This is a genomic window from Streptomyces sp. Tek67B01 (genome assembly GCF_055231995.1).
Map to the genome: position 1 here is coordinate 4952446 of NZ_JBUYUY010000001.1, position 55939 is coordinate 5008384.

Annotated in this window: 53 protein-coding genes and 1 other RNA gene (2 of these 54 running past the window's edge); 25 read left to right on the forward strand and 29 right to left on the reverse strand. The window is 73.0% G+C overall.

The window, feature by feature from the left end; all coding sequences use genetic code 11:
* Positions 1–686, forward strand: the 3' portion of a protein-coding gene (locus ACV7NM_RS22245; protein ID WP_463411914.1) for a prenyltransferase/squalene oxidase repeat-containing protein. 397 nt of this gene lie to the left of the window's left edge; the window shows 686 of its 1083 coding nt (coding positions 398–1083); the start codon falls outside the window, past its left edge; it ends in the stop codon at positions 684–686.
* 132 nt (positions 687–818) lie between these two features.
* Here ACV7NM_RS22245 and ACV7NM_RS22250 read toward each other — a convergent pair whose 3' ends face one another.
* Positions 819–1118 carry a hypothetical protein gene (locus ACV7NM_RS22250; protein ID WP_463411915.1) on the reverse strand — a complete coding sequence of 100 codons (300 nt, stop codon included), beginning with the start codon at positions 1116–1118 and terminating at the stop codon, positions 819–821.
* A gap of 113 nt (positions 1119–1231) precedes the next feature.
* Here ACV7NM_RS22250 and ACV7NM_RS22255 point away from each other — a divergent pair, with 113 nt between their 5' ends.
* The 3 genes from ACV7NM_RS22255 to ACV7NM_RS22265 all read left to right on the forward strand — a co-directional run bounded on the left by ACV7NM_RS22255 (position 1232) and on the right by ACV7NM_RS22265 (position 4166).
* Positions 1232–1879: a hypothetical protein gene (locus tag ACV7NM_RS22255; protein ID WP_463411916.1), complete on the forward strand. Its 648-nt coding sequence runs from the start codon at positions 1232–1234 to the stop codon at positions 1877–1879.
* Between the two features lie 139 nt (positions 1880–2018).
* Entirely contained in the window at positions 2019–3737 is a 1719-nt protein-coding gene (locus ACV7NM_RS22260; RefSeq protein ID WP_463411917.1) for an immunity 49 family protein, read from the forward strand.
* A gap of 36 nt (positions 3738–3773) precedes the next feature.
* Positions 3774–4166 carry a hypothetical protein gene (locus ACV7NM_RS22265; RefSeq protein ID WP_463411918.1) on the forward strand — a complete coding sequence of 131 codons (393 nt, stop codon included), beginning with the start codon at positions 3774–3776 and terminating at the stop codon, positions 4164–4166.
* On the opposite strand, the gene ACV7NM_RS22270 is transcribed toward ACV7NM_RS22265, so the two are convergent.
* From ACV7NM_RS22270 to ACV7NM_RS22290, 5 genes are all read right to left on the reverse strand, one after another.
* Positions 4163–5173 carry an LLM class F420-dependent oxidoreductase gene (locus ACV7NM_RS22270; RefSeq protein ID WP_463411919.1) on the reverse strand — a complete coding sequence of 337 codons (1011 nt, stop codon included), beginning with the start codon at positions 5171–5173 and terminating at the stop codon, positions 4163–4165. The two genes, ACV7NM_RS22265 and ACV7NM_RS22270, sit on opposite strands and share 4 nt — an antisense overlap.
* 133 nt (positions 5174–5306) lie before the next feature.
* Complete coding sequence (locus ACV7NM_RS22275; RefSeq protein WP_463411920.1) at positions 5307–6119, reverse strand: DUF5336 domain-containing protein; 813 nt, start codon at positions 6117–6119, stop codon at positions 5307–5309.
* Between the two features lie 138 nt (positions 6120–6257).
* Positions 6258–7232, reverse strand: a complete 975-nt coding sequence (locus ACV7NM_RS22280) for an N-acetylmuramoyl-L-alanine amidase (RefSeq protein ID WP_463411921.1) — start codon at positions 7230–7232, stop codon at positions 6258–6260.
* A gap of 144 nt (positions 7233–7376) precedes the next feature.
* Entirely contained in the window at positions 7377–8018 is a 642-nt protein-coding gene (locus tag ACV7NM_RS22285; protein WP_463411922.1) for a class I SAM-dependent methyltransferase, read from the reverse strand.
* 271 nt (positions 8019–8289) lie between these two features.
* A complete protein-coding gene (locus ACV7NM_RS22290) occupies positions 8290–10083 on the reverse strand; it encodes a serine/threonine-protein kinase (protein WP_463411923.1) in 1794 nt (597 codons plus the stop codon).
* Positions 10084–10228: 145 nt separating this feature from the next.
* Between ACV7NM_RS22290 and ACV7NM_RS22295 the strand changes: the two genes are divergently transcribed.
* The 4 genes from ACV7NM_RS22295 (at position 10229) to ACV7NM_RS22310 (ending at position 14805) form a co-directional block, all read left to right on the forward strand.
* Positions 10229–11077, forward strand: a complete 849-nt coding sequence (locus tag ACV7NM_RS22295; protein WP_463411924.1) for a helix-turn-helix domain-containing protein — start codon at positions 10229–10231, stop codon at positions 11075–11077.
* Positions 11037–11297: a DUF397 domain-containing protein gene (locus tag ACV7NM_RS22300; RefSeq protein WP_463411925.1), complete on the forward strand. Its 261-nt coding sequence runs from the start codon at positions 11037–11039 to the stop codon at positions 11295–11297. Before ACV7NM_RS22295 ends, ACV7NM_RS22300 begins: the two co-directional genes overlap by 41 nt.
* Positions 11298–11445: 148 nt before the next feature.
* Complete coding sequence (locus ACV7NM_RS22305; protein ID WP_463411926.1) at positions 11446–13578, forward strand: acyl-CoA dehydrogenase; 2133 nt, start codon at positions 11446–11448, stop codon at positions 13576–13578.
* A 15-nt stretch (positions 13579–13593) separates the two neighbouring features.
* The gene (locus ACV7NM_RS22310; protein WP_463411927.1) at positions 13594–14805 is read left to right on the forward strand and encodes a lipid-transfer protein; all 1212 of its coding nucleotides are present in this window, start codon (positions 13594–13596) and stop codon (positions 14803–14805) included.
* A 172-nt stretch (positions 14806–14977) separates the two neighbouring features.
* Here ACV7NM_RS22310 and ACV7NM_RS22315 read toward each other — a convergent pair whose 3' ends face one another.
* A complete protein-coding gene (locus tag ACV7NM_RS22315; protein WP_463411928.1) occupies positions 14978–15328 on the reverse strand; it encodes a response regulator in 351 nt (116 codons plus the stop codon).
* Between the two features lie 250 nt (positions 15329–15578).
* Between ACV7NM_RS22315 and ACV7NM_RS22320 the strand changes: the two genes are divergently transcribed.
* The 3 genes from ACV7NM_RS22320 to ACV7NM_RS22330 are packed head-to-tail and all read left to right on the forward strand — an operon-like array spanning position 15579 to position 18536.
* Complete coding sequence (locus ACV7NM_RS22320; RefSeq protein WP_463411929.1) at positions 15579–16433, forward strand: MaoC/PaaZ C-terminal domain-containing protein; 855 nt, start codon at positions 15579–15581, stop codon at positions 16431–16433.
* A 42-nt stretch (positions 16434–16475) separates the two neighbouring features.
* Positions 16476–17552 (forward strand): alcohol dehydrogenase catalytic domain-containing protein, encoded by a 1077-nt coding sequence (locus ACV7NM_RS22325; protein ID WP_463411930.1) that lies wholly within the window; start codon positions 16476–16478, stop codon positions 17550–17552.
* Between the two features lie 30 nt (positions 17553–17582).
* Positions 17583–18536, forward strand: coding sequence for a 3-oxoacyl-ACP reductase (locus ACV7NM_RS22330; protein WP_463411931.1), 954 nt, complete (start codon positions 17583–17585; stop codon positions 18534–18536).
* Between the two features lie 48 nt (positions 18537–18584).
* Here ACV7NM_RS22330 and ACV7NM_RS22335 read toward each other — a convergent pair whose 3' ends face one another.
* Complete coding sequence (locus ACV7NM_RS22335) at positions 18585–19649, reverse strand: hypothetical protein (RefSeq protein ID WP_463411932.1); 1065 nt, start codon at positions 19647–19649, stop codon at positions 18585–18587.
* Positions 19650–19835: 186 nt separating this feature from the next.
* On the opposite strand from ACV7NM_RS22335, the gene ACV7NM_RS22340 reads away from it, so the two are divergent.
* The 3 genes from ACV7NM_RS22340 to ACV7NM_RS22350 are packed head-to-tail and all read left to right on the forward strand — an operon-like array spanning position 19836 to position 22722.
* Positions 19836–20693, forward strand: a complete 858-nt coding sequence (locus ACV7NM_RS22340) for a Nif3-like dinuclear metal center hexameric protein (protein WP_463411933.1) — start codon at positions 19836–19838, stop codon at positions 20691–20693.
* Positions 20690–21433, forward strand: coding sequence for a zinc ribbon domain-containing protein (locus ACV7NM_RS22345; RefSeq protein ID WP_463414028.1), 744 nt, complete (start codon positions 20690–20692; stop codon positions 21431–21433). Before ACV7NM_RS22340 ends, ACV7NM_RS22345 begins: the two co-directional genes overlap by 4 nt.
* Entirely contained in the window at positions 21433–22722 is a 1290-nt protein-coding gene (locus ACV7NM_RS22350) for a bifunctional RNase H/acid phosphatase (protein ID WP_463411934.1), read from the forward strand. The genes ACV7NM_RS22345 and ACV7NM_RS22350 overlap by 1 nt, the downstream gene beginning before the upstream one ends.
* 59 nt (positions 22723–22781) lie before the next feature.
* Here ACV7NM_RS22350 and rnpB read toward each other — a convergent pair.
* Positions 22782–23183: RNase P RNA component class A (gene rnpB, locus ACV7NM_RS22355), an RNA gene on the reverse strand.
* A gap of 63 nt (positions 23184–23246) precedes the next feature.
* On the reverse strand, positions 23247–24689 hold the full coding sequence (locus tag ACV7NM_RS22360) for an RNB domain-containing ribonuclease (protein WP_463411935.1): 1443 nt from the start codon (positions 24687–24689) through the stop codon (positions 23247–23249).
* A 185-nt stretch (positions 24690–24874) separates the two neighbouring features.
* On the opposite strand from ACV7NM_RS22360, the gene yaaA reads away from it, so the two are divergent.
* Complete coding sequence (yaaA, locus tag ACV7NM_RS22365) at positions 24875–25675, forward strand: peroxide stress protein YaaA (protein ID WP_463411936.1); 801 nt, start codon at positions 24875–24877, stop codon at positions 25673–25675.
* A gap of 40 nt (positions 25676–25715) precedes the next feature.
* Here yaaA and ACV7NM_RS22370 read toward each other — a convergent pair whose 3' ends face one another.
* Genes ACV7NM_RS22370 through ACV7NM_RS22380 form a run of 3 tightly spaced genes read right to left on the reverse strand, consistent with a single transcriptional unit; the run spans position 25716 to position 27985 of the window.
* Complete coding sequence (locus ACV7NM_RS22370; protein WP_463411937.1) at positions 25716–26267, reverse strand: GNAT family N-acetyltransferase; 552 nt, start codon at positions 26265–26267, stop codon at positions 25716–25718.
* Positions 26268–26304: 37 nt separating this feature from the next.
* Positions 26305–27180 carry a PhzF family phenazine biosynthesis isomerase gene (locus ACV7NM_RS22375; RefSeq protein WP_463411938.1) on the reverse strand — a complete coding sequence of 292 codons (876 nt, stop codon included), beginning with the start codon at positions 27178–27180 and terminating at the stop codon, positions 26305–26307.
* 43 nt (positions 27181–27223) lie between these two features.
* Positions 27224–27985, reverse strand: a complete 762-nt coding sequence (locus tag ACV7NM_RS22380) for an SDR family oxidoreductase (protein WP_463411939.1) — start codon at positions 27983–27985, stop codon at positions 27224–27226.
* A 107-nt stretch (positions 27986–28092) separates the two neighbouring features.
* Here ACV7NM_RS22380 and ACV7NM_RS22385 point away from each other — a divergent pair, with 107 nt between their 5' ends.
* Together ACV7NM_RS22385 and ACV7NM_RS22390 are read left to right on the forward strand one after the other, a co-directional pair.
* On the forward strand, positions 28093–29385 hold the full coding sequence (locus ACV7NM_RS22385) for a multidrug effflux MFS transporter (protein WP_463411940.1): 1293 nt from the start codon (positions 28093–28095) through the stop codon (positions 29383–29385).
* A 101-nt stretch (positions 29386–29486) separates the two neighbouring features.
* Positions 29487–30515, forward strand: coding sequence for a small ribosomal subunit Rsm22 family protein (locus ACV7NM_RS22390; protein WP_463411941.1), 1029 nt, complete (start codon positions 29487–29489; stop codon positions 30513–30515).
* Positions 30516–30545: 30 nt separating this feature from the next.
* Here ACV7NM_RS22390 and ddaH read toward each other — a convergent pair whose 3' ends face one another.
* Complete coding sequence (gene ddaH, locus ACV7NM_RS22395) at positions 30546–31409, reverse strand: dimethylargininase (protein WP_463414029.1); 864 nt, start codon at positions 31407–31409, stop codon at positions 30546–30548.
* 100 nt (positions 31410–31509) lie between these two features.
* Between ddaH and ACV7NM_RS22400 the strand changes: the two genes are divergently transcribed.
* On the forward strand, positions 31510–32196 hold the full coding sequence (locus ACV7NM_RS22400) for a TetR/AcrR family transcriptional regulator (protein WP_463411942.1): 687 nt from the start codon (positions 31510–31512) through the stop codon (positions 32194–32196).
* Positions 32197–32321: 125 nt separating this feature from the next.
* Entirely contained in the window at positions 32322–33071 is a 750-nt protein-coding gene (locus tag ACV7NM_RS22405) for a bifunctional DNA primase/polymerase (protein ID WP_463411943.1), read from the forward strand.
* Positions 33072–33148: 77 nt separating this feature from the next.
* Here ACV7NM_RS22405 and efeU read toward each other — a convergent pair whose 3' ends face one another.
* The 3 genes from efeU to efeO are packed head-to-tail and all read right to left on the reverse strand — an operon-like array spanning position 33149 to position 36515.
* Positions 33149–34021: an iron uptake transporter permease EfeU gene (gene efeU / locus ACV7NM_RS22410; protein WP_463411944.1), complete on the reverse strand. Its 873-nt coding sequence runs from the start codon at positions 34019–34021 to the stop codon at positions 33149–33151.
* Positions 34022–34047: 26 nt separating this feature from the next.
* Entirely contained in the window at positions 34048–35331 is a 1284-nt protein-coding gene (gene efeB, locus ACV7NM_RS22415; RefSeq protein WP_463411945.1) for an iron uptake transporter deferrochelatase/peroxidase subunit, read from the reverse strand.
* 35 nt (positions 35332–35366) lie between these two features.
* Positions 35367–36515: an iron uptake system protein EfeO gene (efeO, locus tag ACV7NM_RS22420; protein ID WP_463411946.1), complete on the reverse strand. Its 1149-nt coding sequence runs from the start codon at positions 36513–36515 to the stop codon at positions 35367–35369.
* 230 nt (positions 36516–36745) lie between these two features.
* Between efeO and ACV7NM_RS22425 the strand changes: the two genes are divergently transcribed.
* Positions 36746–37405: a PhzF family phenazine biosynthesis protein gene (locus ACV7NM_RS22425; RefSeq protein WP_463411947.1), complete on the forward strand. Its 660-nt coding sequence runs from the start codon at positions 36746–36748 to the stop codon at positions 37403–37405.
* Positions 37406–38071: 666 nt separating this feature from the next.
* Here ACV7NM_RS22425 and ACV7NM_RS22430 read toward each other — a convergent pair.
* Positions 38072–38719, reverse strand: coding sequence for a biliverdin-producing heme oxygenase (locus tag ACV7NM_RS22430; RefSeq protein WP_463411948.1), 648 nt, complete (start codon positions 38717–38719; stop codon positions 38072–38074).
* 149 nt (positions 38720–38868) lie between these two features.
* A complete protein-coding gene (gene map / locus ACV7NM_RS22435; RefSeq protein ID WP_463411949.1) occupies positions 38869–39726 on the reverse strand; it encodes a type I methionyl aminopeptidase in 858 nt (285 codons plus the stop codon).
* Positions 39727–39807: 81 nt separating this feature from the next.
* Between map and ACV7NM_RS22440 the strand changes: the two genes are divergently transcribed.
* Positions 39808–40056, forward strand: a complete 249-nt coding sequence (locus ACV7NM_RS22440) for a hypothetical protein (protein ID WP_463411950.1) — start codon at positions 39808–39810, stop codon at positions 40054–40056.
* Positions 40057–40112: 56 nt separating this feature from the next.
* Here ACV7NM_RS22440 and ACV7NM_RS22445 read toward each other — a convergent pair whose 3' ends face one another.
* Positions 40113–40721 carry a hypothetical protein gene (locus ACV7NM_RS22445; protein ID WP_463411951.1) on the reverse strand — a complete coding sequence of 203 codons (609 nt, stop codon included), beginning with the start codon at positions 40719–40721 and terminating at the stop codon, positions 40113–40115.
* A gap of 99 nt (positions 40722–40820) precedes the next feature.
* Between ACV7NM_RS22445 and npdG the strand changes: the two genes are divergently transcribed.
* Positions 40821–41525 carry an NADPH-dependent F420 reductase gene (npdG, locus tag ACV7NM_RS22450; protein WP_463411952.1) on the forward strand — a complete coding sequence of 235 codons (705 nt, stop codon included), beginning with the start codon at positions 40821–40823 and terminating at the stop codon, positions 41523–41525.
* A 104-nt stretch (positions 41526–41629) separates the two neighbouring features.
* Positions 41630–41803: a hypothetical protein gene (locus tag ACV7NM_RS22455; protein ID WP_389659359.1), complete on the forward strand. Its 174-nt coding sequence runs from the start codon at positions 41630–41632 to the stop codon at positions 41801–41803.
* Between the two features lie 42 nt (positions 41804–41845).
* Here ACV7NM_RS22455 and ACV7NM_RS22460 read toward each other — a convergent pair whose 3' ends face one another.
* Both ACV7NM_RS22460 and ACV7NM_RS22465 read right to left on the reverse strand, forming a co-directional pair.
* Complete coding sequence (locus ACV7NM_RS22460; RefSeq protein WP_463411953.1) at positions 41846–42442, reverse strand: DUF1707 SHOCT-like domain-containing protein; 597 nt, start codon at positions 42440–42442, stop codon at positions 41846–41848.
* Between the two features lie 64 nt (positions 42443–42506).
* Entirely contained in the window at positions 42507–43307 is an 801-nt protein-coding gene (locus ACV7NM_RS22465; protein ID WP_463411954.1) for a site-2 protease family protein, read from the reverse strand.
* Positions 43308–43373: 66 nt separating this feature from the next.
* On the opposite strand from ACV7NM_RS22465, the gene ACV7NM_RS22470 reads away from it, so the two are divergent.
* Positions 43374–46706: an ATP-binding protein gene (locus ACV7NM_RS22470; RefSeq protein ID WP_463411955.1), complete on the forward strand. Its 3333-nt coding sequence runs from the start codon at positions 43374–43376 to the stop codon at positions 46704–46706.
* 57 nt (positions 46707–46763) lie between these two features.
* Here ACV7NM_RS22470 and ACV7NM_RS22475 read toward each other — a convergent pair whose 3' ends face one another.
* The 3 genes from ACV7NM_RS22475 to panB form a co-directional block, all read right to left on the reverse strand.
* A complete protein-coding gene (locus ACV7NM_RS22475; RefSeq protein WP_463411956.1) occupies positions 46764–47618 on the reverse strand; it encodes an ABC transporter permease in 855 nt (284 codons plus the stop codon).
* Complete coding sequence (locus tag ACV7NM_RS22480; protein ID WP_463411957.1) at positions 47615–48640, reverse strand: ATP-binding cassette domain-containing protein; 1026 nt, start codon at positions 48638–48640, stop codon at positions 47615–47617. Before ACV7NM_RS22480 ends, ACV7NM_RS22475 begins: the two co-directional genes overlap by 4 nt.
* A gap of 214 nt (positions 48641–48854) precedes the next feature.
* A complete protein-coding gene (panB, locus tag ACV7NM_RS22485) occupies positions 48855–49736 on the reverse strand; it encodes a 3-methyl-2-oxobutanoate hydroxymethyltransferase (RefSeq protein WP_463411958.1) in 882 nt (293 codons plus the stop codon).
* A 288-nt stretch (positions 49737–50024) separates the two neighbouring features.
* On the opposite strand from panB, the gene ACV7NM_RS22490 reads away from it, so the two are divergent.
* On the forward strand, positions 50025–51056 hold the full coding sequence (locus ACV7NM_RS22490; protein WP_463411959.1) for an endonuclease/exonuclease/phosphatase family protein: 1032 nt from the start codon (positions 50025–50027) through the stop codon (positions 51054–51056).
* 152 nt (positions 51057–51208) lie between these two features.
* Here ACV7NM_RS22490 and ACV7NM_RS22495 read toward each other — a convergent pair whose 3' ends face one another.
* From ACV7NM_RS22495 to ACV7NM_RS22510, 4 genes are all read right to left on the reverse strand, one after another.
* On the reverse strand, positions 51209–52963 hold the full coding sequence (locus ACV7NM_RS22495) for an NAD+ synthase (RefSeq protein ID WP_463411960.1): 1755 nt from the start codon (positions 52961–52963) through the stop codon (positions 51209–51211).
* A gap of 63 nt (positions 52964–53026) precedes the next feature.
* On the reverse strand, positions 53027–54352 hold the full coding sequence (locus ACV7NM_RS22500; RefSeq protein WP_463411961.1) for a DUF4190 domain-containing protein: 1326 nt from the start codon (positions 54350–54352) through the stop codon (positions 53027–53029).
* 283 nt (positions 54353–54635) lie between these two features.
* The gene (locus ACV7NM_RS22505; RefSeq protein WP_463411962.1) at positions 54636–55055 is read right to left on the reverse strand and encodes a CBS domain-containing protein; all 420 of its coding nucleotides are present in this window, start codon (positions 55053–55055) and stop codon (positions 54636–54638) included.
* A 215-nt stretch (positions 55056–55270) separates the two neighbouring features.
* On the reverse strand, positions 55271–55939 hold the 3' portion of the coding sequence (locus ACV7NM_RS22510; RefSeq protein WP_463411963.1) for a DUF305 domain-containing protein. The gene runs 54 nt beyond the window's last position; 669 of the gene's 723 nt are visible here — the last part of the coding sequence; its start codon lies beyond the right edge, outside the window; its stop codon occupies positions 55271–55273.

Consider the following 55939-nt stretch of genomic DNA (forward strand, 5'->3'; position numbering starts at 1 on the left):
TGTGGCCGGCGGTGTACGCGGCCGTGGAGTTCGTGCTCGCGCTGCAGCAGCCGGGCGGCGAGATCGGCTGGAAGCGGGAGGCGGACGGCACGCCCGTCGGCGACGCGCTGCTGACCGGCTCCTCCTCCATCCACCAGGCGCTGCGGTGCGCGCTGGCCATCGCCGACCACCGAGGGGACCCGCAGCCGGACTGGGAGCTGGCGGCGGGTGCGCTGGGGCACGCGATACGGCGGCACCCGGAGCGGTTCCTGGACAAGTCGCGGTACTCGATGGACTGGTACTACCCGGTGCTCGGGGGCGCCGTCACCGGCGCCGAGGCGAAGGCGCGCATCGACGGGCGCTGGGACGAGTTCGTGGTCCCGGGGCTGGGCGTGCGGTGCGTGCTGCCCAACCCGTGGGTGACGGGCGGGGAGTCCTGCGAGCTGGCGCTCGCGCTGTGGGCCATCGGGGAGTCGGACCGGGCGCTGGACATCCTGCGCTCGATCGGGCACCTTCGGGCCGAGAACGGCATGTACTGGACGGGCTACGTGTTCCGGGACGAGGCGGTCTGGCCGGTCGAGCAGACGACCTGGACGGCCGGCTCGCTGCTGCTGGCCGTGGCCGCGCTCGGCGGCGACGAGGCGACGGGCGAGATCTTCGGCGGTCTCTCCCTCCCCCCGGGCCTCGAACCGGACTGCTGCGGCTGACGAAGCGCCCCGGTCCCGCGCTCCGGGCGGGCGGTCGAGGCCCGTCCGGCGTTGCGGCTCCCCCGCCCCGGGCGCCGGAACGCCGGCGGCCGCCACTTCGGACGTGGCGGCGGCCGGGGGCGGGTCTCGGGCTCAGCGGCGGTAGAGCCAGCCCGAGACGAGGTGACCGATGAAGAGGTAGACCACCGCGGCCAGGCCGTAACCGACCACCACCTGGACCCATTCGCGGTCGAAGGTGAACAGGTCGTACGACCAGTTCGCGAGCCAGGTCGCGGCGTCGTGGACGAAGTCGACGAGCGCGTTGCCCCGGTTGGCGTCCAGCAGGTAGAGCAGGATCCACAGGCCGATCACGAAAGCCAGCACGTCGGCCAGGACGGCAACGGCCCGGCCCAGGCCGCTGCCTCGGGCGGGTGCTCTGGTGTATGTCCGCATGTCCCTCGTCTTGCCGCCGCACGGCGGGACAAACCCCGAACGGGTCCCCCAAGTAGCGCAGTCGCGCTGCCCGGGTCAGGCTGCGGAGGACACCTCAGTCCCCGGAGGCAACCGTGACGCACCCCCTCACACCCGCCCGCATCCGCCGCGCGCTGACGGCGGCCCTGCTGTCCTGCGCGCTCCTCGCCGGAGCGACCGCCTGCGGTTCCGGCGGCGGCTCCGGCACGGTCACGAGAACCCAGGACGACGACGTCTCGGTCGCCGTGGCCGCCTTCGCCGAAGCCGAGGGGGCCGCCTCGGCCGCCGACGCGCAGGCCGCCGCGGCCGAGCCGACGCCCAGCACTTCCGCCGAGCGACAGAAGTTCGCCAAGACCCGCTTCGTCGCAAACGCCGGTCTCGCGGCCGGGGCGACCTACCAGTGGATCATCAAGCCGTACAAGGCGGGCAAGTTCAAGAAGGGCGCGAAGGGCCGTACGTTCGCGCTCGTCAAGGCCGGTCTGGCGGGCGCCTTCGCCTACAACCGGCTCAAGGCGGCCCTCCAGAACGCCAAGGGCGACCCGCTGCTGTCGAAGGCGGTGGCCCCGCTCACCGCGGGCATCGAATCCCTCAAGGGCCTCGGCTCCAAGCTCCGCAAGGGCGACGCGAGCGACGGCGACATCACCTCCTTCCAGGACGTCATCGGCGGTGTGAAGGACGCGGGCAAGAGCGCCGGCGCCCCCGTGGAGGACCAGGTCCCGAGCCTGTCCCAACTGAAGGGTTAGGCCCGCCGGGCGGCGCCGCGGACGGGTCGGACGGGCACACGCGCCCGGCCGGCCCGTCCCGTTCGCGCCGTCCGGCCTGGAACGTGATCGGCGACGGGCCTCGGGCCGGGTTGTCACACCCGCCTCGTAGGGTCGGGGTGTGACACGAGACGACGCCCTTCACCCCTCGGACGCCCCGGACTCCGAACTGCCGATGCTGACCGTCGCGCAGGCGGCCCGCTTGCGGGAGCTCACCGCCTCCTACGCCCGCGACCGCCTCCACCACTCACTGCACAACCTGGCGCACAGGTGCCGTCAGGTGCCGCAGGACCACTGGCCCGACCTGGTCGCCGCGCACTTCGCCGCCCTGGCGACCGGCGGACAAGGCGAGGAGAGCGCCGAGGAGCTGCTGCGGGGCGCGCACGTCCGGCTGCTGCCCACGGGGGCGTTCACCCCCGAACTGGCCGCTGTCATGCGGTACGCGCGCGTGGTGGCCGACGGGCTCGTCTTCGCCTACGCCCTCGACGGCCCCACGAGCGTGCGCATCCTCACGGACCGGGACGTGGAGCGCGCCGGGCTCGGGGAGCTGGGTCGTGCGGCGTACGCGAACCTGAGGCGTGTGCCCGTCGAGTCGGCGGAGGTGCCCGGCGAGGGAGGGGCGAGGCTGTACTCCGTCTACGGCGACTCGCACTTCGTCGCCGCCAAGGCCCTGTACCTGTCCGAGGTGGCACGGCAGGTCATCGGGGAGCCGCTCCCGGAGGCCGGCGCCCTGGTCGTCGTTCCCAGTCGGCACAACCTCGTGTACCACCCGATCGCCGACGGATCGGTGGTCGACGCCCTCAACTCCCTCGCCGCCTACGCGTTGGGGGCTTGGGGCGACGGGCCGGGCGGGCTGTCCCCGCAGGTCTACTGGTGGCACGACGGAGGCCTGACGTCCCTGACCGTCTTCGACGAGGCCACCCGCACCTTCTCCCTGCGGCCCCCGCCGCCGCTGCTCGCCCTGATGAAGGGCCTGGTCCGCCTCGACCGCGCCGGCCGGCTCGCCGGCCGCGCCGCGACCGGGGCACCCGACATCGACGCGCTCACGCAGACCACCGCCGAGTCGATAGGGCGTCTCGACCAGGACCCGGCGGGGCTGGGTGACGCGTTCGGCTCCGCCCTCGCCCTCGCCCACGCCCACTGCGCGGACGACCCCGACGGGGCGTGGATCGACACGTGGGAGGCCTGGGCCACCGCCGTGCAGCTCGGCTCCGCGTTGTTCTGCGGCGCGCAGCCCCAGGAGTGCCGGCTGGGCGAGGACCTCGTCAGGGACCTGCCCGAGACGCCCGCCGAACCGCCCGCCGACGCCCGCGCCTGGCTCGACGCCCTCTACCTGGCGATCGTGTGCCGCCAGACGGAGCGGGTCGGCCTGCTGTGCCGGGTGCCCCTGGAGAGACTGCGGGAGGACGACTCCGTCGACGAGTACGTCCTGGCCTGGGTCGACACCCTGCACACGTACCTCTCTCGCCGGGGGTCCATGGACGACGTCGTGGGGAAACTGCTCGCCACCATGCGGACCTCGATGCCCGAGAACCTGACGCACGCGCCGAAGGACTTCGTGAACCGCGTCGACTACCAGCCGATCGCGTTGTTCCACCGCCTCGTCACGGGCGACCACGACGCCTTCGCCCAGGCGCTCGCCGAAGCCCTCGCGGAGCACGGCGGCTATTGGGGAAACTCGGCCGCGCCGCGGGCCCGGGTGGCACTGGGGCCGCTCGCGATGGCGAGCATCGCCTACGACCGGGGGTTCCCCGTCGACCCGAAGCAGCCCCATCTGCCCGCCTACCTGCTCAATCGGGAACGGATCGAGACCATCCCCGACGCCGGGGCCCCCTCGTGATTTGTGCCGTGGCCGGGCGGAACCCAAGATGAGCGGATGTTCGGATTCCTCTTCCTCGCCGTCCTGGCCGCGCTGACGGGCTGGCTGGTCCGGCGCCTACAGCGCCGACGTGCGGCGGCCGGCTCCCCGGCCGGCATCCCCTGCATGGCCCGCCGGCCGGCGGGCCGGGGACGCTGGCGGCCCGGCCGGGTGGAGGTCGAACAAGGCGCGGCCCGTCTCACCTGGCGGGGCCCGGCCGTCGACCTCACCGGCGCCCGCGCCACCGCCGTCCGGCCGCCGTCGGTGCGGGAGGGCCTCTCCATCAACCCCGGCTCCCGCATCGTCACCTGCGCCCTCCCGACCGGCCCCGCCATCGAGATCGCCGTGATGTCGCCGGACCTTCGGGAACTGCTCGCGGCCGTGCCGGAGGCACCCGTGGAGACGCCCTAGCTGTTGAGCTCCGCGAGGACGCGCAGAGTGTGGGGGTCGGGGGCGGTGAGGAGGAGGTCGGTGACCGGGCCCTCGCGCCAGAGGTCGAGGCGCTCCGCGATCCGCCCGCGCGGTCCGATCAGGGAGATCTCGTCGGCGAACGCGTCGGGGACCGCCAGCACGGCCTCCTCCTTGCGGCCGGCCAGGAAGAGCTCCTGGATGCGGCGCGCCTCCTCCTCGTAGCCCATCCGGGCCATCAGGTCGGCGTGGAAGTTGCGGGCGGCGTGGCCCATGCCGCCGATGTAGAAGCCCAGCATCGCCTTCACCGGCAGCAGCCCTTCCGCGACGTCGTCGCAGACCTCGGCGCGGGCCATCGGCGCGATCACGAAGTTCTCGGGGAGCGTGGTGAGCGAGGCCGCGTAGACATCGGGGCGGCTCGGCGACCAGTACAGGGGGAGCCAGCCGTCCGCGATCCGGGTCGTCTGGGCGATGTTCTTCGGCCCCTCCGCGCCTAGAAGGAGCGGCAGTTCCGCGCGCAGCGGGTGGGTGATGGACTTCAGGGGCTTGCCGACGCCCGTGCCGTCCGCGCCGCTGTACGGGTGGCTGTGGAAGCGGCCGTCGAGGCGGACGGGGGCCTCGCGGCGCAGCACCTGGCGGATGACGTCCACGTACTCCCGGGTCGCGGTGAGCGGGCTCGCGGGGAACGGGCGCCCGTACCAGCCCTCCACCACCTGCGGCCCCGACAGGCCGAGGCCCAGCATCATCCGGCCGCCCGAGAGGTGGTCCAGGGTCAGGGCGTGCATGGCGGTGGCGGTGGGGCTGCGGGCGGCCATCTGCGCGATGGCGGTGCCGAGCCGGATGCGGGAGGTGTGCGCGGCGATCCAGGTCAGCGGGGTGAAGGCGTCCGAGCCCCAGGCCTCGGCGGTCCACACCGAGTCGTACCCGAGCCGCTCGGCCTCCTTCGCCAGGGCGAGGTGGTCCGGGCCGGGGCCGCGGCCCCAGTAGCCGAGTGCGAGTCCCAGGCGCATGTGCGGTCCCCCTGTGAGTCCCGGTGAAGCCCCGGCGAGTCCGGTGACGGCCTTCACCTGACGATGCGTCAGGAGACTGTAGGGCAACGGCCCCCCACCCGGAAGGGCGGGGGGCCGTCGGGGCGTCCGGGGGTTACCCGCGCTGGATGCCCGAGGTGTCGTTCAGGACGCCGCGGCGGCCGTCCTGCGTCTGGGCGACCAGGGTGGAATCGCCGCGCTGCTCCACGGCCAGGTACCAGGTGCCGGGGGCGAGTTCCGCGATCGGGGTGGGCGAGCCGTCCTCGGGGAGGAGCGGACGGGCCACCGGGACGGCGAACCAGAACGGGGAGAAGTCCGCCGCCGGCGCGGGGGTCGGGGCCGGGGTCGGGGTCGCGTCGTGCGGACCGGGGCCGGGCGTCGGCGTGCCGCCGTACGGCGGGACCGGCTGCGGGGTGGCACCGTACGGCTGCTGCTGGGCGCCCGGGTATCCGTAACCGGCGCCGGGCTGGCCCCCGTACGGCGGGACGGCCGCCGGCCGCGGCTCGGGGACGAGCTGACCGGCCAGCGCCGGGATCATCGGCCCGGCGACGGCCACGCCGGCCAGCGCGAGGACGGCGAGGAAGGACAGGATGCAGCCGGCGCCGAGGTCCAGCCGGGACGGGCAGACGATCAGCGACCACAGCGCGTTCCAGGCGGCGGCGACGGCGAGCACCGTGCCCCAGGCGGCCAGGGGCAGACCGAGGACCTTGCGGGACTCCGGCTGGAAGCGGGCGGCGATCAGCAGCCCCGCCGCGACGAAGCCGAGCAGGAAGATGGCCGGCAGGGCGAGGCCGCTGTAGTCGGTGTTCCACACGCTCGGCATGTCGGCGCCGGTGACGGTGTAGAAATCGAGGAACGAGGCGATGAACAGCAGCACCGCTGCTCCGATCACCACGCCGTCGCCTCGAGTGAGGGAGCGGATGTTCACGTCTTAGGTGTCCTTCTCGTTCTCGGTCGTCTCGTGGTGCCGCGGTCGCAGATCAGGGCTGGAGCGGGGCGGGCGGCACCATGGTACGGAGGTTTTCCGTGGCCGAGCGGGCCGGGGCGGCGGACCGCCCCGGTAGGACTACCCGCCGAGGAAGCCGACGATGCCGTCCGCGATCCCCTGTGCCGCCTTCTGGCGCCACTGCGGGTTGGTCAGTTGCGCCGCGTCCTTGCTGTCACGCATGTTGCCGCATTCGATGAACACCTTGGGCCGGGTTGAGAGGTTCAGTCCGCCCAGATCGTCGCGGATCACCAAACCGGTTCCGCTGCCGAGGTAGTTGGCGGGGCTCGAACCCGTGGTGCGGGCGAAGTTGCGCGCGATGCGTTCGCCGAGCAGCCGGGAGGGCTCCACGATCTTCGCGGTGTCCGCCTTCCCGCCCTTGACCTCGGCCGGGAGGATCACGTGGTAACCGCGGTTGCCCTCGGAGACGCCGTCGGCGTGGACGGAGACGACGGCGTCGGCCTTCGCCTCGTTGCCGATGCGGGCCCGCTCGTCGATGCACGGACCCCAGGCGCGGTCCGTCTCGTGGGTGAACACCACCTTGAGGCCCTTGGCCTCCAGCAGGGTGCGCAGCCGACGGGACACGTCCAGGGTGAACTCGGCCTCCATATAGCCCGAGTTGGTGGTGGTGCCGGTGGTGTCGCACTCCTTGCGGTTGGTGCCGATGTCCACCTGGCGGTCGATCTCGGTGGTGTGGTCGAAGTTGCCGGTGTTGTGGCCGGGGTCGACGACCACGGTCCGGCCGGCCAGCGGGCCCTTGGCGGGCGGCTGCGCGGAGGGGGAGCCGCCGGTGGGGGTGGCACCGGCCGCGCCGGTGGCCGGGTTCGGCTTGCCGTCCAGGTGGGTGGCGTGGGAGGCGGGCAACGCGGCGGCCGGGGGCGGCTGTCGGTCCTGGCCGGACCCGGTGAGCGTCTGGGTCAACACCCAGGCCGCCAGCGCGGCCGGGGCGAGGGACGCGACCGCGATGGTGAGGGCGGAGCGGCGCATGAACCAGCGCCGGTCCGGACTGATCGAGGAGGCGGACTCTGGGGGCGGGGGACTCTCGTCGTAGCGCACGTCGCGATGCTAGACCGGCCCCGTCCCGGGAGGCCCGGGCTGGGCCATCCGAGGGCGTGGTCTGTTTATATGCCCGAGACCCTGTGCGGGTTATGCCCGCCGCCCGGGCGGGGCGTATACCCGCGGCCCGGGCGGGGTGATCGTCTAGACGCCTGCGCCGGTGCGTCGCAGCACGCGCAGCGAGTCGGTCACCGAGACCTCCTCGAAGGCGCCGGAGGCGAGGGCGCGCAGGTAGATCCGGTACGGGGCCTGTCCGCCGTCGGCCGGGTCCGGGAACACGTCGTGGATCACCAGGGTGCCGCCGACGGCCAGGTGCGGGGCCCAGCCCTCGTAGTCGCCGTTCGCGTGCTCGTCGGTGTGGCCGCCGTCGATGAAGACGAGGCCGAGCGGGCCGCCCCAGGCCGCCGCGACCTGCGGGGACCGGCCGACGATCGCGATCACGTGCTCCTCCAGGCCGGCCCGGTGCAGGGTGCGGCGGAAGGTCGGCAGCGTGTCCATCAGCCCGACCTCGGGGTCCACCACCGTCGCGTCGTGGTACTCCCAGCCGGGCTGCTGCTCCTCGCTGCCCCGGTGGTGGTCCACGGTCAGCGCGGCCACACCCGCCTCACGGGCGGCGTCGGCGAGCAGGATGGTGGACCGCCCGCAGTACGTGCCGACCTCCAGCAACGGCAGCCCGAGCGCGGCGGCCTCGGTCGCGGCTGCGTACAGGGCGAGCCCCTCGCCCACGGGCATGAACCCCTTGGCGGCCTCGAAGGCGGCGAGGGTCTCCGGCTTGGGGCTGGCCATGGTGTTCCTCCTGCTGGGCGGGGTGGCGTGGCGGCCCATGGTGCCCTACCGGCTGGTAGGACGTCACGGCCGGGGTAGCGGGCGGCGCCGTCCCCCCGGGCGCTGCCCCCGTGGACGGCCTCGCGCCTCAAACGCCGGCGAGGCTGCGTTTGGCCGGCCGGGGTGGGGTGCGGCGGTGGTTCCGGAAGGGGGGTGTCGGCGGTGGTTCCGGAAGGGGGCGGTCCGACGGCCCGACCCCGAGCGGGGCCCGGGGCCCACCGGCCGCGGCCCGTCAGCGGCCGAAGAGGCGGGGCAGGGTGCCCGTTCCGGCGGAGCGGCGCTGCTCCCGCTGCGCGCGGCGGAGATCGCTCCGCGTCTCCCGGACCCGCTGCGTCAGCCAGTGGGCCCCTCCGACATGGACCTCCAGCCTGTGCAGCAGCAGTTTGAGCAGGGCCAGCGCATAGCCGGGATCTCCCGACTCCCCGATGCTGCGCAGCACCCGGTACGCCACCTCCGCGTCCCCCCTCGCCACCAGGGCCTCGGGATCCCGGTACAGCCGCAGGTAAAGGGCCGCGGCCGTGCCGAAGTCACCCACCAGCCAGGCGTCGTGGGCGAGCCGGCGGCGGACGTCCAGCAGGATCGGGCTGTCGGACGGCAAGCCCCGTTCCAGATCGGGCAGCAGCGGCCCCAGCACCGCCCGCTCGCGCTCCGCCTCCTCGCGGGGACGCGGCGCCCAGGTCCCGCCGAGGGTGCCCGCGCCCCGCTGGACCGCCGCGAACAGGTGGTAGCGGGCCGTCAGCGTGACGGGGTCGTACGGCCCCAGCACCCGCTGCGCCTGCCCGATGACCTCCTCCAGCTCCTTGACGAGCCGGCGACCGTCCCCGGACCCGTAGGCCGCCGCCTCGCCGAGGCAGACGGCGCGCGCCGAGACCGTGTACGGATGTTCCACTCCCAGGACCCGCATCATCCGGGGCAGCACGCGCTCCAGCTCGGCGGGGGACTTCTCGCGCACGCTCATCGCCCACCCGTACGCACCCCGTACCGTCAACGGGTCGTTCGGACCGAACTCCTCCGTCAGGTCGGACACCAGGTCGCCGAGCCGCTGCTCCCGGCCGGCCGGAGCACCGTCCAGCAGCTGCTCCAGCCGACGGGTCATCAGCGCCCGGACGGCCTCCTCGGCCGATTCCGCCGCGGCGACGTGCACCGTGGGCGAGTACGCCGGTACGGGCGGCACCCCGGCCGGGGCCGCCGGGGTGCGGGCGATCTCCGCGAGCCGGTCCGCCACCTCCCGCGCGGTCGCCGGACGGTCCCGGGGGTCCTTCGCCAGCAGCCCGAGCACCAGCGGGTCCAGCGCCGCCGGGAGTTCCGGCCTGCGTGACCGAGGGGCGGGCGGAACGGTGTGCAGGTGGTGCGCGAGGAGTTCATGCATCTCCTGCGAGGTGAAGGGGCGTTCGCCGGTCAGCAACTCCATCAGCAGGCAGCCCAGCGCGTACAGGTCGGCCCGCCCGTCGACGGGAACCCCGTTCGCGCCGCCGGTCCAGCGCTCCGGCGCCATGTAGGGGAAGGAGCCGATGACCATCCCGGTGCCGGTGAGGTCGGTCCCCGCCGCCCCTTGGGACTTGGCGATGCCGAAGTCCAGGACCTTCGCCGCCCGACTCTCGTCGCTGACGACCACGTTCCCCGGTTTGATGTCGCGGTGCACGATCCCCGCCCGGTGCGCGGCCTCCAGCGCCTCCGCGATCTGCGCCGTCCAGGCCAGGGTGTCGGCGAGCGCGGGCACGCCCTCGGCCAGCACCTTGTCCAGGCTGCGGCCCCGGAGCAGCTCCATCACCAGGTACACCGCGTCCCGCCCGGCGTGCGGGGTACGGCCGAAGTCGTGGACGGTGGCGATGTGGGGGTGCGCCAGGTTCCCCGCGAGGCTCGCCTCCCGCTCGAAGCGCCGGGCGTCCTCGGGGGTCTGCGGATACCCGATCTTCACCGCGACCAGGCGGCCCACCCGCTCGTCCCGCGCCCGCCAGACCTCACCGAATCCGCCCTGCCCGAGCAACGCCTCCAGCTCGTACCGGTCTTCGATCCGTTCCCGCACGCCCTCGGCCCCCGTAATGCCATGATCTGCCGCCCCGGCAGAGCATTATCTCCGGCCGTTCCGGTCCCTCGGCGCCACCGGCCCCCTACGCTCGACTACAGACCGGAACCTACGCCTCACGGCGTGTACTTGGGGGTGTCGTCCCATGCCTCAGCCGCGCGACCTCGATCCCAGCGCCTCTCCGCTGGACTACTACGGCGCCGAACTGCGCCGCTTCCGGGAGGCCGCCGGACTGAAGCAGGCGCAGCTCGGGAGCCGCGTCTTCTGCACCGGATCACTGATCCACATGATCGAAAAGGCTCGCAGGGTGCCGACCCGGGACTTCTCCGAGCGGGTGGACGCGGCGCTCGACACCGATGGCTTCTTCTCCCGGCTGGTGGGCCTGGTGCTACGGAGCCAGCTGCCGACGTGGTTCCAGGCGTACGCCGAGATGGAGGCGCGGGCGGGGTACATCTCCACCTTCCAGGCTCAGCTGATCTACGGACTGCTGCAGACCCCGGCGTACGCGCGGGCGGTGCTGGGGTCGCGGAGCGACGGCGACCTCGACGCGAAGGTGGCCGCGCGGATGGACCGGCAGCGGATCTTGGAGCGTGAGGACCCGCCGCTGATGTGGGTGGTGATGAGCGAAGCCGCCCTGCACCAGGAGATTGGCGGCAGGGAAGTCATGCGGGAGCAGCTGGCCCATGTGCTGGAGCAGCAGCGGCGGGAGTGGGTGCAGGTGCAGATCCTGCCGTTCGAGGCGGGGGCGCATGTCGGGCTGATGGGGCAGTTCAATCTCTTGCGGCTCGATGACGGGCATGATCTCGTCTATACCGAGGACTTCGTCCAGGGCCATATGACGGCCAATCCGCAAGCGTTCAGGGAGGGTTCGCTCCGATACGATCTTTTGCAGGCTGCCGCCCTCTCCGTGGAGGAGTCGGCGGCGCGGATCGCCCGCGTAATGGAGGAGCGGCATGGACACCATCCAGCACATGACGGGCACGTCGTGGCGTAAGTCCTCGTACAGCGGCGACACCGGCGGCGACTGCGTCGAGTGCGCCCCGCTTGGCGGCGCCGAGTGGCGTAAGTCCTCGTACAGCGGCAGCAACGGCGGTGAATGCGTCGAGGTCGCCGCCCAGCCCTGCCTCGTCGCCGTACGGGACTCCAAGAACCCCGGCGGGCCCGCCTTCACCGTGAGCCCCGACGCCTTCGCGGAGTTCGTGCGCGGTCTCTGAACGGTTTCCGGGCCCGGTTCCGGTGTGAGGTCGACTCCTCTCGCCGGGGCCGGGCCTTTGTCGTGCCCGGGGCCAGGCGGCGAGATCGGCCGGAACCGGCAGTGATCTGACCTTCCGTCAGAATGGAACGTGTTCTAATCTGCCGCGCATGGGCATCGGAATCACGCAAGAGCAAGCGGAGTTGGTCGACGCCGTGCGCGGGCGGCTCGCGCGGGACGTGCCGGGCGAGGAAGTGCGCAAGCTGCTCGACGCCCCGCCGCGGACCGGGGTGCGGCCCGGGTACTGGGACGCCCTGGCCGACTCGGGGTTGCTGTTCCCGCACCTGGAGGGCGGGGCCCTGCTCGACCTCGCCGTCGTCGTGGAGGAGGCCGCCCGGGCGGCGCTGCCCGGGGCGTACCTGCCGAGCGCGTTGGCGTCCGTACTCCTGGAGCGGGCCGGGGCCGAGCCGCTCGGCGGGCGGGTGGGGGCCGTCGCGCTCGGGCCCGGGAGCTTGACCGCCGTCGCCGTCGAAGGCGGCGGGCATGTGCTGGACGGTCTGGCGCCGCCCGTGCTCGGGGGCGGGGAGGCGGAGGTCGTGCTCCTCGCCGCCGAGAGCGAGCGGGGGACGCTCTGGTTCGCCGTCGACGCCACCGCCCTGGAGATCCGTACGCACGACAGCGCCGACCCGACCCGGCCCACCGCCGAGGTGCGGGCGCGCGGGGTCGTCGTACCGGCCGGGCCGCTGTCGGCGCTGGACTCCGACCTGGTGCGGGACACCGCCTGCGCGCTGTTCGCCGCAGACGCCTGCGGGACCGCCGCCTGGGCGGTGCACACCGCCGCCGAGTACGCGAAGGTGCGCGAACAGTTCGGCCGGCCCATCGGGCGGTTCCAGGGCGTCAAGCACCTGTGCGCCGACATGCTGGTACGGCTGGAGCAGGCGCGGGCGCTGGCCTGGGACGCCGCCCGGGTCCTGGACGAACCGGGAGGCGTGCGCTCGCTCGTGACGGCGCTCGCCGCCGCGACCGCCCTGGACGCCGCCTACTCCTGCGCCAAGGACTGCATCCAGGTGCTCGGCGGGATCGGATTCACCTGGGAGCACGACGCGCACATCCACCTGCGCCGGGCCGTCGTCGCCCGCCAGCTCCTCGGCCCCGGCGACGCGCACCGCGCACGGGCCGCGGGGTACGCGGCGGCCGGCGCGCGGCGGGAGCTGCGGCTGGACCTCCCGGAGGAGGCGCAGGCGTACCGAGCCAGGGCCCGTGGCGTCATCGGGGAGGCGCGGGGCCTCGATCCGGCCGCCGCCCGCAGGGCCCTGGCGTCGACCGGCTACGCCGCCCCCCACCTGCCGCCGCCCTACGGCCTGGGCGCCGGACCCGTCGAACAACTGGTGGTGCAGCAGGAACTGGCGGCGGCCGGGGTCCGGCTCGCGGATCTCGGGATCGCCACCTGGGTCGTGCCCTCGCTGATCGCCTACGGCTCCGCGCGCCAGCGGGAGACGTACCTGCTGCCCACCCTGCGCGGGGACGTCACCTGGTGCCAGCTCTTCTCGGAGCCGGGCGCGGGCTCGGACCTCGCCTCGCTGCGGACCCGGGCGGAACCGGTGGAGGGGGGCGGCTGGATCGTCAACGGACAGAAGGTGTGGACGAGTTCCGCGCAGAGCGCCGACTTCGGCATCCTCCTCGCCCGGACCGACCCCAAAGTGCCCAAGCACAAGGGTCTCGGGTACTTCGTCGTCGACATGCGCACGCCCGGCATCGACATCCGGCCCCTCAGGGAGATCACCGGAGAGGCACTGTTCAACGAGGTCTACTTCGACGATGTCGCGCTCCCGGCCGACGCGCTGGTCGGGGCGCCCGAGGAGGGCTGGAAGGTGGCCCGCAACACGCTCGGCAACGAACGCGTACACATGGCCGACCAGATGACCTTCGACACCGGACTCGAGACGCTGATCGCCGCTTGCGCCGCCGGGCCGGACCACTCGTACCGGGCGCGGGTCGGCGCGCTGGCGGCCGAGGCGCACGCGCTGGCCTGCATCGGCCTGCGGACCACGCTCCGGCAGGTTTCGGGGTTGGAGCCGGGCGCGGGCGCTTCCGTACGCAAACTCGTCCAGACCTCGCACCAGCAGCGGCTGGCCGAACTGGCGCTGGAACTGCTGGGGCCGGCGGGCGCGGTGTGTGAGGGGGCGGGGGAGCGGGCGGTGCACGGCATGCTCATGTCCCGCTGCCTGACCATCGCCGGAGGCACCACCCAGGTCCAGTCGAACGTCGTCGCCGAGCGGATCCTCGGCCTTCCCAGGGACTGAAGAGGAGTGGCAGGGATGAAGTCGTACATCGTGGGCGTCGGCATGACGAAGTTCGAGAAGCCGGAGTCGCGGGACTGGCAGTACTGGGACATGGCGAAGGAGGCGGGGAGCGCGGCGTTGGCGGATGCGGGGATCGCGTACGAGCTGGTGGAACAGGTGCCCGTGGGGTACTGCTTCCAGGCGTCGACGGCCGGGCAGCGGGCGGTGTACGAGCTGGGGCTGAGCGGGGTGCCCGTCTACAACGTGAACAACAACTGTGCGACCGGCTCGACGGCGTTGATGATGGCGCGGCAGTTCGTGGAGGGCGGCCTGAACGACTGCGTGCTGGCGCTGGGCTTCGAGAAGATGAAGAAGGGCGCGCTGGGCGGCGGCGCCGACGGGGGCGCCCGCGGCGGAGCCGCTGATGAACCCTTCAAGGTCTCGCCCGTCGCGCGCCATTACGGGATCATGGCCGCCGGGCACGGCTTCGAGATGTCGCCGCCCACCGCGCAGATCTTCGGGAACGCCGCACGGGAGCACATGGAGCGGTACGGGACGACGCCCGGGCAACTGGCGGCGGTGGCGGCGAAGAACCACCGGCACTCGGCGAACAACCCGAACGCGCAGTTCCGGGACGTGTACGAGGTCGAGGAAATCCTCGCGGCGAAGACCATCCACGAGCCGCTGACGAAGTTGCAGTGTTCGCCGACCTCGGACGGGGCCGCGGCGGCGCTGGTGGTGTCGGAGCGGTTCTTGGTCGCGCACGGGCTGCACGACAAGGCGGTGGAGATCGTGGCGCAGGCGATGACGACGGACACGGCGGCGTCGTTCGCGTCGGGCTCGTGCATCGACGTGGTCGGCAAGCCGATGTCGGCGGCGGCGGGGCGGGCGGTGTTCGAGGCGTCGGGGCTGGGCGTCGAGGACGTGGACGTGATCGAGCTGCACGACTGCTTCTCGATCAACGAGTTGCTGACGTACGAGGCGCTCGGGATGTGCGCGGAGGGAGGGTCCGGGGAGTTGGTGGAGAGCGGGGCCACGACGTACGGGGGACGGTGGGTGGTGAACCCGTCCGGGGGCCTGATCTCCAAGGGCCACCCGCTGGGGGCGACGGGGCTGGCGCAGGCGGCGGAGCTGGTGTGGCAGCTACGGGGCGAGGCCGGCGCGCGTCAGGTCCCCGGGGCGGGGGTGGGGCTCGCGCACAACATCGGCCTGGGCGGCGCGGCGGTGGTGACGCTGCTGCGGCGGTAGCCGCCGCCGTGTGGGGTCCCGGCTGCGCCGGGTTTCCCGGGGCTCCGCCCCGGACCCCGCGCCTCAAACGCCGGCGGGGCTGGAATGCCTGGATCCGGGCCCGGGCCGCCGGCGGGGCCGGAGTCGGCCGCCCTGGAGCGGTCGCGTCAAGCCGGCGGGGCGGGGTCGGCCGCTACGGGACGTCCAGGGCGGGGTCGATCACCGGTTCGCCTCGGGAGGCGCGGTGGAGGGACAGGGCCAGGTCCGTGACCGGGCCGTCCCTCAGGACCAGCCCCGCCGCACCCGCCGCCAGGGCGGCCTCCCGCAGGCCCGGCCGGGCGGAGCCCACCAGCACCAGGACCGCGCACTCCGGCGCTTCCTCCCGGACCTGCCGGACCCCGTCCACCGAATCCACCAGCGCCACCGCCGGGCGGCCCATCGGTGAGGACACCACCTCGATGTCCCGCTCCAAGCCCAGCCGCATCGCGAGCGCCGGGTTCGCGGGCCACAACAGAACCCGCAGCGACCGACCGGTTTCGTCCATCCCGCCAGGGTAGGGTCCAGGCCCCCGCGCACCGCGAAACCATGCCGTGAACCGATGATCTGACGTTGAGTCAGCAGTCTTCACAACTGTTGGGGGGTGCGTTATACATGGCCTCACCGGCCGCCTAGAACGCGTTCTACCCGCTCGTCGGCGGCGGCCCGCAGACGACCTCGGTGCGGCCGACGGTGCGGACGACCGCGCCGAGGTCTTCCACTCACGGAGCACTCAGCCAGCAAGGAGCAGCATCCGAATGCCGATCGATGCCGCCAAGGCCCTCGCCGCCGAACCCCGTCGGGGGGACATCGCCTGGGACCACAAGGACATCCAGCTCTATCACCTCGGCGTCGGCGCCGGCCTGCCCGCCACCAACCCCGACGAACTGCGCTACACCCTGGAGTCCAAGCTCCACGTACTGCCCAGCTTCGCGACCGTCGCCGGCGCCGGCATGGCCATGATGGGCGGCCTGGCCGCTCCCGGGATCGACGTCGACCTCGCCGCCGTCCTGCACGGCGGCCAGTCCATCGAGCTGCACCGGCCGATCCCCGTCAAGGGCAGCGCCACCTCCTCCGCCAAGGTCGCCGCGCTCTACGACAAGGGCAAGGCCGCCGTGATCGTGCTGCGCACCGAGGTCGAGGACGCCGACGGGCCGCTGTGGACCTCCGACGCGCAGATCTTCGTGCGCGGCGAAGGCGGGTTCGGCGGGGACCGCGGGCCCTCCGTCAAGGCCGAGCCGCCCGAGCGGGCGCCCGACCGCACGGTGGAGCGGCACATCCGTGAGGACCAGGCGCTGCTCTACCGGCTCTCCGGCGACTGGAACCCGCTGCACGCAGACCCGGAGTTCGCCAAGCTCGCCGGTTTCGACCGGCCCATCCTGCACGGCCTGTGCTCCTACGGGATCACCCTCAAGGCCGTCGTCGACACCGCCCTGGCGGGAGACGTGTCCCGGGTCCGCGCCTACCGCACGCGCTTCGCCGGGATCGTCTTCCCGGGCGAGACGCTGCGTATCCGGATGTGGGAGGAGCCCGGCCGGGTGCGGGTGGCGGTGAGCGCCCTGGAACGGGACGGCGCGCCGGTCCTCGCCGACACCGTCGTGGAACACGCGTAAGCCCGCTGACGAACGAACCGAACGAACCGAAGGAGCCGCACCGTGCGCGCAGCGCTGCAGAGCGAGATCGGCCAGGACAAGCTGGAGGTCGTCGAGGACATGGAGGCCGTGGGCTTCGGCCCCGGCAAGGTCAAGATCCGCGTCAAGGCCACCGGCCTGTGCCACTCCGACCTGTCCGCGATGAGTGGCGTACTGCCGCAGCCCGCGCCCTTCATCCCCGGCCACGAGGGCTCGGGCGATGTCGTCGACGTCGGCGACGGGGTGACCACCCACAAGATCGGCGACCGGGTCCTCGTCTGCTGGCTGCCGCCGTGCGGGCACTGCCCCGCGTGCAAGCGCGGCCAGGGCCACCTGTGCCTGGAGTCCTTCTCGAACGTGGTCACCCCGAACTTCCGCCGCGCGGGCAGTGACATCTTCGGCTTCGCCGGCACCGGCACCTTCGCCGAGGAGATGGTGGTCCCCGCCGCGTGCGCCGTGCCGATACCCGACGACCTGCCCTACGACATCGCCGCCCTGATCGGCTGCGGTGTGACCACCGGGCTCGGCGCGGCGATCAACACGGCGAAGGTGGAGGCGGGTTCCTCCGTCGCGGTCATCGGCTGCGGCGGTGTCGGCATCTCCGTCATCCAGGGCGCCAAGGTGCAGGGCGCGGCGCAGATCATCGCCGTCGACCCGGTGGCCTCGCGCCGCGAGGCGGCGCTGCGGTTCGGGGCGACGGAGGCGGTCGCGCCGGACGCCTTCGGCGACGCCAAGAACCGGATCACCTCCGGGGAGGGCTTCGACTACGTCTTCGAGGTGGTCGGCAAGTCCGCGACGACGCAGACCGCGTACGAGATGACCCGGCGCGGCGGCTCCGTCGTGGTGGTCGGCGCGGGCGCGCTGGACGACAACTACTCGATCAACATGTTCTCGCTGTTCTTCGACGAGAAGAAGATCCTGCCCTCGATGTACGGGGGCGGTGACGTGCTCCGCTCCTACGAGCGCACCATCGCGCTGTGGCGGGCCGGTCGGGTGGACCTGGCGAGCCTGATCACACACCGCGTGCGGCTCGGGGAGATCAACGACGCCCTCGACCAGATGCGTACGGGCGTGGCCCTGCGCACCTGCATCGAACTCTGAACCCTGAGCCCGAGGAGAGGAACCCGGTAGATGTCACTGCCACATGAGCGGCCGCTTGAGGGGCTCGGCGCCATCGTCACCGGCGCGGGCCGCGGGCTCGGCCGGGCCGAGGCGATCGAGCTGGCGCGGCTGGGGGCGAGCGTGGTCGTCAACGACTTCGGGCAACCCGGCCGCGACGGTTCCGGGGAGGCGTCGGCGGCCCCGGCGCAGGAGGTGGCCGACGAGATCCGGGCCGCGGGCGGGCAGGCGGTGGCCCACCTCGGTGACGTGGCCGACTTCGCGCGGGCGCGCGAGCTGGTCGAGCTGGCGGTGGCGAGCTTCGGCAAGCTCGACATCCTGGTCAACAACGCGGGCATCCTGCGCGACCGGATGGTCTTCTCCATGTCGGAGGAGGAGTGGGACTCGGTGATACGTGTCCACCTCAAGGGCCACTTCAACACCACCCACTTCGCTTCCGCGCACTGGCGGGAGCGGTCCAAGGCGTCGGGCGGCCCGGTCTACGGCCGGATCGTGAACACCTCCTCCGAGGCGTTCCTCGGCGGCAGCGCCGGGCAGCCCAACTACGCGGCGGCCAAGGGCGGCATCGTGGGCCTGACCACCTCGACCGCCCTGGCCCTGGCCAAGTACGGGGTCACCGCCAACGCGATCTGCCCGCGCGCCCGCACCCGGATGACCGAGGACGTGTTCGCGGGCTTCCAGGAGCCGGAGGAGGGCAAGCTGGACGCCTTGGCCCCCGAGCACGTCTCCCCGCTGGTCGGCTACCTCGCCTCACCGGCCGCCGCGAAGGCCAACGGGCAGCTGTTCGTGGTGCACGGCGGGATCGTGGCGGTGATGGAACGCCCCAAGGTCGCCGCGAAGTTCGACACCTCCAAGGAGGCGTTCACCTTCGAGGAACTCGACGGGCTCCTCACCCCCCACTACGACTCCCGTCCCCCGAACGAGACCTTCGCGGCGGCGGAGGTCCTGGGCCTCAAACACGATTAGCCCGACGAGCCCGACGAGCGCGACCGGCGGACCCCGGCCGCGCCGGGCTCAGTTCAGCGGGGCCTGCTGGAGCGGGACCGGTCGTGCGGCCGTGGGCGCGGTGATCCGGACCGGGGGCGGCGGGGCCGCCGGCTGGGTCAGCGTGACGACCCCACACGGCACCTGCGCGGTGGCGTAGGGCAGGCGCAGCACCCCCTGCGGGGTCCACAGGCCCGTACCCAGCCACCCCGCCGGCGCGGAGATCCGAAAGACGCGCCGGTCGGCCGGACGCCACAGCGCGATGCCCTCGGGCACCCGCAGCGCCACCCCGCAGCTTTCCGGCATCAGCACCTGCCCCGGCTGCACCGCGAAGGGCACCGCGTCCGCCGCCCGCAGGCACTCCGGGAAACGGACCGGCCGCTCGCTGCCCAGCACCCCCCAGCCCAATCGGGGTTCACCGGGCGCGTCGGAGCGGATCAGCAGCAGCCCGCTGTCGGGCTCGGCCAGCAGCAGCCGGTCGTCGCTGTCGTCCGCGATCTGGAGCAGCGGGGTCACCTGCCCGTCCCGGGCCAGGTCGACGGCCACCGCCTTGGTGCGGCCGTCCAGCTCGCGGTCCAGCGCCAGCAGTCGGCCGGCCCGGTCCAGCCAGACGCCGCCCGAGCAGCGCCCGGGGACCCGGGCCGCCCGCCGGGGGCCGCCGGGGGCACCGGCGACCTGCCAGAGCACCGTCTCCTCGGCGCCCACCGCGAGGGCGAAGGCGCCGTGTCCGTCCGGGGACGGCGGCAGCAGGAAGATCCGTACGTCCTGCGCGTCCGGCTCGATCGAACCCAGCGGCAGTTCGCCGGTGCGCGGCCCGACGCCGGCGCCGCCCGTCGGGTACAGCAGCGCGAAGGCGTGCAGGTGCGCGACCCGGCGGTGGATCAGTACCCGCCCGTCGGCCAGCGGCAGCACTTCGCTGTCCGCCTCCTCCGGCTGCGCGAGCGGCAGCGGCACCGCGTAGGGCTCGGGCCCGGCCAGGGTCCAGCGCTCCGGGTACCGGGCCTGGCCCTCCCCGGCCAGTCGCGCGGCGTACGCCCCGTCCGCCGCGATCGTGAACGCGGCAGCCGTCGTCATCTCGATGGCACAGACAGTCATCCGTGCGTCACCTCCGGTGAGGAAGCTAGTTTTCGCACTTCCTGCCGAACAACACGACCTTCCCCGCTTCACACATACGGGTGGCGGCGCGGCGGTTCAGGTGTGGCGCGGGGGGCGGTTGTGCTGTGGGCCGCCGGGTCCGCCGGCGCCGCGACCGGGGGCCGCCACGGACGGTAGCCTTGGCCCGTGCCCCGTCTCTGCGAAGTCATCGCCGCCCTCGACGCTCTCTGGCCCCCCGCGCGGGCCGAGCAGTGGGATGCCGTCGGCACCGTCTGCGGTGACCCCGACGCCGAAGTCACCCGGGTCCTGTTCGCGGTCGACCCCGTACAGGAGATCGTCGACGAAGCCGTCACTCTCGGCGCCGACCTGGTCGTCACCCACCACCCCCTCTACCTGCGGGGTACCACCACCGTCGAGGCGGGCACCTTCAAGGGCCGCGTCGTACACACGCTGATCAAGAACGACATCGCGCTGCACGTCGCCCACACCAACGCCGACACCGCCGACCCCGGTGTCTCCGACGCCCTCGCCGGCGCCCTGGACCTGCGCGTCACCGGCCCCCTCGTGCCCGACCCGACCGACCCCACGGGCCGCCGGGGCCTCGGCCGGATCTGCGAACTCGACCACCCCGAGACCCTGCGCGAGTTCGCCGCCCGCGCCGCCGCCCGCCTCCCGCACACCGCGCAGGGCATCCGCGCCGCCGGCGACCCCGACGCACCGATCCGTACCGTCGCCGTCAGCGGCGGCTCCGGGGACAGCCTGTTCGCGCAGGTCCGCGCCGCGGGCGTGGACGCCTTCCTCACCGCCGACCTGCGCCACCACCCCGCGTCCGAGGCCCGCGAGCAGAGCCCGCTCGCGCTCGTCGACGCCGCCCACTGGGCCACCGAGTGGCCCTGGTGCGAGCAGGCGGCCGCACAGCTCGACGCGATCTCCGAGCGCCACGGCTGGGGTCTGCGTACCCACGTCTCGCGCATCGTCACCGACCCCTGGACGGCGCACGCGCCGTCCGTCACCTCCTCTACCAACCCTGGAGCCCCCAACTGAACGCCGAGCCCGCCGACCAGATCCGACTTCTCGACGTCCAGGCCCTGGACGTCCGGCTGTCTCAGCTCGCCCACAAGCGCAAGTCGCTGCCCGAGCACGCCGAGGTCGACTCCCTGACCAAGGACCTCACCCAGCAGCGGGACCTGCTCGTCGCCGCCCAGACGCAGGCCAGCGACGCCGCGCGGGAGCAGACCAAGGCGGAACAGGACGTCGACCAGGTCCGCCAGCGCGCGGCCCGCGACCAGGCGCGACTGGACTCCGGCACGGGCGTCTCCGCCCGGGACCTGGCCAACCTCCAGAGCGAGGTCGTCTCCCTCGCCAAGCGGCAGGGCGACCTGGAGGACGTGGTCCTGGAGGTCATGGAGCGCTTGGAGGCCGCGCAGGCGCGCGTCACCGAGCTGACCGAGCGGGTCTCCGGCCTGGAGGCCGAGCTCGCGGACGCCACCGCGCGCCGCGACGCCGCCACCGCCGAGATCGACGCCGAGGTCGCGGGCATCACCAAGGACCGCGAGGTCATCGTCGCCTCCATGCCCGAGGCACTGATGGCCCTGTACGAGAAGATCCGCGTCAAGCAGGGCGGCGTCGGCGCCGCGCGCCTGTACCAGCGCCGTTGCGAGGGCTGCCGCCTGGAGCTCGACATGGCCGAGGTCAACGAGATCAAGGCCGCCGCCCGCGACCAGGTCGTCCGTCACGACAACTGCGGCCGCATCCTGGTCCGTACGGCGGACTCGGGCATCTGATGTCGCCGCTTGTCCGGTTCGTCGTGGAGGCGGACGGCGGGTCCCGGGGCAACCCGGGGCCCGCCGGCTACGGCGCGGTGGTCCTCGACCCGGCCACCGGCGAGACGCTGGCCGAGCGCGCCGAGTACATCGGCGTCGCGACGAACAACGTGGCCGAGTACAAGGGGCTCATCGCCGGGCTGAAGGCCGCCCGCGAACTGGCCCCCGACGCGTGGGTCCTCGTACGGATGGACTCCAAGCTGGTCGTCGAGCAGATGTCGGGCCGCTGGAAGATCAAGCACCCGGACATGAAGCCGCTGGCCACCGAGGCGGCCACGATCCTGCCGCGCGCGCAGGTGACGTACGAGTGGATCCCGCGCGAGCGCAACAAGCACGCCGACCGGCTCGCCAACGAGGCCATGGACGCGGGCAAGCGCGGCCGGCAGTGGGAGCCGTCGGCCTCCTCCGCCGCCCTGGACACCTCGGCGGCGCGCGCCCTGGCGACCCCGCCGCCCGCGGGCCCTCCCGGCGACGCCACGGCCGGGGCGGCCGCCGTCCGCGCGGCCCTCGCCGCCTCCTCCGTTGCGTCCGCACCCGCCGCGGGGGTCGAACAGGCCGCGGACACCCTCTTCGCGGAGCCCGGCCCCGCGACGGCGGCGCCGTCGGCCGGATGGGGTCCCGACATGGGTACCCCGGCCACCTTCGTCCTGCTGCGCCACGGCGAGACGGCGCTGACCCCGCAGAAGCGCTTCTCCGGCAGCGGCGGCACCGACCCCGAACTGTCCCCGGCCGGTCGCCGCCAGGCCGCCGCGGTGGCCGCGGCGCTCGCCGCGCGGGGCACCGTCGAGGCCGTCGTCAGCTCCCCGCTGCGCCGCTGCCGGGAGACCGCGCAGGCGGTCGCCGACCGACTGGGCCTGCCCGTCGTGGTCGAAGAGGGCCTGCGCGAGACGGACTTCGGCGCCTGGGAGGGGCTCACCTTCGCGGAGGTGCGGGAGCGGTTCCCGGACGACCTCCAGGCGTGGCTGGACTCCTCGAAGGCGTCCCCCTCGGGCGGCGGCGAGAGCTTCACCGCCGTCACCCGCCGGGTGTCCGCCGCCCGCGACCGCCTGCTGGCCGCGTACGCGGGCCGTACCGTGCTGGTGGTCACGCACGTGACCCCGGTCAAGACGCTGGTGCGCCTCGCGCTCGGCGCGCCCCCGGAGTCCCTGTTCAAGATGGAACTGTCGGCCGCCTCCCTCTCGGCGGTGGCCTACTACGCCGACGGCAACGCCTCGGTCCGCCTGCTGAACGACACCTCGCACCTGCGTTGACGCCCACGCGTCGAAGCCCCCGCCACGGGGTGGCGGGGGCTTCGACGTCGGCGTGAGGACAGACGAGCCGGCCTGTACGCCGGGTTCTGTCGCCCGGAGACCTCGCGGTCGCCGGGGAGACGGCCATCCATCTAGGACCGGCGTTGCCACCGGCCTCGTGCGGTCTACCCGCGAACTCGGGCGGGCAGCCCTCGAACGTTCGCGCAGGGCCGTCCGAGAACGACCCCTCTTGACCTTGCTCCGGGTGGGGTTTACCTAGCCGCCTGAGTCACCTCAGGCGCTGGTGGTCTCTTACACCACCGTTTCACCCTTACCGAGGGCCGAAGCCCCCGGCGGTCTGTTTTCTGTGGCACTGTCCCGCGGGTCACCCCGGGTGGGCGTTACCCACCACCCTGCCCTGTGGAGCCCGGACGTTCCTCGGCGGGACCCGCAGGTCCCGACGCGGCCGTCCGGCCGACTCGTCTGTCGTGTCGACCATGCTACCGGCTGTGCCGTCGCGGCTTGACCTGCCCGGGTACGGGGACCTAGGCGGGAGCGAAGAGGATCTTCGCCGTGCCGGGGTCGGCCCGGGTCAGGCGGACCCGGATGCGTTCGCCCAGCGGCAGCTCCGCCGCCGGGGACTCGACGCGGCCGACCACCGCCGGGTCCTCCAGATGGACCGTGCCGACCCGCGGCTCGTGATCCTTGACGTCGATCACCGTAGCCTCGAAGGTCTCGCCGACCCGGTCCTTGAGCAGGGCGGCTTCCACCAGGTCCACGCACTCCCGCTCGGCCGTGTTGGCCAACCGGGTGCCCTCCTCCATCTCCCGCGGCAGCGCGCCCAGCGCGGCGACGGCCCACTGCGGCGGCTCGACCCCGGCCGACGCCGCCAGGCACAGCTCGCCGGCGTACCGGTCGACGAGCCTGCGCAGCGGTGCGGTGCAGTGTGCGTACGGGGCGGCCACGGCGGCGTGCAGGAGTGGATCGGGGGTCTGTCCGCCGGTGAAGGACGTGTACCCGGCGCCGCGCAGCAGGGTCGTGCACTCCTGGAGGAAGGCGGCGTGGTCGGGCCGGCACGGGTCGAGTGAGCGGACGAGTTCCGCGTACGGGACGTGATGGGGCCAGTCGATCCGCAGGGCCTTCGCCACGCGCCGGAGCCGGCCCACCGCGCCGTCGGGGGCGCTGGGGAGGGTGCGCAGGATTCCGGTCCCGGCGGCGAGCATGAGGTCCGCGGCGGCCATGCCGGTCATCAGGGAGATCTGGGCGTTCCAGCCGTCCGCGGGGAGCGGGGCCCGGTAGGTGAGGGAGTACGAGCCGTCCTGCTCGACGACCTCCTGCTCGGGCACGCCCAGCGAGATGCCGCCGCGCTCCGCCTCCAGGGCCTCGCGGAGCGTCCCGATGACCTTGAGCAGTGCCACGGTCTCCTCGGCAGTGCCCGAGTCGATGGCCTTCTGGACGCCGGCGTAGTCGAGTTTGGCCCGGCTGCGGACCAGGGCCCGGCGTACCTCGGTGGTCTCCACCCGGCCGTCGGCGTCCAGGTCCAGCCGCCACACGAGCGCGGGGCGCGTCCGGTCGGGCAGCAGGCTGGCCGCCCCCTCCGAGAGCGCGACCGGGTGCAGCGGGACCTTCTCGTCGGGGAAGTAGAAGGTGGTGACCCGGCGGTGTGCTTCGGTGTCGAGGGCTCCGCCGGGGGTGACGAACGCGGCGACGTCGGCGATCGCGTAGTGCACGCGATAACCGCCGGAGGGACGTTTCGCCAGGTGCATGGCCTGGTCGAGGTCGACGGATTCGGGCGGGTCGACGGTGAAGAAGGGGATGCCGGTCACGTCGGTCGGGGGCTGGCGTGGGTGCGCGGCTGCCTGTTCGGCCTCGGCGAGCACGGCGGTGGGGAACTGCGCCGGCACGCCCAGCCTGGTGCGCAGTTCGCGCAGCGCGGTCCGCAGAGCAGCCCCGTCTGCGCCGGTCATGTGCAGATGACGGCGTGGCATGGACCGAGCCTAGGGGGGACGGGGCCGGGCTGCCCGTCGAGCCCACCGCGCGATCCCACCGCGTACCGGCCGCCGTGCCGCCGTCGAGCCCACGGTGTGGACGCGTCGAGCCGCCTGCGCCGCGCCGTTTACGCTGGGCGCCGGGGCCGCACCCCCGCGCCGTGTCGTACCGAAGGAGAACCACCGTGCTCGTGCTGCTGCCGCCCTCCGAGGGAAAGGCCGCCGGGGGCTCCGGCGCACCGCTGGACCCGGGGGCGCTGTCCTTGCCGGGCCTGGCCGGGGCGCGGGCGGCCGTGCTGGACGAGCTGGTCGAGCTGTGCGCGGGCGACGAGGTGAAGGCGCGCGAGGTGCTCGGCCTGAGCGAGGGGCTGCGCGGCGAGGTCGCCAAGAACGCCGGGCTGCGGTCGGCGGTCGCGCGGCCCGCCGGGGAGATCTACACCGGAGTCCTGTACGACGCCCTCGACCTGGCCGGTCTTCCCGACCACGCGCGGGCGAGGGCCGAGCAGTCGCTGCTGGTGTTCTCCGGGCTGTGGGGCGCGGTGCGGATCACGGACGCGATCCCCTCCTACCGGTGCTCGATGGGCGTCAAACTGCCGGGGCTGGGAGCGCTCGGGGCGTACTGGCGGGCGCCGATGGCGGAGGTCATGCCCGAGGCGGCCGGGGAGGGTCTCGTCCTGGACCTGCGCTCTTCCGCGTACGCGTCCGCCTGGAAGCCGAAGGGCGAGGTCGCGGGGCGCACCGCGACCGTGCGGGTGCTGCACTCGCAGATGGTCGACGGGGTGGAGAAGCGGTCGGTGGTGAGCCACTTCAACAAGGCGACGAAGGGCCGGCTGGTCCGGGACCTGCTGCTGGCGGGCGCGCTCCCGGGCAGCCCCGCGGAGCTGGTGGAGGCGCTGCGGGAGCTGGGGTACGTGGTGGAGGCGCAGGAGCCGGGCAAGCCGGCGAAGGCGTGGTCGCTGGACGTGGTGGTGACCCAGATCCACTGAGCCGGATGCCTGCGTCCCGCCGGCCGACCCACATCCCGCGCTACCACAGGCGGTCGCTTGGTCCCGGGTACAGGGGGATGCGGGCGCCCGTGAACAGCGCGCGGGTGGCCTGCGGGTGCGGGGTGAAGAAGGCCGCGAGGACGGACTTGTCGAAGCCCGGCCGGTCGCTGGGCAGCGGATCGTCCGGGGTGCCGCCGAGCAGGACCGTGCCGGCTAGGCGCTCGAAGCCGGCCGCCTCGTAGAACGGGGTCAGCTCCCGGTCGCAGCTGAAGAGGGCCAGGTCCACGCCGGGGTCGGCGGCCAGCGCCTCCCGGGCGGCCGTCACCAGGCGGCTCCCCAGACCCCGCCCGCGCAGGTCCGGCCGGGTCACCACCGAGCTGAGCCCGGCCGCGCGGTAGGCGGCGCCGCCGAGCCGGATCTCCTTGTGCAGCAGCGTCAGGCAGGCCGCCACCGCCCCCTGCCCGGCCCCTTCCCACAGGAGCACGGTGCGCGGGGCCAGAGCCGGGTCGTGGCCCGACCCGGCGCCGGGCCAGGCCGCCGCCTCCAGCGCCCCCACCTGCGCGGCGAGCGAGGCCGGAAGTACCTCGTACACGCCGATCACGCGGTAGCGCCCGTCACTCGGCCACGCCTCACGCGATGGCCACCGCGGCGCCGCCCACCCGCACCCGGGCGTCGCCCGGCCGCAGTTCCACCGTCAGCACCCCGGGCCGGCCCATGTCCTCACCCTGGAGCAGGGTCAGCGTCGCGCCCTCCGGGACGAGCCCGAGCTCGCGCGCGTACGCCCCGAACGCGGCGGCCGCCGCCCCGGTGGCCGGGTCCTCGACGACGCCGCCGACCGGGAAGGGGTCGCGTACGTGGAACAACTCCGGGCCCTCCCGGTACACCAACTGGACCGTGGTGAGGTCCAGGCGGCGCATCAGCGCCTCCAGCCGGGCGAAGTCGTAGTCCAGGTCGGCGAGGCGGGCACGGGTGGCGGCGCCGAGCACGAGGTGGCGCGCCCCGGCGTAGGCGACGCGCGGCGGGAAGGCCGCGTCGAGGTCGCCGGCCGGCCAGTCCAGGGCGGCCAGCGCCTCCGCCAGGTCCTCGGGGGACACGGCCTCGGTGTGCGGCTCGACGCTGGTCAGGACGGCCCGCAAGCCTCCGTCGGCCTCCGTCACCAAGACCGGTACCGTCCCCGCGGGGGTCGCGAAGACGAGTTCGCCCGGACCGATCCGCTCGCCCAGCGCCACGGCGGTGGCGACGGTGGCGTGCCCGCAGAAGGAGACCTCCGCCTTCGGGCTGAAGAACCGCAGGGTGAAGCCCCGTCCGGGCTCGGCGTCCAGGTCCCGGGGCGGGGCGGTCAGGAACGCGGTCTCGCTGTAGCCCAGCTCCGCCGCGATCGCGAGCATCGCCGCGGCGTCCAGCGCGCTCGCGTCGAGCACGACCCCGGCGGGGTTGCCGCCCGCCGGGTCGGTGGAGAAGGCGGTGTAGCGCAGTACCGGGTCCGGGTCCGTCGTATCAGTCATGATCAGCCCAACTCCCGGGACGGCGGCTGTCATTCCCGGCCGCTCAGCCCCGCCCGATGTACGGCATGGCCGTCGCCATCACCGTCGCGAACTGTACGTTCGCCTCCAGCGGCAGCTCGGCCATGTGCACCACCGTGCGCGCGACGTCGGCCGCGTCCATCACCGGCTCCACGGCCAGCTGCCCGTTGGCCTGGAGGATGCCGCTCTGCATCCGCTCCGTCATCTCGGTCGCCGCGTTGCCGATGTCGATCTGTCCGCACGCGATCCGGTACGGGCGGCCGTCCAGCGACAGGGACTTCGTCAGGCCCGTCATCGCGTGCTTGGTGGCGGTATAGGCGACGGAGTTCGGGCGCGGCACGTGCGCCGAGATGGAGCCGTTGTTGATGATCCGGCCCCCTTGCGGGTCCTGCGCCTTCATCAGGCGGAAGGCGGCCTGCGCGCAGAGGAAGGAGCCGGTCAGGTTGACGTCCACGACCGAGCGCCAGGCCTCGTACGTGATGTCCTCCAGCGGTACGCCGCCCGGGCCGAAGGTACCGGCGTTGTTGAAGAGCAGGTCGAGCCGCCCGTACCGCGCGCGGACGGCCTCGAAGAGGGCGTTCACCTCGCCCGGGTCGCTCACGTCCGCCGGCACGCACAGCACGTCGGCGTCGTTCCCGGCCGCCTTGGCGGTGTCCTCCAGGGGTTGCGGACGGCGTCCGGCCACTGCCACCGACCAGCCGGCTTCCGCGAGGGCGAGGGCGACGGAGCGGCCGATGCCGGAGCCGGCCCCGGTCACCACGGCGATCTTATTCCCAGGTGCGTTCATGGGGCCGCAGAGTACGTCACACCGGACATTCGCCCGGCGGCGTTCCGACAGCTGAGAGCATGGGTCGGTCAGGGGTGCGAAAACATACGAAGAGAGTGGAGTCCCGCATGTCGGAGAGAGCCCCCGGGACGGCCCGCGAGCGGAAGCCGTCGTCCGTCGCCCAGAGCTCTCCTCCCACGGCGCGCCGGACCGGCCTGCTCGTCACCTTCATACTCGGCGGCCTGACCGCACTGCCCCCGCTGTCGATGGACATGTACCTGCCCGCGCTGCCGCAGGTCACCTCCGCCCTGCACAGCCCGGCCGCCACGGTCCAGTTGACCCTCACCTCCTGCCTCGCCGGCATGGCACTGGGCCAGCTCGTCATCGGCCCGATGAGCGACAAGTGGGGCCGCCGCCGGCCCCTGCTGACCGGCATGATCGTCTACGTGCTGGCCACCGCCGTCTGCGCGCTCGCCCCCACCACCGAACTGCTCGTCGGCTTCCGGCTGGCCCAGGGCCTGGCGGGCTCGGCGGCGATCGTCATCGCCCGCGCCGTCGTGCGCGACCTCTACGACGGGGTCGAGATGGCCCGGTTCTTCTCCACCTTGATGCTCATCTCCGGCGCCGCCCCGATCATCGCCCCGCTCATCGGGGGCCAGTTGCTGCGCTTCGCCGACTGGCGCGGGGTCTTCGTCGTCCTCACCGCCGTCGGCACGGCCCTGACCCTGGTGGTGTGGCGCCGGCTCGACGAGACGCTGCCGCCCGAGCGGCGTCACACCGGGGGCGTGGGCGCCGCCCTGCGGACGATGCGCGGGCTCCTCGGCGACCGCGTCTTCGCCGGGTACACCCTGGCCGGCGGCTTCGCGTTCGCGGTGCTCTTCTCGTACATCTCCGCCTCGCCGTTCGTGGTGCAGGAGATCTACGGGGCCTCACCGCAGGAGTTCAGCCTGCTGTTCGGGTTGAACTCGGTCGGCCTGATAGCGGTCGGCCAGATCAACGGCAAGCTGCTGGTGGGCCGGGTCAGCCTGGACAAGGTGCTGGGCGCCGGGCTCGCGGTGATCACCGCGGACTCCGTCGCGCTGCTGCTGATGGCGGGCGGGGTGTTCGGGAAGGTAGGGCTGCTGCCGATGGCGGCCGGGCTGTTCGTGCTGATGTCCGCGATGGGCGTGCTGATGCCGAACACCAACGCGCAGGCACTGATGCGCACCCCGCACGCCGCCGGATCGGCGTCCGCCTTGCTCGGCACCTCCTCGTTCCTGGTCGGCGCGGTCGCCTCGCCGCTGGTCGGGATCGCGGGGGAGGACACCGCGGTGCCGATGGCCCTGGTCCAGCTCGTCTGCGCGCTGCTGTCGGCGGCCTGCTTCCTGGGGCTGTGTCGTCCGTGGCAGACCCGGGAGCCGATGGCGGCGGCCGGGGCGTAGCGGGCGCCGGGGCGCGGCGGGCGGTGCACCACGGCAGGGGCACGGCGGCCGGTACACCGCGGCCGGGACACGGCCCGCGCCCGGCGCCGTAAACTTCCCAGGTGAACGCCTCCGCCGCCCTTCCCGCTTCCGGTCCCACCACCGCCGAGACACTGCGCTCCGCGCTCGGCGGGCTGCTCGACGGGCTCCCGCCGAAGCAGGCCTCGGCCGCCGTCGAGCGGCTGATCGCCAACTACCGGGGCACGACACCCACCGACGCGCCGCTGCTGCGCGACCGCTCGGACGTGGCGGCGTACGCGGCCTACCGGATGCCCGCCACCTTCGAAGCCGTACGCTCCGCCCTGGACGCCCTGGCGGAGGCCGCCCCGCGGTGGACGCCGGGCTCGCACGTCGACGTGGGCGGCGGCACCGGCGCCGCCACCTGGGCGGTGGACGCCACCTGGGACGGCCCCCGCACCACGACGGTGCTGGACTGGGCCGAGCCGGCGCTGGCCCTGGGCCGGGAACTGGCCGCCCGCTCCACCTCGCCCGTGCTGCGCGCGGCCGAGTGGCGCCGGGCCGTCATCGGCGCCGGGATCGCCCTCCCCGAGGCCGACCTGGTGACCGTGTCGTACGTACTCGGCGAAGTCACCCCCGACGCCCGCCGGGCGGTCGTCGCCGAGGCGGCCCGGGCCGGCCGGGCGGTGGTACTGATCGAGCCGGGCACCCCCGAGGGTTACCTGCGCATCCGCGAGGCCCGTGAGCAGCTGATCGAGGCCGGGCTGACGGTGGCCGCGCCCTGCCCGCACGACGCGGCCTGCCCGATCGAGATCGGCCGGGACTGGTGCCACTTCTCGGCGCGGGTCAGCCGTTCCTCGTTGCACCGGCAGGTCAAGGGCGGATCCCTGCCCTACGAGGACGAGAAGTTCAGCTACGTGGCCGCGACGCGTTTCCCCGTGGAGCCGGCCGCCTCCCGGATCACGCGCAGGCCGCAGATCCGGAAGGGGCTGGTCCTGCTGGACCTGTGCGGTCCGCCGCAGGACGGCCTGACCCGGGCCACCGTGACCAAGCGCCACGGTGACCTCTACAAGGCGGCGCGGGACGCCGACTGGGGCCAGGAGTGGCCGCCCGCTGAGCGCCCCGCCCCCTGAGCGCCCCGCCGGCGCCGGGTCAGGGCCCCGTCAGGGCCGCAGCTCCTGGGTGCAGCACTTGACGCTGCCGCCGCCCTTGAGCAGCTCGCCCAGGTCCATCGGGATCGGCTCGAAGCCCCGCTCGCGCAGGGGTGCGAGCAGGCCCGCGGCGGCCTGTGGGAGCAGCACGTGCAGGCCGTCGGAGACGGAGTTCAGGCCGAAGGCCGCCGCGTCCTCGGCGTCCACGATCAGGGCGTCGGGGAACAGTCGCCGAAGGACGGCCTGGCTGCCGGGCGAGAAGGCCTGCGGGTGGTACATGATCTCGTCGCCGTCGAGTACGCACAGGGCCGTGTCGAGGTGGTAGAAGCGCGGGTCCACCAGGTCGAGGCCGATGACGGGGCGGCCGAAGAACTCCTGCGCCTCGTCGTGGGAGAGCGGACTGGAGCGGTACCCCCGGCCCGCCAGGATGTAGGTGGCGGTGACGGCGAAGTCGCCCTCGCCCTCGTTGATGTGGGACGGCTCGTGGATGTCCCGGAAGCCGTGGGTCCGGAACCACTCCAGGTGGATCTCCGCCTCGGCGGAGCGTTCCGGGTAGGCGAAGCGGGCCCCGAGCACGCGGCCGTCGATGACCAGGGCGCCGTTCGCCGCGTAGACCATGTCGGGCAGAGCGGGGTCGGGGACGAGGGTCTCGACGGTGTGGCCGAGTGAGCGGTAGCGGTCCCTCAGGTCTTCCCACTGGGCTTGTGCGAGGGGCAGGTCCACCGGTTTCGCGGGGTCCATCCACGGGTTGATGGAGTACGTGACCTTGAAGTGCGCGGGTGGGCACATCAGGTAGCGCCGGGGTGTGGCGTCTCTGCGCAAAGAAGGCTCCTCACGACTGACTCGCGGTGCGTGTGCTGTGCGTGTGCAGAGAATCGTCTCTCCTCAACGGGGACCGCGCAGTGAACTGATTGGGTGGTTTATCGGAATGACCAGAACCGGAAGACGATCCGTCTCGCATTGATACGTTGTGGGCATGAGCAGGACCGCCCACGCCAAGACGTCCGGGACCGACGCGCCCCACGCGAAGTCACCCGAGGCCAAGGCGCCCGATCCGACCCGCCGCAGCGACCGGTCCCGGCGGGCCATCCTGGACGCCGCGCTCGCGCTCGTCGGGGAGGTCGGCTACGACAAACTGACCATCGAGGCCATCGCCGCCCGCGCGGGGGTCGGCAAGCAGACCATCTACCGCTGGTGGCCCTCGAAGGCGTCCGTGCTGCTCGACGCCTCCCTCGCGTCGGCCGGGGGCGCGTCGACGGGGGAGGGCGGCCCCGGGCTCCCGGACACCGGCGACCTGGCCGCCGACTTGAAGCAGGTGCTCCGCGCCACGGTGGACGAGTTCAACGACCCCGCCCATGACGCCCCCCTGCGCGCCTTGACCGCCGCCGGGGCGACCGACCCGGAGCTCGGCGCCCGCTTCACCGAGCGGCTGCTGACCCCCCAGCTCGCCCTGTACGAGGACCGGTTGCGCGGTGCGCGGGCGGCCGGGCAGCTGGCGGACGGAGCGGACCCCCGACTGATGACGGAGATGCTGCTCGGCCCCCTGACGTACCGCTGGCTCCTGCGGACGGCCCCGCTGACGCACGCGTTCACGGACGCCCTGGTCGACGCCGTGTTGGGCGGCGCCGTGCCCGCCGGGGCCCCGACCCCGGCATCCGCGTGACCGAGAACATATGGCCGAATTCAGCGGTTTTGGGTGGGCCCGATCCGGGGGCGCGGTCACCCGGCGCCCCGGAGGGTGGGACCATGGGGAGGTCCGCCGGGGGCAACGGTGAGGTGAGGGGATAGATGGGGTCCGAGTCCGGCCGCGTCAAACGCGGCGAGCAGAGCAGGATTTCCCAGTGGCTGCGCCGCCGCGCGAAACCGGCTCCCGAAGACCCGGGCAGGGAACGCGAGGCCCTCCTCCTGGCGGTCGCCGCCGCCGGCCTCCCGATCGCCCCCGCCGCCCACCCGGCCGGCTACCGATGCTCCTGCGACCGCATCGGCTGTCCCACGCCCGCGCGGCACCCCCTCTCCTTCGCCTGGCAGACCCAGGCGACCACCGACCGCGCGCAGATCGAGCGGTGGGCGGGCGACCAGCCCCAGGCCAACTTCATCACCGCCACCGGCATGGTGCACGACGTCTTGGACGTCCCGCTCGAAGCCGGACGCGACGCCCTGAGCCGCCTGCTGGCGGCCGGCGTGGACGTCGGCCCGGTGGCCGAGTCCGGCGGTACCGGTGACCAGGCCCGCATGCTGTTCTTCACGGCGACCCGGGGGACGCCGGAGGACGAGGACGAGTGGTGGCCCTGCGAGCTGGACTGCCACCCCGAGACCATGGACGAACACCCGGGCCTGCGCTGGCACTGCCGGGGCAGCTACGTCCTCGTCCCGCCGGCCTCCCTCCCGGGCGGCCAGACCGTCGCCTGGCTGCGCGGCATCGACCACCCGCTGCCGGACCCGCTGACGCTGCTCGAAACCCTGACCGACGCCTGCGCGCAGTACGCGGGAACCTCCGAGCAGACCCCCGCCGCCGTGGCCTGGCCGCTGGGCCGCTGACGGCGCAAACGAAGACGGGCCGGACGACTGCTGTCGTCCGGCCCGTCCTTTCGTCTACGCCACGGGGGCGGTCGTCGTCAGCCCTGCGCGTTCGTGGCGGGGGCACCCGCCGGCTGCCGCTCCGCGGGCTTGCCCTGGCCGCCCCGGCCCTTGACGGCCGCCGGTGCCAGGAACAGGGTGAGAACCGCGAGCAGGTACAGCACCCACACCACCAGCTGGAGCACGGTCGGGTCCGGCTGGAAGTTGAGGGTTCCCTTCAGCAGGGTCCCGTACCAGCTGTCCGGCGCGATCGTGTCGCTGATGTCGAAGGCCTTCGTCAGGATGCCGGGCAGGAATCCGGCCTCCTGGAGGTCGTGGACGCCGTACGCGAGAACGCCCGCGGCGACCACGACCAGCATGCCGCCGGTCCAGGTGAAGAACTTGGCGAGGTTGATGCTCAGGGCTCCCCGGTAGAACAGCCAGCCCAGCAACACCGAAGTGCCGATGCCCAGCAGTACGCCGGCCAGCGGGCCCGCGCCGTCACCGGCCGCCTTCACCGAGCGCCACACGAACAGGGAGGTCTCCAGGCCCTCGCGGCCCACCGCGAGGAACGCCGTCGTCACCAGCGCGCCGGTGCCCATCGCGAGCGCCGCGTCCAGCTTCCCGTGGAGCTCGGTCTTCAGATGGCGCGCGGTGCGCTTCATCCAGAAGACCATCCAGGTCACCAGGCCGACCGCGATGACCGACAGGGACCCGCCGATCGCCTCCTGCGCCTCGAACGTCAACTGCTCGGTGCCGAATTCGAGCGCGGCGCCGAAGCCGAGGCTGACGGCGGCCGCCAGGCCGACGCCGAGCCACAGCGGCCCGAGCTTGTCCTTGTGGCCGGTCTTCACCAGGTAGGCGATGAGGATGCAGACGACGAGGCTGGCCTCCAGCCCCTCGCGCAGACCGATCAGATAGTTGCTGAACACGTGGTTCCTCCTACGCGGCTACGGGTCTACGCGAACAGCGTCCGGCCCCACCAGTCGTCCTTGTCGCGGACGCCCGGCGGGACGGCGAAGACGGCCGAACCCACGTGCTGGATGTATTCGTTGAGCGCGTCGTTCTTCGACAGGTTGCGCTGGACCGGGATGAATCCCTTGCGGACGTCCCGCTGGTAGGCGAGGAAGAACAGGCCCGCTTCGAGGCGGCCCAGCCCGTCCGTGCCGTCGGTGAAGGAGTAGCCGCGGCGCAGGATCGTCGCACCGCTGTTGCTGTCCGGGTGGGCGAGACGGACGTGCGCCGAGGGCTTCATGGCCTTCAGGAAGGGCTCGTCGCGTTCCTTGGACTTGCCGACGGGGGCGCCCTCGCCCTTGTCGCGGCCGAAGACGTCCTCCTGCTCCTGGAGGGAGGTGCGGTCCCAGGTCTCGATGTGCATCCGGATGCGGCGGGCGACCAGGTACGAGCCTCCGGCCATCCACGCGCTGCCGTCGGAGGCGGCCGCCCAGACGTGCTCGTCCAGCGCCGCCCGGTCGGTGCCCGAGACGTTCCGGGTGCCGTCCTTGAAGCCCATCATGTTGCGCGGGGTCTGCGCGTCGGGCGTGGTGGAGGAGGTCTTGCCGAAGCCGAGCTGCGACCAGCGGACCGCCGTCTTGCCGAAGCCGATGCGGGCCAGCTGGCGGATGGCGTGCACGGCGACCTGGGGGTCGTCCGCGCAGGCCTGGACGCACAGGTCGCCACCGGAGCGGGCCGGGTCCAGGTTGTCGCCGGGGAACTGCTCCAGGTCCACGAGGGCCTCGGGGCGCTTGTCCTCCAGCCCGAAGCGGTCCTTGGCGAACAGGCCGGGGCCGAAACCGATGGTCAGGGTGAGCCGGGAGGCCTTGAGGCCCAGCGCCTCGCCCGTGTCGTCCGGCGGGGCCTGCGGGAGGCCGCCGTAGCCGCCCTCGCCGACGGGGTGACCGGCCGTCATCAGCCGGGCCGCCTCCGTCCAGTCCTTCAGGAGCTGGATCAGCTCCCCGCGGTCCTTGGTCTTCACGTCGAAGGCCGCGAAGTGCAGGCGGTCCTGGACGGCGGTGGCGATACCGGCCTGGTGCTCGCCGTGGAACGGCACGGCCGCCCCGGTCGAGGCCGCGGGCACCACGTCCGAGCCGCCGCCGAACGCCGCGACCGCACCTCCGGCCGCGGCGGCGCCCAGCGCCAGCCCGGCCCCGCCCCAGCCGAGCAGGGCGCGCCGTGAGGGCGCCGTGGCCCCTTCCCGCGCGTCGTCTTGCTCTTCCACCGTCACCGACTCCGAGTCAGTCATCCCGTGCCTCCCGCCTGCTCCGCTGTTCCCGACCGTTACTTCGCGACCGCCGCAGCCAGCTTGGAGAGCGGCTCGGCCAGCGCGTTCACGGCGTCCGAGAGCTCCTTGCGCTCCGCGTCGCCGACCTTGTCGTAGGAGGTGAAGTCGTAGCCGTTCTTGTCCGCGCGGTGCTTGTCGAGCAGCGTGTTCAGCGAGGCGAACTGGGTGTCGAGCGTCTTGACGAGCCCCGCGTCGTTCTTCGCGGCGACCGGCTTGAGCAGCTCGTACGCCTTCTGCGCGCCCTCGACGTTGCCCTTGAAGTCGATCAGGTCGGTGTGGCTGTAGCGCTCTTCCTCACCCGTCACCTTGCCGGTGGCGACCTCGTCGAGGAGCTCCTTGGCTCCGTTGGCCATCGAGGTCGGGGTGATTTCCGCCGTGCCGATCCTCTTCTGCCAGTCGGTCACGTCGGTCATCAGGGTGTCGGCGAGCTTCTTCTCCTCGTCGCCGATCTTGTTGTCGGCCCACAGGGACTTCTCCAGGCGGTGCCAGCCGGTCCAGTCCTTCGCGGGGTCCTGGCCCGCCTCCAGGCCGTCCTCCCGGACGTCGATCTTCGGGTCGATGTCACCGAAGGACTCGGCGACCGGCTCGGTGCGCTCCCAGCCGATGCGGGAGACGGCGTAGGCCTTCTTCGCGGCCTCGACGTCGCCGGCCTTCACCGCGTCCACGAAGGCCTTGGTGGTGGGCAGGGACTCGTCGGCCTGCGCCTGCACGTACTTGCGGTACTCGGCGACGGCGGTGTCCAACTCGGGGCTGCGCTTGGCCGCGGCACCGCCGGTGGCCTTGACCTTCTGGCGGATGCCGTCGCCCTTCATGCCGGGCTTGCAGTTGACCTCGTAGTCGCCGGCCTTGATCTCGGCGGTGATGGTGGCCTTCGTGCCGGGGCCGATGTTCTCGCGCTCGGCGACGATGCGGTCGTCCGGGAAGAGGACGTAGACCTCGGTGACCTTCGAGCCCTTGTTCTCGACCTCGATGGTCACCTTGCCCGCCGGGAACTCCTTCTTGGAGATGTCGCAGGCGCTGTCGGAGGCGGCCACCTGGATCGTGCCCTCGGCGCCCGCCGCGCTCTTCTCGGCGCAGCCGGTGACGGCGGTGAGCGCGGCCACTGCGGCGGCCGCGGTGACGACGGTGAGGCGGGCGGGGCGCATACGGGCTCCTGGCGGGTCTGGCGTTCGGCAGAAGGCCGCCCCGTCGGGTGGCGGGCGGCCGGGTGAGGCGGACCTAACTTAACCGAGGCTTACCTGACCTCGGACCGCGCGTCCAGTGATTCGGCGCACACCGGTCCCCGTCGGACACGAGAGCGTCACGCCCCTCCCGCAATCGCGTAAAGGGAAGGTCAAGCAGGAGCAAATCGAGGTGCCCGTGCTTGAATGCCGGGGTGAATGATCTCGACGTGCTCTCCGTCTTCTGCGCGGGCGACGGCCGTCACGGCAACCTGCTCGGCGTCGTGCGCGACGGCCGTAGCTGCCCCGACGACGCCTCCCGCCAGGCCTTGGCGGCGGAGCTCGGATACAGCGAGACGGTCTTCGTCGACGACCCCGAACGGGGGATCGTGGACATCCGCACCCCCGGCACCCGGATGGACTTCGCGGGCCACCCCCTGGTCGGGGTCGCCTGGCTGCTCGACATCGAGGAGCTCCGGCCGCCGGCAGGCTCGGTGTGGGCCCGTGACGACGGGGAGTTCACCTGGATCACCGCCCGCCCCGAATGGGTCGCGGGCAAGCGCACCGAGCGGTACGCGAGCGCCGCGGAGGTGGAGGCGTTGCCCGCGCCGCCGCCGGGCGAGGGCTGGCTCTACGCCTGGGCCTGGGAGGACGAGGCCGCCGGACGCATCAGGGCCCGCGGCTTCCCGCGCCGCCCGGACGGGGCGATCACCGAGGACGAGGCCACCGGCTCGGCGGCGATCCTGCTGACGGCCGAACTGAACCGGGCCCTGAACATCACCCAGGGCGCGGGCTCCCAAATCCTCACCGCCCCCGCCCCGGACGGCACGATCGAGATCGGCGGCCGCGTCCGCTTCGCGCGCCCCGAGCTCTGACCGGGTCCGCCTCCCGCCACGCCGGCCCCGCCGGGCCGGCGGCCCGGACCGGCGGGCGGCGGCCTGGCCCCGTGACGGCCTCGTATGACGCCGCCCCTCGGTCGGGCGTTCGCCTCCGGCCGGCGACAGGGCGAGGGGCGGCGGCCCCGTGTGGTGTCCCTCGGCGGCGGCCCGTATGGGGCCTCAGGGCACCTGTCCGGGTGCTCGCCCTCGGGGCCCGCGACAGGGGTAAGAGCCGCAGCCCCGCGGCCCGCTTCCGCCAGGGGCACCTGCGACCGGCGCGGGCCAGGCGGTGGGGCGGCGCCCCGCACGGGTCCCTGGCCGGCGGCGCCGTTTAGCTCACGGACGGGACCGGTCCGGGTGTTCGTTTTGGGAGCCCGCCTCGGGCCAGGGTGGCGTCCCCGGGCGGCGGCCAAGGGCCGACATGCCCGGGCGCCCGGCCGGACGTACTCCTCGGGCCCGTGACAGGGCCAAGGGCCATTTACCCGCGGCCCGCTACCGCCCCGCAGGCGGCGCGGGGCGGCGGACCCGTGTGGCGGCACACGGGCGGCGCCTGGCCGGGCCTTCTCCTCGGCCCCCGACAGGGCCAGGTCGGGGGAGCCGCGGCCCGCTAGCGCCGGGCCATCTCGGGGGCGGGGTGGCGCCGGAGGGCCGCCCGGCCAGGGCCTACGCGCTGAGCGGGAACTGTTCGCCCAGCTCCCGGAAGACGGCGCCGTTGAGGTCGAACGCGTGCTTGCACTCGTCGATGATGCGCTGCTTCTCCAGGTCGTCGGCGACGATCGCGTCGAGCAGCTCCCGGTAGCCCCGTTTGAAGGCGGCCGGGTTCGCGATGTCCGTGAAGACGTAGAAGCGCACCCCGTCGCCCTTGCGGGCGAAGCCCCAGGTCCGCTCCGCCTTGTCCCGGATGATCTGGCCGCCCGACAGGTCGCCCAGGTAGCGGGTGTAGTGGTGGGCCACGTACCCGCCGGGCCAGGACGCCGCGCACTCGGCGACCCGGTCCGCGTACGCGCGCGTCGCGGGCAGGGCGGAGAGGGTCTCGCGCCACCCCGGGCCGCGCAGGTGCGCCAGGTCGCGCTCGATCTGCGCGACGCGCATCAGCTCGGGCCGGATGAACGGCCCGGCCACCGGGTCGCTCCGCAGCGCCCCGGCCGAGTCCTCGAGCGCCCGGTACACGAACCACAGCTGCTCGGTGTAGCGGGCGTAGGCGACCACGCCGAGCCGGCCGCCCAGCAGGTCGCTCATGAACGCCGAGGTCTCGGCCTCGGTGTGCTGCTCGTGCGAGGCGACACGGATGGCGGTGGAAAAGGCGTCCAACGCGGACCTCCGAGGGTCATCGGCAAGAGGCGGCCGGGCGCACGGCGACGCCGCCGCCCCGACCGGTCTCCCGCAGTCTTCCCGACGCCGTGTCGGCAAAAACCTCGTCCGCTCCCCGCCCCCACGGGAGGGTCCCTACGGCAGCGTCCCTACGGGAGGGTGAGGATCTCCGCCCCGGAGTCGGTCACGACCAGGGTGTGCTCGAACTGCGCGGTCCGCTTGCGGTCCTTGGTGACGACCGTCCAGCCGTCGTCCCACATGTCGTACTCGTGCGTCCCCAGCGTCAGCATCGGCTCGATGGTGAAGGTCATGCCGGGCTCGATGACGGTGGTGGCGTGCGGGCTGTCGTAGTGCGGGATGATCAGGCCCGAGTGGAACGACGAGCTGATGCCGTGGCCGGTGAAGTCCCGGACCACGCCGTAGCCGAAACGCTTCGCGTACGACTCGATGACCCGGCCGATCACGTTGATCTGACGGCCCGGCTTGACCGCCTTGATGGCCCGGTTCAGGGACTCCCGGGTGCGCTCCACCAGCAGCCGCGACTCCTCGTCCACCTCGCCGCACAGGTAGGTGGCGTTGTTGTCGCCGTGCACCCCGCCGATGTACGCGGTCACGTCCAGGTTCACGATGTCGCCGTCCCGCAGGACCGTCGAGTCCGGGATGCCGTGGCAGATGACCTCGTTGACCGAAGCGCACAGGGATTTCGGGAAGCCGCGGTAGCCCAGCGTCGAGGGGTACGCGCCGTGGTCGCACATGTACTCGTGCGCGACCCGGTCCAGTTCATCGGTGGTCACCCCCGGCGCGATGTGTTTGGCGGCCTCCTCCATCGCCCGGGCGGCGATCCGGCCCGCGACGCGCATCGCCTCGACGGTCTCGGGCGTTTGCACCTCCGGTCCGGTGTAGGGAGAGGGCGCGGGCTTGCCCACGTACTCGGGCCGGCGGATGTTGCCGGGAACGGAACGGGCGGGGGAGAGCTCGCCGGGTACGAGCAGCGACTGGCCAGACATGCAAGCGAGTGTAACCAGCGGTGATGGGGCAGCATGGCGGCAAAGAGCGGTGAGAGCCGCGACGAGAGGAGCCGGCGGACGATGGCCCTGTTCAAGAAGCGCCAGACGGGCAAACCGGGCGAGTGGTACTACTGCCTGGTCCACAACAAGGTCGAGGAGGGCCCGGAGTGCCCGGCCAAGGACCGGTTCGGCCCTTACGCCAGCCGGGAGGAGGCGGCCCACGCCATGCAGACCGCCGAGGAGCGGAACCTGGAGTGGCAGAACGACCCCAAGTGGAACGACAAGACGGGTGGGCCGGGTGAGGCCGGCGAGCCGGGCGGGAACGGGTAGACACCGCGGGAACGCCAGACGTCGCCGGAACGGGTAGACGCCGTGGGCACGCGGCCCTACCAGCGGCTGGGTGGCGGCGTGGTCAGCTGATCGGCCAGTCGCGCCAGCCGGTCCCGGAACCGGCGGGCACCGCCCCGCGGGGCGGGCAGGCTGTTCTCCCCGGCCGCCGCGCTCACCAGGTGCTGCACGGTGTCCAGGTCAAGTTCGGCGGTGACGTCCGGCACCGACAGCGCCTCGTGGGCCAGCGCGCCGAGGTCGCTGTCCCCGCCGTCCAGGGACAGTACGGTCGCCCCCGCCCGCCGGGCGTCGTGGACCCGCTCCAGCAGCCCCGCGCCCGGCTGCTCCGGGGCCACCACCAGCAGCGTGTGCCCGCGCCGGGCCGCCTCCAGCCGGCCCAGCCCCACCGACAGGTGCGGCGGCTCGCCGGGCCGCACCCGGTGGCGCACGAGGGTCGGCGCCAGCTCGGGCAGTCCCGACCAGGCGGCCTCGTCCACCAGGTGCGCGGCCAGGTGCCAGGGCTCGTACCGCTCCGTGCCCACCAGCAGCAGGTTCCCGCCGGCGGGAACCACGGAGCGGCGCAGCGAACCGGCGAACCGGCGCGCGGCCCCGGGCCACTGCGTACCGGCGAGCACCTCGCGCAACAACGCGACCCTCACGGCGTCCATGGCGGCATCCTCCCGTACCCGGGGGGTGCGGGGCGGCCACTTCCGCGCGATACCTCCCGACGGGCATGGGCGCGGGTACTCGGCAGTACCTTTGCCCCCATGACTTCCTCAGACAGCACCCAGAAGCCGCCGGTCAAGGACCCCTGGGACCTCCCGGACGTCTCGGGCCTCGTCGTCGGCGTCCTCGGCGGCACCGGCGACCAGGGCCGGGGCCTGGCCTACCGCTTCGCCCGCGCCGGTCAGAAGGTGATCATCGGCTCCCGCGCCGCCGACCGCGCCCGCGCCGCCGCCGCCGAACTGGGCCTCGGCGTGGAGGGCGCGGACAACGCGGAGTGCGCGCGGCGCAGCGACATCGTGATCATCGCGGTGCCGTGGGAGGGCCACGCCAAGACCCTGGAATCCCTGCGCGAGGACCTCGCGGGCAAGCTCGTCGTGGACTGCGTCAACCCGCTCGGCTTCGACAAGCAGGGCGCGTACGCCCTCCGGGTCCCCGAGGGCAGCGCCGCCCAGCAGGCCGCGGCCCTGCTCCCCGACTCCCGGGTCACGGCGGCCTTCCACCACCTCTCGGCGGTCTTGCTCCAGGACGAGTCGGTCGAGGAGATCGACACCGACGTGATGGTGCTGGGCGAATCCCGCGCCGACACGGACCTGGTCCAAGCACTGACGGCCCGCGTCCCCGGCATGCGCGGCGTCTTCGCCGGCCGCCTGCGGGGCGCTCACCAGGTCGAGGCCCTGGTCGCCAACCTCATCTCCACGAACCGCCGCTACAAGGCCCACGCCGGCCTGCGCGTCACCGACGTCTGACCGCCGCTTCCGCCGCGGCGGCCGGCACCCGGCCGCGGCGGGGGTGGGCGTGGGGGACACTGGAGGGGCTCGACCCCTTCTGTACCGCCGAGGAGCTCTGCCGCATGCCCCGCCTTGCCGTGTTCGCCGTTGTCGTCTGCGTCCTGTCCGTGGCCGCGGCCGTGGTCGCCTTCGTGGAGGGCAGCTTCCTCGGGATCGTCTGGGTCCTGCTGGCGGGTCTGACCTCCAACATGGCCTGGTACTACCTGCGCAAGGCCAAGGCGGAGAAGCGGGCCTGACCGGCCCCGGCCCGGGCAAGGGGGCGGGGGCCGGGGTGCGGGCTAACGCTTCCGGCGGGGCTGCTTGATCTTGACGTAGCCGGATCTGGGGTGCCCGACGACCGTGAGCCTCGGTGAGCCCGGGTCCACCGGCGCGGTGGCCCGGTCGTCGATGTGGGCGGTGTTGGTGCTCGACCCGTCGATCCGCACGGCCCAGCCCCGCGGGACGATCAACTGGATGATGCCGCTCCCGCAGTGCGCCTCGACGGTGACGTCACCGTGCAGACAGGTCGCTTCGGTGAAGTCGATCACGATGCCCAGCATCTTGCATTCGGCGACGATCCTGCGGGGGACGGTCCACCGGCCGCTCTGTTTGATGTTGCTCAGGCCGGTCTTCAGGACGAGGGTGTCCCCGTCCCCGTCGGGGCGCGAGCCGGAAGGGCCGTCCGGCGGCAAGTCGGCCACCAGCTCGTCGAGTTCGCCGTACGTCTTCGCCGCGAACGCCCGATCGAGCCGCTCCTCCAACTCGACGAGTGCGATCCGACCTTCCCCGGCGGCCGTGCGCAGCCGCTCGGACACCGCCTCACGGTCGGCGTCCCCCGCCCGGAGCCCGGCCGTCTCCCGCTTCGACAGTTCCGCCCTCTGTTCCCCGTTGATCATGACGCGACTCTAACCGCCGGTACCCGGGCCCTCCGGCGCTGGGTTGAGGGCGGCCGGACGCGGTTCAGCGGGACGGGATCTGGCAGTAGCCGTCGGTCTCCTGCCAGAAGCGGTAGAGGCTGTGGCCGCAGTACGTCTCCAGGTCGGACACGCCAAGGGCGCCGAGGATCTCGTTGACCCGGTCGAAGAAGAACGTGTTGACCTCGGGAATCCACAGCAGCGCGAACACGCCGATCAGGGCGAACGGCGCCAGTGGCGCCACCTCGCGGCGCACCCGCTGGGACAGCCACGGCTCGATCACCCCGTAGCCGTCCAGACCCGGCACCGGCAGGAAGTTCAAGATGGCCGCGGAGACCTGGAGCAGCGCGAGGAACGCGAGCGCGAAACGGAAGACGTAGGGCACGCCGTCGAGGGCGTGCAACCAGAACGGCGCCGTGCACACGATGGCGAACAGTACGTTGGTGAGGGGGCCCGCCGCCGAGACGAGGCTGTGCTTCCAGCGGCCGCGGATCCTGTCCCGCTCGATGTACACCGCGCCACCGGGCAGACCCAGACCGCCCAGGATCACGAAGACCACCGGCAACACGATGCTCAGCAGGGCGTGCGTGTACTTCAGCGGGTTCAGCGTCAGGTATCCCTTGGCGCCCACCGTGATGTCCCCACCGTGCAGGGCGGTACGGGCGTGCGCGTACTCGTGCAGGCACAGCGAGACCACCCACGCGGAGGTCACGAAGAGGAACACGGCGAGCCCGGGGCTCGTCGCGTAGCCGGTCCACACGGCCCAGCCGGTGACCACCATGACCGCGACGATGCCCAAGAACACGGAACTGATCTGCCGCTCGGCGCGGCTCCCCTGGTGACCCATGCGGCGAAACCTATCCCGGCCCGGAAATCGGTCGGGCCCGGGGGCCCGGGCAGCGACAATGGGCCGGTGCGTTACGCGATTCTCGGCACCGCCCAAGCAGTCCGCGACGACGGGACCCCCGTCGCCGTCGGCGGCGCGCGCCTGCGCGCCCTCCTGACCGCGCTGGCGCTGCGGCCCGGCCGCACGGTGCCGGCGGACCTGCTCGTCGACCAGGTCTGGGACGGCGACCCGCCGGCCGACGCGGTCGCCGCCCTCCAGGCGCTCGTGGCGCGGCTGCGGCGGGCGTTGGGGCACGAGGCCGTGCGGTCCGCCGAGGGCGGCTACCTGCTGGCCGCCGAGCGGGACGACATCGACCTGTACCGCTTCGAGCGGCTGTCCGGCTCCGCCGCGGCGGAGCCGGACCCCGCCCGGGCCGCCGCCCTGTACGACGAGGCCCTCGCGCTGTGGCGCGGACCGGCGCTGGCCTGCCTGCCCGACCCCGGGGCCGAGTCGGCGCGCTGGGATGCCGTACGGACCGACGCGCGCCGGGGCCGGCTGGCCGCGGCCCTCGCCCTGGGGCAGGCGGAGCGGGTCCTGCCCGAGTTGGGCGCACTGTGCGCGGAGCAGCCCCTGGACGAGCCGTCGCAGGCGTTGCGCATCCGCGCCCTGCGCGACGCGGGCCGGCCGGCGGAGGCGCTGGCCGCCTACGACGAGGTCCGACGCGACCTCGCCGACCGGCTCGGCGCCGACCCGGGTCCCGCCCTGCGCGCCCTGCACGCCGAGCTCCTGGCCCCGACGGCGCCCGCCCCCGCCCCCGCCCCTGACCCTGCGCCCGCCCCTGCCCCTGTCCCCGCGCCCGAGGCGCCGCCGGTCCGGGGCAACCTGCGATCCCGGCTCACCACCTTCGTCGGCCGCGAGGAGGACATCCGGGCCATCGGCGCCGACCTCGCCCGTGCCCGCCTCGTCACGTTGCTCGGCCCCGGCGGTGCGGGCAAGACCCGGCTGTCGCAGGAGGCCGCGGAAGCGGGGACCGCCGACGCATGGCCCGACGGGGTGTGGCTGGTCGAGCTGGCTCCCGTGGACGACCCCGAGGACGTACCCGAGGTGGTCCTCACCGCACTCGGGGCCCGAGAGACCAAGCTGCGCGGCGCCGCCGCCGAGGAACTGCGGGCGCTCACCGACCGGAACGGCGACGATCCCCTCGAACGTCTCGTCGACCACTGCGCGCGACGACGTCTCCTGCTGCTCCTGGACAACTGCGAGCACGTGGTCAAGGCCGCCGCCGGGCTCGCCGAGGAGCTCCTCGCCCGCTGCCCCGGCGTACGCGTCCTGGCCACCAGTCGCGAACCCCTCGGGGTGCCGGGGGAGACCCTGCGCCCGGTGGAACCGCTGCCCGACCCGGTCGCGCTACGGCTCCTCGCGGACCGGGGCTCCGCCGCCCGCCCAGAGTTCCGCATCGAGGACGACCCGCCCGCCGCCGCCGAGATCTGCCGCCGCCTCGACGGACTGCCGCTCGCCATCGAACTCGCCGCCGCCCGACTGCGGTTGCTGACGGCGCGGCAGATCGCCGACCGGCTCGACGACCGGTTCCGGCTGCTCACCAGCGGCTCCCGTACCGTGCTGCCCCGCCAGCAGACGCTGCGCGCCGTCGTGGACTGGTCCTGGGACCTCCTCGACGCCCACGAACGGGTTGTGCTGCGGCGGCTGTCCGTCTTCGCGGGCGGCTGCGACCTGGCCGCCGCGGAAGCCGTCTGCTCCGAGCGGGGCGAGGGCGCGGCGGCGCCGGACGGCGCCGACGTGCTCTTCCTGCTGGGCTCGCTCGTCGACAAGTCCCTCGTCGTCGCCGCCCCCGGCCCCGGCGGGGACATGCGCTACCGGCTGCTGGAGACGGTCGCAGAGTACGCGGCCGAGCGCCTCGCCGAGGCCCCCGGCGACCGCGAGGCCACCGAGCGCCGCCACCTCACCCACTACCGTGAACTCGCCCGCACCAGCGAGCCGTTGTTGCGCGGCCACGGCCAACGGGAGGCGGGCGAGCGGCTGGCCACCGAGTACGAGAACATCCGTACCGCCCTGCGCCGGGCGATCGCCCTGAAGGACTCCGGTGAGGCGTTGTGCCTGGTGCACGCCCTCATGTGGTACTGGCACATGCACGACCTGCGCGCCGAGAGCCGTCACTGGTCGGGTCTCGCCGCCGCCCTCGGCCCCGACCCGTTCGCCCCGCCGTTCGCCCCCGCCGAGCCCGTCCGGGAACGGGTCGTCGACTCCCCGCCGCCCTACACCGGCGAACTGCTCACCGAGGCCTGGCGCGGTGTGCGGATGATGTGCCTGGCCTCCCGCGACCAGGCCGGCGGCGACTGGAACAGCCCCGAGGTCCGGTCCCAGATCGATGCGATCGTGCGGGTCTACCGCCCTGGTCTCCCGCAGACCTGTCAGGTCCCCGGCGCCCTGTGGATCTACCTCTACGCCGTCATGATCAACGGGGACGTCGACCTGCTCCGGCGCGTCCTCGACGCGGCCGTCGACACCTCCCGGGAGCTCGACGACCGCTGGGCGTACGCCTCGGCCCTCCAACTGCGCGCCAACGTCCTCGCCAACCGGGCCGACTGGAGCGGCGACGCCGCCCGCGACGCGGAGGAGAGCCTGGCGGCCTTCCGGGAACTCGGTGACGCCTGGGGCTGCGCCGAAGCCCTGTCGGCCCGCGCCGAATCCCTGGAGAAGCGCGGGGAATTCGCCTTGGCCGCGGAGGACTTCCGGGCCGCCATCGCCTACGCCGAACACCTCGGCGCCAAGGCGCAGGCGACGGTCCTGCGGGTGCGTCGGGCCGGGTCCCTCGTCGAGGACGATCAGGTGGAGGAGGCGGAGAGGATTCTCGACGACGTCATCGGGGGCGTGCAGCAGCACTTCGACGAAGCCATGCCGGCCGCCCGGCTGTTCCTCGCGGGCATCTACGGCCGCACCGGCCGCATCCCGCAGGCACGTGCCCAGCTCCACGCCTTGCGCGAGGAGTTCACGACCACCGCGTACGCCGTCTTCGACTGCTTCCTCCACTCGACCCTGGCCTGGCTCGACAACCAGGAGGGCAGGTACCGCGAGTCCCAGGAGCTGATCCGTCAGGCCCTGGGCGCAGCCGAGGACCCGCTCACCCGGATGGTCGCGCCCCAGATCCCGGCCGTGCTCCTGATCACGGCGGCCATCTCCCTCATCGGTCTCGGCGGCCCCGAGCGCGCGTACGACGCGGCCCGGCTGGTCGGGGCCTACCGGGCCCTGCTGCCGCCCGGGCACGTGCCGGTCTCCATCGAACGCGCCGACGCCGCCCACGCCGAGGAAGAGGCGAGGGCGGTGCTGGGCGACGCCGCCTTCGAGGCGGCGCACGCCGAAGGCGGCGGCCTCTCCCTGGAGGAGGCCACCGCCCTCTGCTGATCCGGCCCCCCGTACGGGGTCCGCCCGGGACGCGATCCGAACGGACCGGCCCCCGGATCAGGTCTTCTGGCGGAACTTGCGCACCGCGAGCGGCATGGTGACTACCGTGATGGCCACGGACCAGGCCAGGGTCACCCACACCGGGTGGGCGACCGCGCCGCCGTTGATCAGGCCGCGCGCCGCGTCGGCCAGATTGGACAGCGGGTTGTAGTCGGTGAAGGTCTGCAACCACCCCGGCATGGTCGACGGCGGGGCGAAGATCGAGCTGCCGAACTGGAGCGGCATCAGGACCAGCATGGCCATGCCCTGGACGGCCTGCGCGGTCTTCATGGTGAGACCGAGCAGGATGAAGATCCACATCAACGAGGCGCCGAACACCGCCGACAGCCCGATGGACAGGAACAGGTCCAGCACCGAGGTCTTGATCGACAGCCCCAGGATGAAGCCGACGCCGAGCAGGATCGCGATGGCGACCATCATGCGGCCGAGCTCGACGACGATCTTGGCTATGAGTACGGAGGACCGGGCGATGGGCATGGACCGGAAACGGTCCATGACGCCCTTCTTGAAGTCGTCGTTCACCCCCGTGCCGACGCCCATGGCGATGTTCATGCCCATCATGGCCATCAGGCCGGGGACGACGTAGTTGACGTAGGCCTCCTGCTGGCCCTTCCCGGAGATCGCGCCTCCGAAGACGAACACGAACAGCAGGGTGAAGATGATCGGCATGAACACGACGTCGAACATCGACTCGGGGTCCTGCTTGATCTGGAGGGCGTTGCGGCGCGCCAAGGCGCCGATGTGCCGCAGATTGGCCCGCAGACCGATCCGGCCCTCGTCGGCCGGTCCCGTGTCCGCGGCGACCGGAGCGGCCACGGGGGTGGTGGGCTTGGGCGTGGTGACGGTACTCATGCCGCGACCTCCTCGGTCTGCTGGGCGGAGGCCTCGGAAGAGGGCTTCTGGCCGGTGATGGAGAGGAACACCTCGTCGAGGCTGGGAAGGTAGGTGCTGACATCGGCTATCGGGTAGCCCCGGGCGGCCAGCACGCCGACCACCGCGGTCAGTTGCTCGTCGCTGAGGATCGGCACCAGCAGCACGCCCTCGTCGGGCACGGCCTGGGAGCCGGCCGCCCCGTCCAGTCCGGCCTCGGCCAACGCCCGGGCCATGCCCGGCAGGTCGGCGGAGGAGACGGGCCGGACGCGCAGGGTGCGGCCGCCCACGCGGGCCTTCAACTCGTCGACCTTGCCCTTGGCGATGACCCTGCCCCGGTCGATGACCGTCAGCTCGTCGGCGAGCTGCTCGGCCTCCTCCATGTACTGGGTGGTCAGCAGGACGGTCGCGCCTTCCGCGACCATCCGCTGCACCTCGTCCCACACCTCGTTGCGGGTGCGGGGGTCGAGGCCGGTCGTCGGCTCGTCCAGGTACAGGACGGCCGGGCGGCCGATCATCGACGCCGCCAGGTCGAGCCGGCGCCGCATGCCGCCGGAGTAGTGCATCGCGGCCTTCTTGGCCGCCTCGGTGAGCGAGAACCGCTCCAGCAGCTCGTCGGCGCGGTACCGGGCCTCCTTGCGGGGCAGGTCCAGCAGCCGGCCGATCATGTAGAGGTTCTCCCGGCCGGAGAGCTTCTCGTCGACCGAGGCGTACTGGCCGGTCAGGCCTATGGTGCGGCGCAGTTGCCGGGGCTGGCGGACCACGTCGAAACCGGCGACCCGCGCCGTCCCGGCGTCGGGGGCGACCAGGGTGGACAGGATGCGGACCAGGGTGGTCTTGCCCGCGCCGTTGGGGCCGAGGACCCCGAGGACGGTTCCCTCGCGCACATCGAGGTCCACACCGTCGAGGGCCCTGGTCTCGCCGTAGTGCTTGACCAGCCCCCGCACCTCTACGGCGTGCGAGCCGTTCAGGGGATTCTTGCCGTTTCGCGTCATGTCCACCATGGGACCACCCCCCACTGACAAACCGCCGACAGGCGACCGACACCGAACCGACGGGCGACCGACGCCGTACCGGAGGGCGAGCGGCGGGCCGAAGCGGCGGCGTCGAGTCGGCTCCCGGCCGGGAGCGCCGACAGCCCGCCGGCACGGAAGCCGACGGGCTGTCAGAAGGGGTGAGCCTCCCGGTGGGACCTCGGGAAAGGACTCGGCGGAAGCCTCAGTGGAAGGCGTGCTCCGGCTGCGGGAACGATCCGCCGATCACGTCCTCGGCGAACGCCTTCGCCGCGTCGCCCATGGTCTGACGGAGGTTCGCGTACTGCTTCACGAACTTCGGCATCTTGCCGCCGGTCAGGCCCATCATGTCCGTCCACACCAGCACCTGGGCGTCGCACTCCGAGCCCGCGCCGATGCCGACCGTCGGGATGTGCAGCGACCGCGTGACCTCGGCGGCCAGCTCGGCCGGAACCAGCTCAAGCACCACCGCGAACGCGCCCGCGTCCTGTGCCGCCTTCGCGTCCCGCAGCAGCTGGTGCGCGGCCTCGTCGCCGCGCCCCTGCACCCGGTAGCCCATGGCGTTCACGGACTGCGGGGTCAGACCGAGGTGGGACATGACCGGGATGCCGGACTGCACGATGAGTTCGGTCTGGGCCAGCGAGCGCTCGCCGCCCTCCAGCTTGACCGCTCCGACACCCGCCTCCTTGACCAGCCGGGTCGCGCTCCGCAGCGCCTGCACCGCGCCTTCCTGGTACGAGCCGAACGGCAGGTCGCCGATGACCAGTGCGCGGCGGGTGCCCCGTACGACGGCCGCCGAGAGAAGGGTCATCTCGTCCATCGTCACCGGGACGGTGGTCTCGTAGCCGAGGTGACAGTTGCCCATGGAGTCGCCGACGAGGATGACCGGGATGCCGGCCTCGTCGAACACCGACGCGGTCATCGCGTCGTACGCCGTGAGCATGGGCCACTTCTCCCCGCGCTCCTTGGCCAGGGCCAAGTCGCGGATGGTGATGCGGCGGGTGCCCGTGCCCCCGTACAAGGTGGGGCCGGAAGCTTCGCGGGCAGGCGAAACGGCATGCGTCATTGCTGCTGCTCCTCGTGTCATCTCGAGGCGTCCTTACGACGTCCCCGGACTCATCCACCATGGTGGCACTCTTCGGCCCGGAGGAGGAAGTGGGGAGACGACCGGTCCGTCACACTCCATGGTCGGCTCCGGTCCGGACTCCAGTCGCGCCGGATCGAATGTGCGCGTTTCGTGACAACAGGAACCCCGGGCGGACAGTTGTTCGTCCTCCCGGTCGTACGGCCGGAACGTACGGCACGGATGGCTGCGTCGATCGCCTAGGGTCAAGGGGCGGGGACGGAGCGCAAGCACGGCAGCGAGGGCAGTCACATGGCACAGGCGTACATGACGGAGACGGGGAACGGCGGCGGCTCGGAGCCGGGGCCCTCCGGATCCGGTCTGCGGCGCCGAATCGCCGAATGGTGCAAGGACCGCGGCATCTGGCGGCGCGGGATCGTCACGGCGGCCCTGTCCGCCCTGGTCTCGCTGGTGATGATCTTCCACGCGGAGCTGCCGAACGACGTCGGCAACCTCGGCAGCCTCACCGAGACCTTCCTGCCCTGGCTGGGGCTGACCGTCCCGTTGCTGCTGGTCGCGGCCCTGATCCGGAAGTCGGCGACCGCGCTCGTCTCGATAGCGGTCACCGCCGCCGTCTGGGTGAACCTCTTCGGCGGACTGGTCACCGACAAGTCCGGGGCCGGCGGCGACCTGACGGTCGCCACCCACAACGTGGACGCCGCCAACCCGGACCCGCGCGGCACCGCCGAGTCGGTCGCGAAGGCCGGGGCCGACGTGCTGGCCCTGACCGAGCTCAAGGCGGGCGCCGTCCCGGCGTACGAGAAGGCGCTGGCGCCCACGTACAAGTACCACGCGGTCGAGGGAACGGTCGGCGTCTGGAGCAAGTACCCGCTCACCGCCGCCCGGCCCGTCGACATCAAGATGGGCTGGACGCGGGCGATGCGCGTCACCGTGAAGACCCCGGCCGGGGACATGGCCGCCTTCGTCGCCCATCTGCCGTCCGTCCGGGTCAAGCTGAACGCCGGATTCACCGCGAACCAGCGCGACAACAGCGCCGACGCGCTGGGCGCCGCGCTCGCCGCCGAACAGCTGAAGCGGGTCGTGCTGCTCGGCGACCTCAACGGCACCGTCAACGACCGGTCCCTGTCGGAGATCACCTCGCAGATGCGCTCCACCCAGGGCGCGGCGGGGGACGGTTTCGGATTCACCTGGCCGGCTGGGTTCCCGATGGCCCGCATCGACCAGATCCTGGTCCGGGGCGTCACGCCGAAGGCCTCGTGGACCCTCCCGCGCACCGACAGCGACCACCTGCCCGTCGCGGCCCGGGTCGCGCTCACGCCCTGACGGTCTCCCGGGCGGCCCGCCGCGCACGGCGTCGGCCGAAGCCCGGCCGACGCACGGCGTGCACCGGGGCCCCGGCCGACGCACGGCGTGCACCGGGGCCCCGGCCGCTCATCGCGGCGGCCGGGGCCCCGGGCGGGTAGGTACCGCCCGCCTTACGCGTGCTCGCGCCAGCCGTTCGTGATGGGCAGCCGGCGGTCCTTGCCGAAGCCCTTCGCGGAGATCTTGGTGCCCGGCGGGTACTGGCGGCGCTTGTATTCGGCCGTGTCGACCATCCGGAGGGTCTTGGCGACCAGCTCGCGGTCGTAGCCGGCCGCGACGATCTCATCCAGCCCCTGGTCGCGGTCCACGTACAGCTCCAGGATCGTGTCGAGCACCGGGTAGTCAGGCAGCGAATCCGTGTCCACCTGGCCCGGGCGCAGCTCGGCGCTCGGCGGCTTCACGATCGAGTTCTCCGGGATCGGCGGGGTCTCGCCGCGCTCGGCGGCGGCCCGGTTGCGGTACTCCGCCAGGCGGAAGACCACCGTCTTGTAGACGTCCTTGATCGGACCGTAGGCGCCGACGGAGTCCCCGTAGAGGGTGGAGTAGCCGACGGCCAGTTCCGACTTGTTGCCGGGGGCCAGCACGATGTGCCCCTCCTGGTTGGAGACGGCCATCAGCATGGTGCCGCGCAGCCGCGACTGGAGGTTCTCCTCGGCCAGGCCGGTCAGGCCCAGCGACCCCATGTACGCGTCGAACATCGGCTCGATCGGCACGGTGCGCAGGTTCAGGCCGGTGCGCCGCGCGAGCTCGGCCGCGTCGCCCTTGGAGTGGTCCGAGGAGTACTTCGAGGGCATCGAGATGCCGTACACGTTCTGCGCGCCGATGGCGTCGCAGGCGATGGCGGCGACGAGCGCGGAGTCGATGCCGCCCGAGAGCCCGATCAGCACGGAACGGAAACCGTTCTTCTTGACGTACGCGCGCAGACCCACGACCAGGGCGTCGTAGATCTCCTCGTCGTCGTCGAGACGCTCCGCGTAGCCGCCCGCCACGACCGGCTCGTACGGTTCCACCGGCTCCTTGGAGAGGACCACCCGGTCGATCCGCAGGCCGTCCTCCACCACACCCTCGGGGGCGTCCTCCGGGGCGGCGGGCAGGTCGAGGTCGACCAGGACGCAGCCCTCCGAGAACTGGGGGGCCCGGGTGATGACCTCGCCGTCGGCGCCGACGACGATCGAGTCCCCGTCGAAGACCAGCTCGTCCTGGCCGCCGATCATCGCCAGGTACGCGAGCGTGCAGCCGGCCTCCCGGGCGCGCTTGCGCACCAGCTCCAGGCGCGTGTCGTCCTTGTCGCGCTCATAGGGAGAGGCGTTGATCGACACCAGCAGCCCGGCTCCCGCGGAGCGGGTCGCGGGGACGCGGCCGCCCTCCTGCCACAGGTCCTCGCAGATGGCCAGCGCCACGTCGACGCCGCGCACCCGGATCACCGGCTGGGTGTCGCCCGGCACGAAGTACCGGAACTCGTCGAAGACCCCGTAGTTGGGCAGGTGGTGCTTGGCGAAGCGCAGCACCACCTCCCCGCGGTGCAGCACGGCGGCCGCGTTCTCCGGGGAGCCGGGCGGCAGGCCGAGCCGCTGCGCGGCCCGCTCGGCGCGGTCGAGGTACCCGACGATGACCGGCAGATCGCCGAGGCCCTCGGTCGCGAGGCGCCGCGCGAGGTCGCGCAGCGCCTGGCGGGAGGCCTCGACGAAGGAGCCGCGCAGGGCGAGGTCCTCGACGGGGTACCCGGTCAGCATCATCTCCGGGAACGCCACCAAATGGGCGCCCTGCTCGGCGGAGTGCCGGGTCCAGTGGACGACCGAGTCGGCGTTGGCGGCGATGTTGCCGACGTGCGAGTCGATCTGATTCAGAGCGAGGCGTAGTTGAGGCACGGGCCCAGTGTAATCGTCTTACTGACGCGATGTCCTGGGGGCCGGACGATCGGGTCGGACGTGTCAGCCGATGCTGCCGAGGAAGCGGGCGGGGGGCCCGGGAATCACGGGGGAGACGTCGGCGGTGATCCTCGTGGTGCCCTCGGGGACCTCGTACGCGGCGAACCCGGTGGCGCTGGCGCCGGGCTGGATGGTGCCGGTCACCATCTTCGGCGTCGCGCCGTCGAAGACGAGCTTGCCGCGGGCACCGTGTTCGTCGCGGACGGTGGGTACCGCGTAGATGATCTGGATGGGCTTGTCGGAGCTGTTGGTGATCGTGATGTCGATCCCCACGGCGTTGCCGACCTCGATGTACTTGCTCTTCGTGACGTACTTCTTCGGCTCGGACAGGCTGACGCGGACGCCGTTCGAGTAGCTGACGGTACTGCCGAAGGGGACGGGGATGTCGAAGCCCTGCCCGGAGTCCGGGTCGGGGGCGGTGGTCTCGTCCGGGTCGACCGGGTCGTCCGGCAGGTTCCAGTCGTGGTCCAGCCGGCGGTCCACATGGTCCGACGCCCTGTGGATGACGGCCACGGTGAGGTAGTAACCACCGACCGAGGCGAAGAGGCCCAGGACGCAAAGGACCGTGGCCATCACCGACATCACCTTGCGGGGGGCGCCGCGGGAAGCCTTGACGATGGCGGCGATCCCGATCCCCAGGCCGACGAGGCCGACGATGGCGCCGATCCAGAAGGCGAACGGGATGACGCCGAAGCAGATCGCGGCGAGGCCGAGGACGAGGGCGGCGATCGCCAGGTGGTTGGACGGCCGCGCGGGGGCGGCGGGGTAGCCGGGGTAGCCGGGATACCCCGGCTGGGCGGGCTGTCCCGGGTACCCCGCGTATCCGGCCTTTTCAGGGCGTCCTGCGTGTCCGGTGTTCCCGGTGTAGGCGAAGGGATTGGACTGGGGGGCCTGGCCGGGGTGGGTGGGTACGGGGCCGCCGGGGGGCCCGGCGTACGGGGAGCCCCCGGGCGGCGGAGCCTGCGGCGGGACGGGCGGCGGGGTGAGCGGCGCGAAGTGGGAGTGGGCGGGCACCGCTTGGGGCGGGGCGGCCTGGGGCGGGGCGGAGTCCTGGGGAGTGGGGTCCTGCGGGCCGGCGGCCTGGGGGGTTTTGGCCAGGGAGAGGGGTTCGGCGGCCGGCGCCGCCTTCTCGGGTGCGGGGTGCGGGGTTTTGGTCAGCGAGAGGGGTTCGGCGGTGGGCGCCGCCTCCCCGGGTGCGGGGTGCGGGGCCGGCGGTACGGCGTCTTCGGGTACGGCGTCCACGGGTACGGCGTCCACGGGTATGGAGGTCCCCGAAGGCTCCGTCGGCGGGTCGCTCGGGCTGCTCGGCGGGTTCGGGGGCGTAGTCATGCCTGGAAGTGTCCTTCGGAACGGCGTTGGCGGTGCCCCGCGTCGGCGGCCGACGCGGTGATCACCAGCCTGCCACGCCCCCAGACCCCCTCCAACCGCTTTCGGCCCCGCTGTTCCGGCTCCCGCCCCGCGAACCGGCCCGGCCTGTCGAATGACCCGGCCCGGCACCCGGTCATGCCGGACCGCCCGCGCCGAGTGGCGCGGGCGGTCCTGTCCGCGGGGTGGGCCGGCCCTCCGGCTCCGCGCCGGTCCCGCCGGGTGTGGTCCGGCCGGGCCGTGCCGATCAGCGCCGGGCGTAGACCTTCTCGACGAAGCCGGCGATCTGCTCCTCCGAGAGGTGCTGGGCCAGGTCGGCCTCGCTGATCATGCCGACCAGCCTCTTGTCCTGGATCACCGGGAGCCGCTTGATCTGATGGCTCTCCATCTCGTCCAGTACATCGGAGATGTCCGCTTCGGCGTCGATCCAGCGCGGTGTCCCCTGGCAGAGGTCACCACAGGTGACCACCGACGGGTCGTGCCCCTTGGCCACGCACGACACCACGATGTCGCGGTCCGTGATGATGCCGCAGAGGCGTTCGTTCTCGTCGCTGACGGGCAGGGCGCCCACGTTCAGCCGGGCCATGAGCTGAGCAGCCCGGTCCAGGGTTTCGCCGGCCGGGATCCACTGGGCCCCGGGGTGCATGATTTCTGCGGCGGTCGTCATGGCGTGTACCTCCTGAGAGCGCCGTGCGGGCGGGCGCGGGCGCACCCGTCCCGGCGTCCCCATCGTCGTTCGGCCGGACGGACCACGCGACCCCACCCGGACGGGTGTACGCCCGTACGGGTGAAGGGCCACGGGAAAGGCCAGGTGGGAGGCGTGTCGGTCGACCCGCGAGGCATCGGCCGAGGCGCCTCCCACCACCGTACGGGCGTCACCGGTCACGCGCGCGGCGCGGCCCCGCGCTGCTTCAGCATGTCGGCCATCAAGGTGAGCTCCGACCGCTGCGCCGCCACCATCCCCTCGGCCAGCTTCCGCTCCGCCGGGGTCGCGCACTGGCTCGCGCAGCCCTGGGCCATCGCGACGCCACCCTTGTGGTGGTCGGTCATGAGCTGGAGATAGAGCACCTCCGCGTCCCGGCCCTGGGCCGTGCGCAGCCGGTCCATCTCCTCCTTGGTGGCCATGCCGGGCATCAGCGCGCCTGGTTTGGTGGTGGCGCCGCCCATATCGTGACCGGCCATGTCGTGCCCGCTCATGTCATGGCCGCTCATCCCCTGCCCGGACGCGCCCTGCCCGTCGCCGCTGCCCATCCACGACATCGGCGGTTCGTCCGCCACCACCTTCGGCAGCCCCCACAGGTCGAGCCAGCCGAGCAGCATGCCCCTCTGGTTGGCCTGCGTGTTGGCGATGTCGTAGGCGAGGCCGCGGACCGCCTCGTCCTGGGTGCGGTCGCGGACGATGAAGGACATCTCCACGGCCTGCTGGTGGTGCACCGCCATGTCCCGGGCGAAGCCGGCGTCCGCCGAGTAGAGGCCCGGCGCGCGGGAGGAGGAGCCCGAACCGCCGTCCCCGTCACCGCCGTTCGCGGTGGCGACCGTGGCCCCGACCGC

Bases quoted from the DNA above. Each gene is read 5' to 3' on its own strand.
- ACV7NM_RS22250 (WP_463411915.1), bottom strand. From the start codon at position 1,118: ATGCGGACATACACCAGAGCACCCGCCCGAGGCAGCGGCCTGGGCCGG.
- ACV7NM_RS22265 (WP_463411918.1), top strand. From the start codon at position 3,774: ATGTTCGGATTCCTCTTCCTCGCCGTCCTGGCCGCGCTGACGGGCTGG.
- ACV7NM_RS22270 (WP_463411919.1), bottom strand. From the start codon at position 5,173: ATGCGCCTGGGACTCGCACTCGGCTACTGGGGCCGCGGCCCCGGCCCG.
- ACV7NM_RS22285 (WP_463411922.1), bottom strand. From the start codon at position 8,018: ATGGCCAGCCCCAAGCCGGAGACCCTCGCCGCCTTCGAGGCCGCCAAG.
- ACV7NM_RS22295 (WP_463411924.1), top strand. From the start codon at position 10,229: ATGCCTCAGCCGCGCGACCTCGATCCCAGCGCCTCTCCGCTGGACTAC.
- ACV7NM_RS22300 (WP_463411925.1), top strand. From the start codon at position 11,037: ATGGACACCATCCAGCACATGACGGGCACGTCGTGGCGTAAGTCCTCG.
- ACV7NM_RS22305 (WP_463411926.1), top strand. From the start codon at position 11,446: ATGGGCATCGGAATCACGCAAGAGCAAGCGGAGTTGGTCGACGCCGTG.
- ACV7NM_RS22310 (WP_463411927.1), top strand. From the start codon at position 13,594: ATGAAGTCGTACATCGTGGGCGTCGGCATGACGAAGTTCGAGAAGCCG.
- ACV7NM_RS22315 (WP_463411928.1), bottom strand. From the start codon at position 15,328: ATGGACGAAACCGGTCGGTCGCTGCGGGTTCTGTTGTGGCCCGCGAAC.
- ACV7NM_RS22320 (WP_463411929.1), top strand. From the start codon at position 15,579: ATGCCGATCGATGCCGCCAAGGCCCTCGCCGCCGAACCCCGTCGGGGG.
- ACV7NM_RS22330 (WP_463411931.1), top strand. From the start codon at position 17,583: ATGTCACTGCCACATGAGCGGCCGCTTGAGGGGCTCGGCGCCATCGTC.
- ACV7NM_RS22335 (WP_463411932.1), bottom strand. From the start codon at position 19,649: ATGACTGTCTGTGCCATCGAGATGACGACGGCTGCCGCGTTCACGATC.
- ACV7NM_RS22350 (WP_463411934.1), top strand. From the start codon at position 21,433: ATGTCGCCGCTTGTCCGGTTCGTCGTGGAGGCGGACGGCGGGTCCCGG.
- ACV7NM_RS22360 (WP_463411935.1), bottom strand. From the start codon at position 24,689: ATGCCACGCCGTCATCTGCACATGACCGGCGCAGACGGGGCTGCTCTG.
- ACV7NM_RS22375 (WP_463411938.1), bottom strand. From the start codon at position 27,180: ATGACTGATACGACGGACCCGGACCCGGTACTGCGCTACACCGCCTTC.
- ACV7NM_RS22380 (WP_463411939.1), bottom strand. From the start codon at position 27,985: ATGAACGCACCTGGGAATAAGATCGCCGTGGTGACCGGGGCCGGCTCC.
- ACV7NM_RS22385 (WP_463411940.1), top strand. From the start codon at position 28,093: ATGTCGGAGAGAGCCCCCGGGACGGCCCGCGAGCGGAAGCCGTCGTCC.
- ACV7NM_RS22400 (WP_463411942.1), top strand. From the start codon at position 31,510: ATGAGCAGGACCGCCCACGCCAAGACGTCCGGGACCGACGCGCCCCAC.
- ACV7NM_RS22405 (WP_463411943.1), top strand. From the start codon at position 32,322: ATGGGGTCCGAGTCCGGCCGCGTCAAACGCGGCGAGCAGAGCAGGATT.
- efeB (WP_463411945.1), bottom strand. From the start codon at position 35,331: ATGACTGACTCGGAGTCGGTGACGGTGGAAGAGCAAGACGACGCGCGG.
- efeO (WP_463411946.1), bottom strand. From the start codon at position 36,515: ATGCGCCCCGCCCGCCTCACCGTCGTCACCGCGGCCGCCGCAGTGGCC.
- map (WP_463411949.1), bottom strand. From the start codon at position 39,726: ATGTCTGGCCAGTCGCTGCTCGTACCCGGCGAGCTCTCCCCCGCCCGT.
- ACV7NM_RS22440 (WP_463411950.1), top strand. From the start codon at position 39,808: ATGGCCCTGTTCAAGAAGCGCCAGACGGGCAAACCGGGCGAGTGGTAC.
- ACV7NM_RS22445 (WP_463411951.1), bottom strand. From the start codon at position 40,721: ATGGACGCCGTGAGGGTCGCGTTGTTGCGCGAGGTGCTCGCCGGTACG.
- npdG (WP_463411952.1), top strand. From the start codon at position 40,821: ATGACTTCCTCAGACAGCACCCAGAAGCCGCCGGTCAAGGACCCCTGG.
- ACV7NM_RS22455 (WP_389659359.1), top strand. From the start codon at position 41,630: ATGCCCCGCCTTGCCGTGTTCGCCGTTGTCGTCTGCGTCCTGTCCGTG.
- ACV7NM_RS22460 (WP_463411953.1), bottom strand. From the start codon at position 42,442: ATGATCAACGGGGAACAGAGGGCGGAACTGTCGAAGCGGGAGACGGCC.
- ACV7NM_RS22465 (WP_463411954.1), bottom strand. From the start codon at position 43,307: ATGGGTCACCAGGGGAGCCGCGCCGAGCGGCAGATCAGTTCCGTGTTC.
- ACV7NM_RS22475 (WP_463411956.1), bottom strand. From the start codon at position 47,618: ATGAGTACCGTCACCACGCCCAAGCCCACCACCCCCGTGGCCGCTCCG.
- ACV7NM_RS22480 (WP_463411957.1), bottom strand. From the start codon at position 48,640: ATGGTGGACATGACGCGAAACGGCAAGAATCCCCTGAACGGCTCGCAC.
- panB (WP_463411958.1), bottom strand. From the start codon at position 49,736: ATGACACGAGGAGCAGCAGCAATGACGCATGCCGTTTCGCCTGCCCGC.
- ACV7NM_RS22490 (WP_463411959.1), top strand. From the start codon at position 50,025: ATGGCACAGGCGTACATGACGGAGACGGGGAACGGCGGCGGCTCGGAG.
- ACV7NM_RS22500 (WP_463411961.1), bottom strand. From the start codon at position 54,352: ATGACTACGCCCCCGAACCCGCCGAGCAGCCCGAGCGACCCGCCGACG.
- ACV7NM_RS22505 (WP_463411962.1), bottom strand. From the start codon at position 55,055: ATGACGACCGCCGCAGAAATCATGCACCCCGGGGCCCAGTGGATCCCG.